The organism is Microbacterium sp. KU4F (genome assembly GCF_056868075.1).
The window spans coordinates 2,185,304-2,240,993 of sequence record NZ_CP200324.1 but is presented as its reverse complement, the minus strand read 5'-3'; the positions used below and the strand labels follow the sequence as shown (position 1 = coordinate 2,240,993).

Annotated in this window: 54 protein-coding genes and 1 pseudogene; 21 read left to right on the top strand and 34 right to left on the bottom strand. The window is 69.7% G+C overall.

What is annotated here, in order from left to right:
• Window positions 1–238 precede the first annotated feature (238 nt).
• Window positions 239–1,852 (bottom strand): DUF6119 family protein, encoded by a 1,614-nt coding sequence (locus AC1VNH_RS11445; protein WP_483111491.1) that lies wholly within the window; start codon window positions 1,850–1,852, stop codon window positions 239–241.
• 192 nt (window positions 1,853–2,044) lie between these two features.
• Here AC1VNH_RS11445 and AC1VNH_RS11440 point away from each other — a divergent pair, with 192 nt between their 5' ends.
• Window positions 2,045–3,439 (top strand): hypothetical protein, encoded by a 1,395-nt coding sequence (locus AC1VNH_RS11440; protein ID WP_483111490.1) that lies wholly within the window; start codon window positions 2,045–2,047, stop codon window positions 3,437–3,439.
• Here the strand turns inward: AC1VNH_RS11440 and AC1VNH_RS11435 are convergent.
• Complete coding sequence (locus AC1VNH_RS11435) at window positions 3,406–4,893, bottom strand: SDR family NAD(P)-dependent oxidoreductase (protein ID WP_483111489.1); 1,488 nt, start codon at window positions 4,891–4,893, stop codon at window positions 3,406–3,408. The genes AC1VNH_RS11440 and AC1VNH_RS11435 overlap by 34 nt on opposite strands.
• Window positions 4,894–4,982: 89 nt before the next feature.
• Between AC1VNH_RS11435 and AC1VNH_RS11430 the strand changes: the two genes are divergently transcribed.
• The 11 genes and pseudogenes from AC1VNH_RS11430 (at window position 4,983) to AC1VNH_RS11380 (ending at window position 15,301) form a co-directional block, all read left to right on the top strand.
• The gene (locus AC1VNH_RS11430; RefSeq protein WP_483111488.1) at window positions 4,983–5,909 is read left to right on the top strand and encodes a DUF368 domain-containing protein; all 927 of its coding nucleotides are present in this window, start codon (window positions 4,983–4,985) and stop codon (window positions 5,907–5,909) included.
• Between the two features lie 240 nt (window positions 5,910–6,149).
• A complete protein-coding gene (locus AC1VNH_RS11425) occupies window positions 6,150–7,079 on the top strand; it encodes an NAD-dependent epimerase/dehydratase family protein (protein ID WP_483111487.1) in 930 nt (309 codons plus the stop codon).
• A gap of 88 nt (window positions 7,080–7,167) precedes the next feature.
• A complete protein-coding gene (locus AC1VNH_RS11420) occupies window positions 7,168–8,127 on the top strand; it encodes an aldo/keto reductase (protein ID WP_483111486.1) in 960 nt (319 codons plus the stop codon).
• On the top strand, window positions 8,124–8,987 hold the full coding sequence (locus AC1VNH_RS11415; RefSeq protein ID WP_483111485.1) for an amidohydrolase family protein: 864 nt from the start codon (window positions 8,124–8,126) through the stop codon (window positions 8,985–8,987). Before AC1VNH_RS11420 ends, AC1VNH_RS11415 begins: the two co-directional genes overlap by 4 nt.
• Entirely contained in the window at window positions 8,984–10,006 is a 1,023-nt protein-coding gene (locus AC1VNH_RS11410) for a zinc-dependent alcohol dehydrogenase (protein WP_483111484.1), read from the top strand. Before AC1VNH_RS11415 ends, AC1VNH_RS11410 begins: the two co-directional genes overlap by 4 nt.
• Entirely contained in the window at window positions 10,003–10,761 is a 759-nt protein-coding gene (locus tag AC1VNH_RS11405) for an SDR family oxidoreductase (RefSeq protein ID WP_483111483.1), read from the top strand. Before AC1VNH_RS11410 ends, AC1VNH_RS11405 begins: the two co-directional genes overlap by 4 nt.
• Window positions 10,758–11,405, top strand: coding sequence for a bifunctional 4-hydroxy-2-oxoglutarate aldolase/2-dehydro-3-deoxy-phosphogluconate aldolase (locus AC1VNH_RS11400; protein WP_483111482.1), 648 nt, complete (start codon window positions 10,758–10,760; stop codon window positions 11,403–11,405). Before AC1VNH_RS11405 ends, AC1VNH_RS11400 begins: the two co-directional genes overlap by 4 nt.
• A complete protein-coding gene (locus AC1VNH_RS11395; RefSeq protein WP_483111481.1) occupies window positions 11,402–12,358 on the top strand; it encodes a sugar kinase in 957 nt (318 codons plus the stop codon). Before AC1VNH_RS11400 ends, AC1VNH_RS11395 begins: the two co-directional genes overlap by 4 nt.
• Before the next feature lie 32 nt (window positions 12,359–12,390).
• A pseudogene (locus tag AC1VNH_RS11390) lies at window positions 12,391–13,243 on the top strand (fumarylacetoacetate hydrolase family protein).
• A 105-nt stretch (window positions 13,244–13,348) separates the two neighbouring features.
• Window positions 13,349–14,527 (top strand): mandelate racemase/muconate lactonizing enzyme family protein, encoded by a 1,179-nt coding sequence (locus tag AC1VNH_RS11385; RefSeq protein WP_483111480.1) that lies wholly within the window; start codon window positions 13,349–13,351, stop codon window positions 14,525–14,527.
• Between the two features lie 9 nt (window positions 14,528–14,536).
• A complete protein-coding gene (locus AC1VNH_RS11380) occupies window positions 14,537–15,301 on the top strand; it encodes a FadR/GntR family transcriptional regulator (RefSeq protein ID WP_483111479.1) in 765 nt (254 codons plus the stop codon).
• A 52-nt stretch (window positions 15,302–15,353) separates the two neighbouring features.
• Here AC1VNH_RS11380 and AC1VNH_RS11375 read toward each other — a convergent pair whose 3' ends face one another.
• The 9 genes from AC1VNH_RS11375 to AC1VNH_RS11335 all read right to left on the bottom strand — a co-directional run bounded on the left by AC1VNH_RS11375 (window position 15,354) and on the right by AC1VNH_RS11335 (window position 23,377).
• Entirely contained in the window at window positions 15,354–15,698 is a 345-nt protein-coding gene (locus AC1VNH_RS11375) for an L-rhamnose mutarotase (RefSeq protein ID WP_483111478.1), read from the bottom strand.
• Window positions 15,695–16,612, bottom strand: a complete 918-nt coding sequence (locus AC1VNH_RS11370) for a carbohydrate ABC transporter permease (protein ID WP_483111477.1) — start codon at window positions 16,610–16,612, stop codon at window positions 15,695–15,697. The genes AC1VNH_RS11375 and AC1VNH_RS11370 overlap by 4 nt, the downstream gene beginning before the upstream one ends.
• Window positions 16,599–17,588 (bottom strand): carbohydrate ABC transporter permease, encoded by a 990-nt coding sequence (locus AC1VNH_RS11365; protein WP_483111476.1) that lies wholly within the window; start codon window positions 17,586–17,588, stop codon window positions 16,599–16,601. Before AC1VNH_RS11365 ends, AC1VNH_RS11370 begins: the two co-directional genes overlap by 14 nt.
• A 16-nt stretch (window positions 17,589–17,604) precedes the next feature.
• Window positions 17,605–18,969 (bottom strand): ABC transporter substrate-binding protein, encoded by a 1,365-nt coding sequence (locus AC1VNH_RS11360; protein WP_483111475.1) that lies wholly within the window; start codon window positions 18,967–18,969, stop codon window positions 17,605–17,607.
• 182 nt (window positions 18,970–19,151) lie between these two features.
• Entirely contained in the window at window positions 19,152–20,045 is an 894-nt protein-coding gene (locus AC1VNH_RS11355; RefSeq protein WP_483111474.1) for an ROK family protein, read from the bottom strand.
• Entirely contained in the window at window positions 20,042–20,329 is a 288-nt protein-coding gene (locus AC1VNH_RS11350) for a hypothetical protein (protein ID WP_483111473.1), read from the bottom strand. Before AC1VNH_RS11350 ends, AC1VNH_RS11355 begins: the two co-directional genes overlap by 4 nt.
• A gap of 71 nt (window positions 20,330–20,400) precedes the next feature.
• A complete protein-coding gene (locus AC1VNH_RS11345; protein WP_483111472.1) occupies window positions 20,401–21,441 on the bottom strand; it encodes an aldo/keto reductase in 1,041 nt (346 codons plus the stop codon).
• Between the two features lie 108 nt (window positions 21,442–21,549).
• Window positions 21,550–22,386 carry an alpha/beta fold hydrolase gene (locus tag AC1VNH_RS11340; protein ID WP_483111471.1) on the bottom strand — a complete coding sequence of 279 codons (837 nt, stop codon included), beginning with the start codon at window positions 22,384–22,386 and terminating at the stop codon, window positions 21,550–21,552.
• Between the two features lie 166 nt (window positions 22,387–22,552).
• Window positions 22,553–23,377: a ribokinase gene (locus tag AC1VNH_RS11335; RefSeq protein WP_483111469.1), complete on the bottom strand. Its 825-nt coding sequence runs from the start codon at window positions 23,375–23,377 to the stop codon at window positions 22,553–22,555.
• 110 nt (window positions 23,378–23,487) lie between these two features.
• Between AC1VNH_RS11335 and AC1VNH_RS11330 the strand changes: the two genes are divergently transcribed.
• A complete protein-coding gene (locus AC1VNH_RS11330; RefSeq protein ID WP_483111468.1) occupies window positions 23,488–24,441 on the top strand; it encodes a nucleoside hydrolase in 954 nt (317 codons plus the stop codon).
• Between the two features lie 4 nt (window positions 24,442–24,445).
• On the opposite strand, the gene AC1VNH_RS11325 is transcribed toward AC1VNH_RS11330, so the two are convergent.
• Together AC1VNH_RS11325 and AC1VNH_RS11320 are read right to left on the bottom strand one after the other, a co-directional pair.
• Complete coding sequence (locus AC1VNH_RS11325; protein ID WP_483111467.1) at window positions 24,446–25,318, bottom strand: EamA family transporter; 873 nt, start codon at window positions 25,316–25,318, stop codon at window positions 24,446–24,448.
• Window positions 25,315–26,565, bottom strand: a complete 1,251-nt coding sequence (locus AC1VNH_RS11320) for a serine hydrolase domain-containing protein (RefSeq protein WP_483111466.1) — start codon at window positions 26,563–26,565, stop codon at window positions 25,315–25,317. The genes AC1VNH_RS11325 and AC1VNH_RS11320 overlap by 4 nt, the downstream gene beginning before the upstream one ends.
• A 76-nt stretch (window positions 26,566–26,641) precedes the next feature.
• On the opposite strand from AC1VNH_RS11320, the gene AC1VNH_RS11315 reads away from it, so the two are divergent.
• Window positions 26,642–26,950, top strand: coding sequence for a DUF2470 domain-containing protein (locus AC1VNH_RS11315; protein WP_243226375.1), 309 nt, complete (start codon window positions 26,642–26,644; stop codon window positions 26,948–26,950).
• 64 nt (window positions 26,951–27,014) lie between these two features.
• Complete coding sequence (locus AC1VNH_RS11310) at window positions 27,015–27,668, top strand: biliverdin-producing heme oxygenase (protein ID WP_243226374.1); 654 nt, start codon at window positions 27,015–27,017, stop codon at window positions 27,666–27,668.
• A 434-nt stretch (window positions 27,669–28,102) separates the two neighbouring features.
• Here the strand turns inward: AC1VNH_RS11310 and AC1VNH_RS11305 are convergent, their stop codons facing one another.
• Complete coding sequence (locus AC1VNH_RS11305) at window positions 28,103–29,449, bottom strand: ATP-dependent DNA helicase (protein ID WP_483111465.1); 1,347 nt, start codon at window positions 29,447–29,449, stop codon at window positions 28,103–28,105.
• Between the two features lie 86 nt (window positions 29,450–29,535).
• On the opposite strand from AC1VNH_RS11305, the gene AC1VNH_RS11300 reads away from it, so the two are divergent.
• Window positions 29,536–30,600, top strand: coding sequence for a hypothetical protein (locus AC1VNH_RS11300; protein WP_483111464.1), 1,065 nt, complete (start codon window positions 29,536–29,538; stop codon window positions 30,598–30,600).
• Window position 30,601: 1 nt separating this feature from the next.
• On the opposite strand, the gene AC1VNH_RS11295 is transcribed toward AC1VNH_RS11300, so the two are convergent.
• The 5 genes from AC1VNH_RS11295 to rpmB all read right to left on the bottom strand — a co-directional run bounded on the left by AC1VNH_RS11295 (window position 30,602) and on the right by rpmB (window position 33,988).
• Entirely contained in the window at window positions 30,602–32,635 is a 2,034-nt protein-coding gene (locus AC1VNH_RS11295; RefSeq protein ID WP_483111462.1) for a bifunctional copper resistance protein CopD/cytochrome c oxidase assembly protein, read from the bottom strand.
• A 92-nt stretch (window positions 32,636–32,727) separates the two neighbouring features.
• Window positions 32,728–33,015, bottom strand: a complete 288-nt coding sequence (locus AC1VNH_RS11290) for an HU family DNA-binding protein (RefSeq protein ID WP_137418589.1) — start codon at window positions 33,013–33,015, stop codon at window positions 32,728–32,730.
• 257 nt (window positions 33,016–33,272) lie between these two features.
• Window positions 33,273–33,578 carry a 30S ribosomal protein S14 gene (gene rpsN, locus AC1VNH_RS11285; RefSeq protein WP_137418588.1) on the bottom strand — a complete coding sequence of 102 codons (306 nt, stop codon included), beginning with the start codon at window positions 33,576–33,578 and terminating at the stop codon, window positions 33,273–33,275.
• Between the two features lie 3 nt (window positions 33,579–33,581).
• The gene (gene rpmG / locus AC1VNH_RS11280) at window positions 33,582–33,752 is read right to left on the bottom strand and encodes a 50S ribosomal protein L33 (protein ID WP_005051772.1); all 171 of its coding nucleotides are present in this window, start codon (window positions 33,750–33,752) and stop codon (window positions 33,582–33,584) included.
• A complete protein-coding gene (rpmB, locus tag AC1VNH_RS11275) occupies window positions 33,752–33,988 on the bottom strand; it encodes a 50S ribosomal protein L28 (protein ID WP_137418587.1) in 237 nt (78 codons plus the stop codon). Before rpmB ends, rpmG begins: the two co-directional genes overlap by 1 nt.
• Window positions 33,989–34,251: 263 nt before the next feature.
• Here rpmB and AC1VNH_RS11270 point away from each other — a divergent pair, with 263 nt between their 5' ends.
• Window positions 34,252–39,063, top strand: a complete 4,812-nt coding sequence (locus AC1VNH_RS11270) for an SCO7613 C-terminal domain-containing membrane protein (RefSeq protein ID WP_483111461.1) — start codon at window positions 34,252–34,254, stop codon at window positions 39,061–39,063.
• Here the strand turns inward: AC1VNH_RS11270 and AC1VNH_RS11265 are convergent.
• The 8 genes from AC1VNH_RS11265 to AC1VNH_RS11230 all read right to left on the bottom strand — a co-directional run bounded on the left by AC1VNH_RS11265 (window position 39,047) and on the right by AC1VNH_RS11230 (window position 46,043).
• On the bottom strand, window positions 39,047–39,730 hold the full coding sequence (locus AC1VNH_RS11265; protein WP_483111460.1) for a DNA-3-methyladenine glycosylase: 684 nt from the start codon (window positions 39,728–39,730) through the stop codon (window positions 39,047–39,049). The two genes, AC1VNH_RS11270 and AC1VNH_RS11265, sit on opposite strands and share 17 nt — an antisense overlap.
• A complete protein-coding gene (locus tag AC1VNH_RS11260) occupies window positions 39,727–41,145 on the bottom strand; it encodes a hypothetical protein (protein WP_483111459.1) in 1,419 nt (472 codons plus the stop codon). Before AC1VNH_RS11260 ends, AC1VNH_RS11265 begins: the two co-directional genes overlap by 4 nt.
• Complete coding sequence (locus AC1VNH_RS11255) at window positions 41,135–41,899, bottom strand: TIGR03943 family putative permease subunit (protein ID WP_483111457.1); 765 nt, start codon at window positions 41,897–41,899, stop codon at window positions 41,135–41,137. The genes AC1VNH_RS11260 and AC1VNH_RS11255 overlap by 11 nt, the downstream gene beginning before the upstream one ends.
• Window positions 41,892–42,821, bottom strand: a complete 930-nt coding sequence (locus tag AC1VNH_RS11250; protein ID WP_307325893.1) for a permease — start codon at window positions 42,819–42,821, stop codon at window positions 41,892–41,894. The genes AC1VNH_RS11255 and AC1VNH_RS11250 overlap by 8 nt, the downstream gene beginning before the upstream one ends.
• Before the next feature lie 94 nt (window positions 42,822–42,915).
• A complete protein-coding gene (locus tag AC1VNH_RS11245) occupies window positions 42,916–43,326 on the bottom strand; it encodes a Fur family transcriptional regulator (protein WP_137418581.1) in 411 nt (136 codons plus the stop codon).
• Window positions 43,327–43,372: 46 nt separating this feature from the next.
• Window positions 43,373–44,233: a metal ABC transporter permease gene (locus AC1VNH_RS11240; protein ID WP_483111455.1), complete on the bottom strand. Its 861-nt coding sequence runs from the start codon at window positions 44,231–44,233 to the stop codon at window positions 43,373–43,375.
• Window positions 44,230–45,051: a metal ABC transporter ATP-binding protein gene (locus tag AC1VNH_RS11235; RefSeq protein WP_483111454.1), complete on the bottom strand. Its 822-nt coding sequence runs from the start codon at window positions 45,049–45,051 to the stop codon at window positions 44,230–44,232. Before AC1VNH_RS11235 ends, AC1VNH_RS11240 begins: the two co-directional genes overlap by 4 nt.
• On the bottom strand, window positions 45,048–46,043 hold the full coding sequence (locus AC1VNH_RS11230; RefSeq protein ID WP_483111453.1) for a metal ABC transporter solute-binding protein, Zn/Mn family: 996 nt from the start codon (window positions 46,041–46,043) through the stop codon (window positions 45,048–45,050). The genes AC1VNH_RS11235 and AC1VNH_RS11230 overlap by 4 nt, the downstream gene beginning before the upstream one ends.
• Window positions 46,044–46,246: 203 nt before the next feature.
• Between AC1VNH_RS11230 and AC1VNH_RS11225 the strand changes: the two genes are divergently transcribed.
• Entirely contained in the window at window positions 46,247–46,615 is a 369-nt protein-coding gene (locus tag AC1VNH_RS11225) for a hypothetical protein (RefSeq protein ID WP_483111452.1), read from the top strand.
• A gap of 262 nt (window positions 46,616–46,877) precedes the next feature.
• On the opposite strand, the gene AC1VNH_RS11220 is transcribed toward AC1VNH_RS11225, so the two are convergent.
• The 4 genes from AC1VNH_RS11220 to AC1VNH_RS11205 all read right to left on the bottom strand — a co-directional run bounded on the left by AC1VNH_RS11220 (window position 46,878) and on the right by AC1VNH_RS11205 (window position 51,579).
• Entirely contained in the window at window positions 46,878–48,197 is a 1,320-nt protein-coding gene (locus AC1VNH_RS11220; RefSeq protein WP_137418576.1) for a dihydrolipoamide acetyltransferase family protein, read from the bottom strand.
• Between the two features lie 142 nt (window positions 48,198–48,339).
• Window positions 48,340–49,323: an alpha-ketoacid dehydrogenase subunit beta gene (locus AC1VNH_RS11215; protein WP_234074023.1), complete on the bottom strand. Its 984-nt coding sequence runs from the start codon at window positions 49,321–49,323 to the stop codon at window positions 48,340–48,342.
• Window positions 49,320–50,426, bottom strand: a complete 1,107-nt coding sequence (locus tag AC1VNH_RS11210) for a thiamine pyrophosphate-dependent enzyme (RefSeq protein WP_483112722.1) — start codon at window positions 50,424–50,426, stop codon at window positions 49,320–49,322. Before AC1VNH_RS11210 ends, AC1VNH_RS11215 begins: the two co-directional genes overlap by 4 nt.
• 55 nt (window positions 50,427–50,481) lie before the next feature.
• Window positions 50,482–51,579: a histidinol-phosphate transaminase gene (locus AC1VNH_RS11205; RefSeq protein WP_483111450.1), complete on the bottom strand. Its 1,098-nt coding sequence runs from the start codon at window positions 51,577–51,579 to the stop codon at window positions 50,482–50,484.
• Window positions 51,580–51,627: 48 nt separating this feature from the next.
• On the opposite strand from AC1VNH_RS11205, the gene AC1VNH_RS11200 reads away from it, so the two are divergent.
• Window positions 51,628–52,020 carry a phage holin family protein gene (locus AC1VNH_RS11200; RefSeq protein ID WP_483111448.1) on the top strand — a complete coding sequence of 131 codons (393 nt, stop codon included), beginning with the start codon at window positions 51,628–51,630 and terminating at the stop codon, window positions 52,018–52,020.
• Here the strand turns inward: AC1VNH_RS11200 and AC1VNH_RS11195 are convergent.
• From AC1VNH_RS11195 to AC1VNH_RS11185, 3 genes are read right to left on the bottom strand one after another with little or no spacing between them, the layout of a single operon-like run.
• Entirely contained in the window at window positions 51,992–52,657 is a 666-nt protein-coding gene (locus AC1VNH_RS11195; RefSeq protein WP_483111447.1) for a hypothetical protein, read from the bottom strand. The two genes, AC1VNH_RS11200 and AC1VNH_RS11195, sit on opposite strands and share 29 nt — an antisense overlap.
• Entirely contained in the window at window positions 52,648–53,319 is a 672-nt protein-coding gene (locus AC1VNH_RS11190) for a hypothetical protein (RefSeq protein WP_483111446.1), read from the bottom strand. The genes AC1VNH_RS11195 and AC1VNH_RS11190 overlap by 10 nt, the downstream gene beginning before the upstream one ends.
• The gene (locus tag AC1VNH_RS11185; RefSeq protein ID WP_483111445.1) at window positions 53,304–53,594 is read right to left on the bottom strand and encodes a hypothetical protein; all 291 of its coding nucleotides are present in this window, start codon (window positions 53,592–53,594) and stop codon (window positions 53,304–53,306) included. Before AC1VNH_RS11185 ends, AC1VNH_RS11190 begins: the two co-directional genes overlap by 16 nt.
• A gap of 115 nt (window positions 53,595–53,709) precedes the next feature.
• Here AC1VNH_RS11185 and AC1VNH_RS11180 point away from each other — a divergent pair, with 115 nt between their 5' ends.
• A complete protein-coding gene (locus AC1VNH_RS11180; protein WP_243226355.1) occupies window positions 53,710–54,213 on the top strand; it encodes a low molecular weight protein-tyrosine-phosphatase in 504 nt (167 codons plus the stop codon).
• Entirely contained in the window at window positions 54,210–55,625 is a 1,416-nt protein-coding gene (gene purB / locus AC1VNH_RS11175; RefSeq protein ID WP_483111444.1) for an adenylosuccinate lyase, read from the top strand. The genes AC1VNH_RS11180 and purB overlap by 4 nt, the downstream gene beginning before the upstream one ends.
• The last annotated feature ends 65 nt before the right edge of the window (window positions 55,626–55,690 follow it).

The following is a 55,690-nucleotide window of genomic DNA, read 5'->3' as shown; positions in this document are numbered from 1 at the left end:
TTCGATTGGGCCCACGACGCAGAGGCTCCGCGGCCCGCGTAGCGGGACGTGGAGAAGCGTTGGGGACCGTCAGCCCCTCTGATGGAAATGGCGGTCCGGCTCGTCCGGGCCGCTACTTCCATCTAACGGCAGAGTGAATCGAACCCTTGGGTCGGCCCACGCCGCCAGAGGCTCCGCGCGCGGAGCGGCTGCACGCCCCGCAACGCCCAGACCGCCATCACGTAGACCGATCGTGAGCCTATGATTCGGCACTCTCCTCGACAGACACGCGGGAAACCACGACAGCAGGGCCAAGGCTGCGTATCTGACGCGCGGTCTGCATCAGGTTCAGCTTGCTGAAGAACGGGAGCCAGCCGCTACCGGAACCTCGCGAGTTAGTGATCACGGCGAAGTGGACGGTGTAGCGACCCCTCTCGACGATCGATTCAGCATCAGGAACTAGGTCCAGCCACCGCCCGGCGTCCGTGCCGGTGAGACTACTGAGCCGAGCTCGGACATCGCTACGGAACGCGCCGTCGCCGATGAGTGTCAATGCGGAGATATTGCCCTGCGCGAAAAGATGGCTAAGCGTCGCTGACCGAGACTTCCGCTTGACATGTATTAACTCAGCGTCCGATGACAATAGGTCACAGAACTCGATGTACGAGGTGGCACCTTCGGCCCGGGCGAGTTGCCGGTCGAGCAGGAGCAGATCGCTGGAGAGGCGTTGCACCCGTGCGTTGTAGTCGGCCTCACTCTCGTTCTTCCATGCAGGGGGCAGTGATGTACGCGCTTCCGGGAGAGACCTCAAGTAGGAATCGACCTCGTCAACGAGCGTCGGGGCGACTTCGAACCATCCACCTTCAATCAGGGCGAAGAGCTTGCCGTCGTGTTGCTGTTCAGATACCAGCGAGCGGTAGATGCTCCAGCGAGCCTCGAAGTTTCCATTCCGCGCCCACCCAACGTGAACCTTCCTCTGTTTGAGGTCGTGGATGGTGAGTTCTGAACGCGCGTCGCCCAACTCGGCAAGATACTCATCGAGGTCAAGATCTTCAAAGACTCGCCCTCGGGCACCACTGATCTTGAACCCGAAGATCTCGTCCCATCCAAGGTTCTCGGGCATCGCTAGGTGCGTTTGCGTCGTTTCCCCGGCGCGGAGCTGAGTGACGAGGTTCGTATCAAGCCACATGACCTCCTGGGGATCCTTCACCTCAGAGAGGTGGTCAATCCACCCAAAGCGTTCCTGGTACGCGTCTTCCTCGTATGCGCGAAGCAAACCCTCAAGTAGGGTCGGCAGTTCCCGCGCGGGCAGCTTCGTGGTGAAAACCAAGGCATCTGACCCCGTGACTGTTCGACCGAGGGACGGATCGGACGGTTTCCCCGTGACAGCGCGAAGCAGGTCTCGCGCGGCGTCGACACCGAAGTTGGACAACTCTGCGTTCTTACTCGTCTGCGTGGATTTGGAGACCACCATGTCCTCGAAGGTCTTGGTGTCAAGGCTTCGGATCTGCTGTGCATCGATGCGATTGAGCGCAACCTTCAGCCCGAATCGCCGTTCGACCTTCGACGGATCAAGGAGATTCCGGCCGAATCCGAAGCTCAGAGCGAAGTAGCGGCCTGCGGCTTTAAGGATCATCAGCCCAGACGCAGACGCTGTTTTGACGACCAGATCCGACTCCAGAACAGGACCGACAAAGCTCTTCCATTCAGGGAACCGCGGACGGTTGTACTTCGAGTAAAACACTCCCTCGAACCCTGCCGATGCGGACACGTTCTGCTCCGTGTACGAGCGTTCTCCGTCCGCTGCGAGCGCGGCGCCCGGCTCAAGGACATCAGTCGTCAGCAAAAAGACCGTTAGCCGTTGGCTCCCCATTAAAAACCCCCACTCTTACGAATCACGCTAGCGGCTCCTGCAGACGAGTGCATCCGATTGCGCCAAAACGGCATCGCGCCCCTACAGCTTGAACTCTGGCGCGGAGACCTATGGACTCGGTCTGGGTATGGTGAACGAGTGACACCTCCTGGATTGCAGGCCTGCCCCTGCCTGGACGCTCACCGCCGACTCATGGATCTACACGAAGATATCCATCGCGCTGTCGAGAACTATCTTGACGAGAACGAGTTTCGCCGCTATCTCAACTCGGCGATTCAGACGTCGCGAGGAGTGAGTTTCCTCGTTCAGAAGCGGAAGGCAAGATGGAGCGACTTCGACAATTGGTACGGCCGCTGGCAGAGCGATGCGAGAAGAAACGCAGTACTGACGTGGGGAGTCAACTCGCGGAACCGAATCGTTAAAGAGGAAGACCTCCGTACGCTGAGCCAAGCGATCATCACGTACTACGGGCCACGGCTGCAAGAGGCGGAGGATGTTCTAACGGTCCCGCCTGATACGACAGTGGACGAGGTGCTCGGGCTCTTCGCTGAGTCGATACACAGTCAGCCCTCTGGTCGCGAAGGGTGGATACGGATACAGCGCCGCTGGGTGGACGACCGACTACCGGACTATGAACTAGTCGCGGCATTGAGAGAGATGTATGCAGGAGTTGCAAAGCTTGTAAAACTTGCTCATCATGCGAGCGGGATCACGACCTGCAACGCTCCGCGGTTTCGGCGTGCCTGTGTGAACTCAGACATCGATGGAGCTCTCCCGTGTCTAGGGCGAGGGAACCCGCTGCCCGCCGGAATGATCGATGCGAAGACTGGGGCTCTGCTCAACTACGAGTACACCGTGTTCGGTCGGGACGACGCGGCGATCGAGCGGGGTAAGCAGCGCTACGGGCTTACACCCCAGATGGGCGTCGACGTGATTCAGCACGCGGAGTTCCGAATGCAGCTGTCCAAGCGCTTTCTGGAGGCGGACGGAAACTCGGCGCAAGTGCTGCTGCTCTTCAAGGGAATGCAAGAAGTCCGAGTCAACGGAGTGGTCTTCGGCAAACAGGAGCCACGCGAGTTCAAGATCGCCGCAGCAGTGGAGGGCCACGGCGCTTGGCCTTTCGATGGGGCAGTTTTTGCCTCCGAGACATGGATCGCTCAGTACAAGGGTAACCACAGGCGCGGGGCGTTCTCGGGCATTCCGGAAGAGGACCTGGTTTCACCGCCGGAGGACATGTTCGATGCAGACCCCGTCGGTGGAAGGGAAGAAGCGCTGATTGTCGAAGCCTTGGCTGCGGATGGCAGATCACGCGTCCTTCTCCAGCCATTTGCGCGGACGACGTCGGGCATCGTCTACGGGCCGCTTATCGAAGACACCACCGGCAGAATGGTCACGCCGTTTTTGCGTCCTGTCTGGCGCCGATGGGCAGCCTGGAAGCAAGGGGTGCCGACGAATGACCCCGAGCAGACAGCTACACGAGTACCGAAGCTTGACCCGTTCTATCAAGACTCGTCACGCTGGCAGGTGGCCGCCCGCAAGCCGACCCACGCCCCTCACCCCAACCGCTGGTCCACCTCGCGGAGGTAGCGGGCCCGCACCTCGGGGTCGCCGCCAAGGCCGATGCGGTCGGTGCCGATCAGGTCGTCCAGCCAGTCCTGCACCGCGGTCGGCAGGAGCCGGGAGATGCGGAGCACCGGGCTCAGCACCCTCGGCACCGTGACGGCGAAGCGCGACGAGCCGATCACGTCGACCACCGCTCGGCTCACCTGCTCAGGGGTCACGGCAGGCGAGACCTTCGGCGGCGTGATGCCCGCACCCATCGGCGTCGAGACGAGGTTCGGCAGGATGACGTGCACGGCGACACCCGTGCCGCGCAGCTCGCGCCGTAGCGCGTCGCTGAACCCGACCACCGCGGCCTTCGCGCCCGAGTACACGGCGAGGCCGGCGAGCGGCTTCAGCCCCGTGGCACTGGCGAGGTTCACGATCGTGCCGCTGTGTCGCGCCATCATCCGCGGCAGCACGGCGGATGTGGTGCGCACGAGCGCCGAGTAGTCGACGTCGATCGTCTTCTGCGCCACATCCGCATCCTGCTCGGCGAACCGCCCCGTCGGCATGATGCCCGCGTTGTTCACCCACACAGAGATCGGGCCGACCTCCGACTCGATGCGGTCCACCACCGCGGAGACCAGGTCAGCGTCGGTGATGTCCAGCCGGAGGCCGACGGCACCGCGGCCCAGCTTCTGCGCCGCGGCCACCGTCTCACCCTCATCCAGATCGCCGATCACGACCGTGTACCCCGCCGCACCCAGGTCCCGCGCCACCTGATAGCCGATCCCCCGCGCGCCACCGGTAACGACGGCGACACCCCGATCGACCGGATGCGCGGCATCCGCACTCTCGGCGCTCCGCCGCACATCCATGCCGAACACGACCGACCCGTCGTGCAGCGCGATGCTCATGACCGGTCGCCGACCGTGCAGGTATCCGAGCGGCCCGTCGGCGGCGAATCGCCACGCGGTCCGCAGACCCGACACCTTCGAGATGACGCGATTGACCGATCGCGTGCGCACGCCGTCGAGCACCTGCACCACGGGCAACGGAACCTGCTGCATTCCCGGAAGTAGCGGCGATCCTCGGCGCGCCCGCACGCTCACGACGTCCTTCCCGTCGACGCGCATCGTCGTCACGGAGCCGGACCGGGCGAAGTCGGCGAGCTCCTTGGGGATCCCCCACAGCTCCCGCCCGCCCCGGCGCGAGGTGCCGCTGTTCACCCAGATCTGCGGGATCGTCACCGCCGCGCCGCCCGCACCGAGGGTGGGGATGGCGACGAGCAGCTCGTCGTATGCCAGCACCCCGCCGGGCACGTACCGCACCGACGCGACGCCCACCACGAGCCGGCGGCCGACCATCACCGGGCGACGGCCCTCCGGCATCGCGAACGCGGGAAGCTCATGCTCCGCAACGAGAAAGACGGAGACATCGAGGGAACCGCCGAGATACCAGGGCTCCTCGGGGTATGCCGCGGTCTCATCGACAGCCATGGCCGTCCGCCTTTCACCGCGTCGTTCGGGATGCGGTTCCATCCTGCCCGAGTAGCCCCTCGCAGACGCGTCACGTAGCGTGGGGAGGTATGGCCGACACCCTTGCCGACCGACGTTCACCCCTTCGACCCGCCGTGGATCTCATCCGCGGCACGCTGATCGGCGCGGTGGAGGTGATTCCGGGGGTCAGCGGCGGCACGGTCGCCCTGATCGTGGGCGTCTACGCGACGCTCATCGAAGCGGCCAGCCACGTGGTGCGCGGCACGCTCGCGCTGACCGATGTCTTCCGCCGCAAGGGCCTGGCGCGCGCCGCATCCCACTTCCGCGCCGTGCGCTGGCGGATCGTCGCGCCGGTGCTCATCGGGATGGTGCTGGCGGTCGTGCTCGGCGCGCGACTGCTCGCGCCGCTCGTGCAGGAGTTCCCGACCGAGACCCGCGCGGTGTTCGGCGGCATGATCGCCGCATCCCTGCTCATCCCGATCCGGATGCTGGGGCGCGACTGGACCTGGCGCCTCGCGGTCGTCGCCTTCGCCGCGGCGGTCGCCGCCTTCGTCCTGACGGGCCTGCCCTCGGGAACCCTCGAGGATCCGCCGCTCGTGATCGTCGCCCTCGCCGCATCCGTCGCCGTCTGCGCTCTCGTGCTCCCCGGCCTGTCAGGTGCCTTCCTGCTGCTCGTGTTCGGCCTCTACGAGACGACGCTCGTCGCCCTGAACGAGCGCAATGTGCCCTACATCCTCGCCTTCGCGATCGGTGCCATCGTCGGCCTCAGCCTGTTCGTCAACATCCTGCGGATGCTGCTCGCCCGCTTCCACGCGGCGATGCTCGCGATCATGACCGGCCTCATGCTGGGCTCCCTCCGGGCTCTCTGGCCCTGGCAGGATGCGGCGGGCGTCGCCACCGCTCCGACGGGCGACATCCTCGGACCCCTGCTGTTGGCCGCGGCCGGCGCCGCCGTGGTGCTGGCGGTCGTGGCGATGCAGCTGACCCTCGACCGGCGAGCGCAGCGCTCCGCGTAAGCGGTTCGGCTCACGAGCCGGGAGCACCCGCGTCCCGCGCTCGGCGCGATCCCGTGTGGAGAGCGTCGGGGACCGTCAGCCCTCGAGGCGAGTGCCGATCGTGCATCGAGCGTTCCCTCGCCATCTCCAACCAATCAGTTGCAGTTTCGCGCCATCGCTCCTATGGTCATTACCAACTGAACGTTTGGAGATTGTGATGAGAGCCGTACGCCTTTCCTTGCTCACGCCGGGCACGCTGGCATGAGGGCGCTGGTACTCGGCGGCACAGGGGCGGTCGGCTCGGAGGCGGCACGCATCCTCCGCTCGCGCGGACACGAGGTCACCGTGGCGGCGCGAAGACCCCACCCATCCGCGCTATTCATCGACCTCGGAACCGAAGCCGGGTGGCGCGCGCTCGAACAGGCCACCGCCCGACACGACGTCGTCGTGAACGCATCCGGCCGCGAGGACGCCCGGATGGCCGAGATTCTCAACGGAGCGGGCCTCATCGAGATCTCCGCCACCGGCTCCTATCTGAACGACCTGTCTCGCACCGCACCCGCCGACGCGCGGATCGCCCTCGGGATCGGACTCGCACCAGGGCTCACCACGAGTCTGGTGGCCGCGCTCGCCCCCGCTGCCGGCAGTGTCGTCGATGTGGCCGTGATGCTTGGCGGGCGAGACCGACACGGTGGGGCCGCGATCGACTGGACCGCCGGCCTCGCCGGAAGGCGCGTCTTCGGCGCGTCCGACAACGCCCGGAACCTCGTCGGCTGGACGGCACTCCCGGGGCCGCGCGGGCGAAGAAGGTATCTGCGCGCCGACTTCCCGGACGACATCCTCCTGGGCTCACGCCTCGGCATCACCATCAGAAGCCACCTCGCGGTCGACAGCCGATTGTCCACGTGGGCGTTGAGTGTCGTGGGGCGCACACCGTCGTTGCGGGGGCTGATCACCCGCGCACCGCATCTGGGTAGCGACGCGTGGTTCGTCTCGGTGCGAGATGTGAACTCGCGTGCCGTGCTCGCCGCCAGCGGCCGACGACAGTCATCCGCCACGGCCGCCGTCACCGCCCTCGCGGCGGAACGGCTCTCCGCTCGTAGCGACGCCGGTGTCTTCACGACACCGGATCTCGCCTCGACCGCGGAATGGATGAAGGCGGCCGACGCGGTGGCGCACGCCGCGATCTGAAAGCACCCGGCATCCCGCACTCTGACGCGATTCGCCATGCGCACAGTCCTACATAAGATGTATGATCATTCCCGAACGAAGGGGTTTCATGCATCAGCGGGCGATCGGTGGGCTGACCGTATCCGAAGTGGGCTTCGGTGCGGCGCAACTGGGCAACCTCTACCGCGTGACGACCGACGACGAGGCATTCGGCGCGGTCGACACCGCGTGGGCCCGCGGCATCCGGTACTTCGACACCGCGCCGCACTACGGCGTCGGCCTCTCCGAGACGCGCCTCGGCGTCGCGCTGCAGGGCCGCCGCCGCGAGGACTTCGTCGTCTCCACAAAGGTCGGGCGCGCTCTGATCCCGACCCCGGAGCGCGCCGCCGCCGGAATCCTCGACGACGACAACGGCTTCATCGCACCCGCGACGCACCGCCGCGAATGGGACTTCTCGCGCGACGGCATCCTGCGCTCGCTCGAGGGGAGCCTGGACCGCCTGGGGCTGGACCGCATCGACATCGTCTACCTCCACGACCCCGACGAGCATGGGGATGAGGCCGCCACGACCGGCGTCGACGCCCTCATCGAGCTCCGCGAGCAGGGCGTGGTCAGCGCGATCGGCGCGGGGATGAACCAGACCGCGATGCTCGTGCGCTTCATCGAGCAGTGCGACATCGACGTGGTGATGGTCGCAGGTCGCCACACGCTCTTCGATCGCACCGCGCAGGAGCGACTGCTGCCGCTCGCGCAGGAGCGCGGTGTCTCGGTCGTCTCCGCCGCCGTGTACAACTCGGGTCTCTTGAGCAACGCGGTCGTCCGCGACGATGCCACCTACGACTACGGCCCCGCCCCTGCGGACGTCCTGGCCCGCGCACGGCGTCTCGCGGCGATCGCGGAGCACCACGGCATCACCCTCCCGGATGCGGCGGTGCAGTATCCGCTGCGCGACGACGCCGTCGCCTCGGTCGTCGTCGGGATGCGGACGGCCGCTCAGGTGAACGGAACCGTCGACCGGTACGAGACCGCGATCTCCGACGACGCCTGGAACGAACTGGAGTCCGCATGATCGTCGACGCCCACCTGCACGTCTGGGACCCGAGCCGCGCTCCCTACCCCTGGCTCACCGAGGAGCTGCATCCCCTCGATCGCACGCTGCTGATCGACGACATCGCAGCGGATCTCGACCGGGCGGGCGTCGCCCGCGTCGTGCTCGTCCAGGCCGCCGACAACGCCGACGACACCGCCGTCATGCGTGTCGAGGCCGCGCGGCATCCCGACCGGGTCGCCGCGATCGTGGGATGGTTGCCGCTCGACGATCCGGACGCCGTCGAAGAGGGCCTCGCCGTCTTCACCGAGGATCCCCTGCTCGTCGGCGTGCGCAACCTCATCCACGAGCGCGAGCCCGGATGGTTGTCCCAGCCTGCGCAGAACGCGTCGCTGGCGCTACTCGCCGAGGCGGGTCTCAGCCTCGACTTCGTCACCGGCTCGGCCGACGCCCTGAGCGAGATCCCCGGCATCCTGGAGCGCCACCCGACGCTGCGGATCGTCATCGACCACCTCGGTAAGCCTCCGATCGGCGGCAGCCCTTCGGACCGCGCGACCTGGCGAAAGCTCCTCGCCGAAGCGGCCGCGCATCCCTTGGTGCATGCCAAGGTATCGGGACTGTATCCGCCCGTGGGCGACGCCCACGCCTGGGACGTCGACGACATCAGACCGTTCATCGAGGATGCGGCCGAGCTGTTCGGCGCCGACCGCCTCATGTACGGCAGCGACTGGCCCATCGCCGAGCGCGCCGGCGGCCACGCGCGCGTGCACCGCGCACTGCTCGAAATCCTCGACGGCTGGGGCGCCGCCGAGCGCGCCGCCGTCCTGTCCGGCACCGCCACCCGCTTCTACCGCCACCACCTGGAAAGGACGACCGCATGAACGGTCTCGTGTACGAGGGCAACGGCAAGGTCAGCCCCACGCAGCTCACAGCCGCATCCCCCGCCGCGGGCGACGTGCAGATCGCGGTCGCCTATACCGGACTGTGCGGCACCGACCTGCACATCGTGCACGGCAGCATGGACCAGCGGGTGCGCACCCCGCTCGTGTTCGGACACGAGATGAGCGGAACGGTGTCGGCCGTCGGCGAGGGAGTGACCGACTGGCAGGTCGGCGACGCCGTCACCGTCATGCCGCTGGACTGGGACGGCACCTGCCCTGCGTGCCTCGCCGGCAACCAGCACATCTGCCAGAACCTCGACTTCATCGGCATCGACTCCCCCGGATCGCTCCAGCAGCTGTGGAACGTACCCGAGCGCACGCTCGTGCGCATCCCCGCCGGCACGCCGCTGGATCACGCCGCCCTCATCGAGCCCGTGGCCGTCGCCGTCCACGACGTCCGACGCAGTGAGCTGGCGCCCGGCGACCGCGCTGTCGTCATCGGCGGTGGTCCGATCGGTCTGCTGATCGCCACGGTGGCTCGCCATTTCGGGGCCGACGTGCTCGTCATCGAGCTCGACGAGAAGAGGCGCGCGCAGATCGCCGATCTCGGATTCGCGACCCTCGACCCGCGCGAGCGCGACCAAAAGGATGTCGTCGACGAGTGGACCGGCGGGGCCGGTGCCGACGTCGTGTTCGAGGTGTCCGGCGCGGCGCAGGCCGTGCTGGGCGCGACCGACCTGGCGAAGGTACGCGGAACGCTCGTCGTCGTCGCCATCCACCCCACCCCCCGCCCGCTCGACCTGCAGCGCGTGTTCTGGCGAGAGCTGCGCATCCTCGGGGCTCGCGTCTACCAGCGCACCGACTTCGAGACCGCGGTCGAGCTCATTGCCGCGGGCGTCATCCCGGCCGATCGCCTCATCACCCGCATCGTCTCGCTCGACGAAGCACCCGCGGCGTTCGCGGAGCTGGAGTCCGGTCGCGCGATGAAGATCCTCGTGGATGTGGCGGGCGCGCAGTGAGCGGGCTCTTCGACCTCACCGGGCTCACGGCCGTCGTCACCGGCGCACGCCGCGGCATCGGATCGGCCATGGCGCTCGCCCTCGCCGAGGCCGGTGCCGACATCATCGGCGTGAGCGCGTCGCAGGCATCGTCGGGTAGTGAGATCGAGCGCGCGGTCACGGCGCTCGGCCGCGGCTTCGAGGGGATCGCGTGCGACTTCTCCGACCCACTCGCCGTCGACGCGCTCGCCCGCTCGCTCGCCGCCCGGCACATCGACATCCTCGTCAACAACGCCGGCACCATCGAACGCGCGCCCGCCGCCCAGCATCCGCTCCCGTCCTGGGATCGCGTACTGCAGATCAACCTGTCCGCGCCCTTCACGCTCGCGCAGGCGATCGGCGGGCAGATGCTCGCCCGGGGGCGGGGCAAGATCATCTTCACCGCGTCGCTGCTGAGCTTCCAGGGCGGCATCAACGTGCCCGGGTACACGGCCGCCAAGTCCGGGATCGCCGGGCTCACGAAGGCGCTCTCCAACGAGTGGTCGGCGCAGGGCGTCAACGTCAACGCGATCGCCCCCGGCTACATCGCGACCGACAACACGCAGGCGCTGCGCGACGACCCCGACCGCTCGGCGGCGATCCTCGAGCGCATCCCCGCCGCCCGCTGGGGACAGCCCGACGACCTCGCTGGCGCCACGGTGTTCCTCGCCTCCCGCGCCTCGGACTACGTCGACGGCATCACCCTGCCGGTCGACGGGGGCTGGCTCGGACGATGACGACGATGGATGCGGTGGCCGAGCTCGAGCGGATCGGTATCGTCCCGGTCGTCGTGCTCGACGACGCGCACCACGGCGCCGCACTGGCCGAGGCGCTGCTCGCCGGCGGCATCGGTTGCGCGGAATTCACGCTGCGCACACCCGCCGGCCTCGGCGCACTGCGCGAGGCGGCAGGGGTCGAGGGCTTCCTCGCGGGAGCGGGCACCGTGCTCGACGCGACGCAGGTCGACGCCGTCGCCGATGCCGGGGCCGGTTTCCTCGTCTCACCAGGCTCCTCACTGGCCGTCGACGACCGCGCACGCGCACGCGGAATCGCCGCCGTTCCCGGCATCGCGACGGCGACCGAGCTGCAGCGCGCACGAGAAGGCGGCCACACCCACGTGAAGCTCTTCCCGGCGGGCGCGTTCGGCGGCCCCGCCTACGTGGATGCGCTGGCGGGCCCCTTCCCCGACATGAGGATCCTGCCCAGCGGAGGCGTCTCGGCGCAGAACGCCGCCGCGTACCTCGAGCGCCCGACGGTCTTTGCCGTCAGCGGCAGCTGGATGGTGCCGCGGGCCGCGATCGCGGCGGGCGACTTCGCCGCGATCCGGCAGCTGGCGCGTAAGTGCCGGGAACTCCACGACGAGGCCAGGAGCAGCGCATGACGACGCCGAAGCGCGTACTGACGTTCGGCGAGAGCATGGGGCTCATCCGCGGAGACGCTCTCGGGGGATTCGAGCGACTCGCCACCGCATCCGTCGACACCGGAGGCGCGGAGGGCAACACCGCAATCGGGCTCTCGCGGCTGGGGGTGCCGGTGACCTGGCTCGGACGCGTCGGCCATGACGCGCTGGGCCGGCGGGTCGTGGCCGATCTGCGCTCCGAGGGCGTGGACGTCGTGGCCGTCACCGACGAGTCCGCCCCGACCGGTCTGATGCTGAAGTCGACGCCGCGCGCCGGCGCGACCGTCGTCAACTACTACCGCTCCGGCAGCGCGGGCAGCCGATTCGATGTCGCGGACCTCGATCGAGTGGATCTCGCCGCGTACGACATGCTCCACGTCACCGGGGTGACGCTGGCCATCTCCCTCCGCGCGCGCGAGGCCGTCATGGAGGCGGTCCGTCGCGCTCGGGCACTGGGGGTGGTCGTCTCGTTCGCGGTGAACCATCGGGCGAAGCTCTGGAGCATGAGCACGGCGCGCAGCGTCTGCAACGAACTCCTCCCCTTCGTGGACATCCTCTTCGCGAGTGACGAGGAAGCGCGGATGCTGACGCCCGCCGCGCGCTCCGCCGCGCTCAACGACCTGCCACCCCTCATCGCGAGGTCGGGGCCCGCGGACGTCATCGTGACGCTCGGCAGTCGCGGATGCGTCGCCGGTATCGACGGCACCGTCTACCAGGTGCCCGCCGAACGCATCAGCCCTGTCGACACGGTCGGCGCCGGAGACGCCTTCGCGGCGGGCTATCTCGCGGGTCGCGCCCGCGGGCTGTCGACCGACGAGAGCCTGCGGATAGCGACGCGTTGCGGCGCCTGGGCCTGCCTCCATCCCAGCGACTGGCAGGGAGCGGCGCGCGAGGAAGACCTCGCCGTCCGCATCGACGACGTGGTCATCCGCTGACCGCCGACCCCGCGAACGAGTAAAGGAAGAGCATGAGCCTCGCGAGACTGGGCCCGGCGGGCCAGGAGATCCCCGTTCTGTGGCACGACGGCGTTCCGCTCGATCTGCGTCCGATCACGACCGACATCGACGCGCACTTCTTCGCCGCCGACGGGATCGCATCCGCCCGCCGAGCCGCCGCGGAGGGCTCGCTGAACGAGCTGCCGGGATGGCGGAGCCTGCGCGTCGGGGCCCCTCTCGCCCAACCGGGCAAGATCGTGTGCGTCGGTCTCAACTACCACGACCACGCCGCGGAGACCGGTGCCGCGGTCCCCACCGAGCCCGTGGTGTTCATGAAGGACCCGAGCACGATCGTCGGCCCCTTCGATGACGTGCTCATCCCGCGCGGCTCGGCGAAGACCGACTGGGAGGTCGAGCTCGGCGTCGTCATGGGCACCACGGCGCGCTATCTCTCCTCGCCCGACGAGGCGCTCGCCCACGTCGCCGGTTATGTCGTCTCCCACGACGTCTCGGAGCGGGAGTTCCAGCTGGAGCGCGGGGGCCAGTGGGACAAGGGCAAGAGCTGCCGAGACCTTCAATCCGCTCGGTCCGGTCATCGTTGCCGCCGCCGACGTTCCCGACCCGCAGTCGCTCGCGCTACGGCTGTGGGTCAACGGTCAGCTGCGCCAGAACGGATCGACCGCGCAGCAGATCTTCTCGGTAGCCCACGTCGTCTGGTATCTCTCGCAGTTCATGGTTCTGCGCCCCGGCGACCTGATCAATACGGGCACGCCCGCCGGCGTCGCCCTGGGTCTGCCGGATCACCCCTACCTGCGGCCGGGCGACGAGGTGGAGCTAGAGATCGAGGGCCTCGGACGCGCCCGGCAGCGGATGGTGGCGGCATGAGCGTCCGAAACCTCGACGCCAGCGTCACGTATATTCACCCCCGTTCATAGTTCATATGATGTATGCTCTATAGCAGGTCACGGTCCCAGAAGTGTCAAGGACGATATGAAAATCACGGGCTACCGCACGATTCGCACCCACCGAGATTGGGGGCGGCCCGTCGGCGACGTCAACGGCTACATCGCCTCCGGGATCACCGAGGTGTCCATCGTCGTCATCGAGACGGATGAGGGCGTCGACGGCATAGCCCTCGGATCCGACCACGACATCGAGCGCATCTTCCCCGCCCTGGAGGGGCAGGATCCCCGCGGCGTGTCTGCGCTGTACGACCGGATGCTCGCCCACGTGTTCAAGGCCGGGCACAATGGCGCGACCTTCGGCGGGATCGCAACCCTCGACGCGGCACTGTGGGACATCAAGGCGAAGCTCGTCGGGGAACCTCTCTGGCGGCTCCTGGGGGCGAGCGACCGCTTCGTGCCGGGCTACGCATCGGGTCTCGACATCGCACTGAGCGACGAGCAGCTCGCGCGCTTCTACTCCGCCATGGCCGAGCGCGGATTCGCCAGCGGAAAGCTCAAGGGCGGCCGCGATCTGGGCGCCGACCTGCGCAGACTGCGCATCATCCGCGACACCCTGGCTCCCAACTCGTCGCACCCGACCCTGATGCTCGACGCCAACGAGTCCTGGAACCTCAAGCAGGCGGTACGGTACGTCGCAGCGGTCGAGCAGGAGCTCGACCTGGCCTGGATCGAGGAGCCGCTGCGCCGCTGGGACGCGCACGGTCACGCCCGCCTGTCACAGTCGGTCAAAGCCGCCGTGGCGACGGGTGAGAACCTCACCGGTCTCGAGCAGTTCCGGAGCCTCTTCGACCTAGGCGCCGTGGACGTCGTCCAGGCCGGCGCCGTCTGGGGAGTGACCCACTTCCTGCGCCTGGCCTACGCCGCGCACGCGCGAGACCTCCCGATCAGCCCGGTGGGTCTGACCAGCAACCCCGCCGTGGCGCACGCCGCGGCCGCCATCCCGAACCACCTGACCGCTGAGGTGCAGGATCTCGGCGCACCCTTCGGCGTCGACATCGATGAGGAGTACGCCGACGGCGGCATCGTCCTCGGCGATCGTCCCGGAGCGGGGCTCTCCATCGACGAGGCGGCGATCCGCTCGGTGCAACACGAGGGCGACTGGCTGCAGGCCGCAGGTCCCCACGTGCGTCCGGCACGCGCAGGACTGACTCTCGATCGGGAACTGTCCGCGAGCAGCCCCGCATTCGCGCCCCGCGGCGCCTAGAATGTTGCGATGAATGATCTTCGCGCGAACGGCACTCCGGCGCGCGTCTTCGATCGGGGCCCCGCGCGTACTCCAGTGTCACGCCTGGGTGTCGCCGTGGTCCACGACCTCGTCACCGCCATCATCACCGGCGAGATCGCCGAAGGCGCCATGCTTCCGATCGAGACGGAGCTGAGCGCCCACTTCGGCGTGAGCCGCACCGTCGTTCGCGAGTCGATCAAGCGCATCGAGGAGAAGGGGCTGGTCGCCGTCGTCCAGGGCAGCGGCACCACCGTACGCACACGCGAGTCGTGGAACGTCCTCGATCCGGTCGTGCTGCAGGTGATGCTCGAGAACGACGCGTCGCTGGGCGTGCTCGACGATCTCGCCATCGTCCGCGGCTCGCTCGAGGGCGCGATGGCGGCCGCCACGGCCGCGCGCCGGACCGATGACGAGCTGGCAGAGCTCCGCGGCGCCTTCGAGCGCATGGAGCACACGATCGACCACGAAGACGAATACAACGATGCCGACGTGCTTTTCCACCTCGCCGTGATGCAGCAGTCGCACATCCCGCTCGCCGAGAGCATTACGCGCACCCTCTACTCCCGGGCGCGCGAGTCGGCGCGCTTCACCACGAACCCGTCCAAGGACGTGTTCCAGCAGACCCTCGAAGAGCATCGGCGCGTGCTCGAGGCGATCGAGGCGGGGGATGCGGCGGCCGCCGAGTCGGCGATGCGCGCCCACATCCTCGACGCGTGGCAGCGCCGGCGGCAGCCGACGACGCGCAAGCCCTGAGACGGCGTCGACGGCGGGTGCGGGACGCCCCCCAGTCGCCCCGCACCCGCCGTCAGTCCTGGTGCCAGACCTCTGCGAAGTGCTCCCAGTTCGGGGAGCTCGATCCCTCGCGGAAGGGCAGCTGGCACGGCGCGGTGTACGACCACCACTTCTGTGTCACGGGGTCCTGGGCCATGAGTGCCTGATCGGCCTCGTAGTCGTCACCCACGTACTCGTAGTAGCCGAGGATCACGTCGTCGAGCACGAAGATCGTGAAGTTGCGGATTCCGCACTGTGTGATCGTCGCTTCCACCTGCGGCCAGACGTCGGCATGCAGTGCGAGATACTCCTGGCGCTTGGCGGGCACGAGCCGCGCCGCCATCCCGAACCGGCGGACGCCTGGATGGTCGGTGCTCATTCCTTCGTCCCTCCGGCCGTCATCCCGCTCACGAGGAAGCGCTGCGAGAAGAGGAAGATGACGAGCACCGGGGCGACCGACACGAGCGTCGCGAGGGCCAGCACCGGCAGGGAGATCGTGATCGACGCCCCGCTCGTCGGGTTGAACAGCGGCACGTTCGAGAGCAGCTCAGCCAACCCGACCTGGATCGGCGACTTGCGCCCCGGCGCCATCACGAACGGCAGGAAGTAGTTGTTCCAGTTGCCGACGAGGTTGAAGAAGCCGACCAGAGCGATCACCGGCGTGGCCAACGGCATCGCGATCCGCGCAAACACGCGCCATTCCCCCGCACCGTCGATGCGCGCCGCATCCAGGAGATCCTTCGACACGCTGGTCGAGAAGTAGATGTAGGTCAGATAGACCCCGAAAGGGAAGAACGAGAACGGCAGGATGACCGCCAGCGGGTTGCCGACGAGCTTCACCGCCGACATCTCCAGGAAGACGGGCAGCACCAGAGCGGTGCTCGGGATGAGCATGACGATCAGCGTGACGATGAGAAGCGTCTTGCGAAGCTTGAACTCGGTGAGCGCCAGGGCGTAGCCGGCGGGGATCGTCACGATGAGCGTGACCACCAACGCGACGCCCGTGTAGAGCACCGAGTTGCCGATCCAGGTCCACACGATGCCGTTCTGGAACTGCATGAGATCGTTCCAGTTGGCGGCGAGCGTGTCGAAGCCACCGAAGCTGAACGGGCCGTCCACCAGGAGTTCCCGCGGTGTCTTGGTCGGCGCCAGCAGCAGCCAGACGATCGGCACCACGAAGAACAGCACGAAGAAGATCAGGACGACGGCGACGAGCGCCTTGCCCATCCACTGCGCCGGCGAGATCGCGGAGCGCGCACGGTGTGCGCGCGTGTCGATGCTAGTCGCGCTCAAAGAGTCCTCCTCGGAAGACGAAGACCGCCGACAGTGCGCCCGCGACGAGCAGCAGCAGGAGGGAGATCGCGGCCGAGCCGTTGAAGTCGCCCTGGCGGAACGCGTACAGGTACGCGAGCTGGTTGATGGAGTAGTCGGGGGGCACGACGCCCTTCGACGCCTGCGAGAGCACGCGGGGCTCGACGAAGAGTTGTGTGCCGGCCGCCAACGACATGATCGCCATGTACGAGATCCACTTGCGCAGCAACGGGATCTGGATGTGGATGGCGGTCTTCACGGGACCCGCGCCGTCGATGCGCGCGGCCTCGAGCACGTCGGCCGAGATGTTGTTCAGCGCGCCGTACATGATCACGATCCATCCACCCGCGCCAGTCCAGAACGCGACGATCGTGAAGATGATCGGCAGGTTGTCGACCGAGACCGTCTGCACGAAGTTCTCGAACCCGAACCAGCGCAGGACGAACGAGACCGGACTGACGGTGGGGTCCAGGAGGAACAACCACAGCATGACGCTCGAGGCTCCCGCGAGCGCCCCGGGGATGTAGTACACGAACCGATAGCTGCTCGACAGCCACCGACGCCCGATCCCGTGGACCAGCAGCGCCAGCAGCACGACGAACACGAGCAGCGACACCAGGTAGAACACCAGGTAGACGCCGACGTGCATGACGGCCGGGAGGAACCGGTAGTCGGCGAAGACCTTCACGAAGTTCTCGACACCGGCGAAGGCGCCGTCCTTGGTGAAGGAGAGATAGACCGCGTAGAGCGTCGGGAGGATGCCGAACGCCAGCAGCAGGACAGTGTAGCCGGAGACGAACACGTAGCCGATACGACTCTGCGAGTGATCGGGCCGGCGGCGGACGGGGGAACGGGGCTCCCGCCGCCGCCCCGCCTCGGAAGAGGCGGAAGCGGCGACGGGAGCGGTGACCGAGGTGACGATGATGTCTTCCTTTGCTCGCGGCGGAAGCGGCGGCATCCGCGTGGAACGGGAATTACTTGACGGTGTAGCCCTGCACCTGTGCCTGGTTCTGGTACTCCTTCTGGAGCGCATCCACCAGGTCGGACTGACTCTTGCCGGCCGCGATACCCGGGACCACGATCGAGGCGTAGGCCGTCTCAGCGCTGAACGACGGGTAGCCCCAACCGCTCCACACGCTACTGGCAGCGGTGGACAGGGCGGAGGTGAAGTCGCCCACGTAGTAGCCGGAGCTCGACTGCTCGGCGAGCCACGCATCCGCGGCCGACTGGTAGGCCGGAAGGCCGGCGGCGAGCTTCACAGCATCGTCGGAACTCGTGACGTACTCGAGGAACTTCGCCACGGCCGCGAGGTTCTTGGAGTGGCTCGAGCCGTACCAGACACCACCGCCGACGTTCCCGGTCACCTTGTCCGAGCCGTCCCAGTAGAGGGGAGCTGCCGCGCCGATGGTACCCGCGGCGGCGTTGAGGCTGTCCTTGTTCTGGAACAGGGCGCCCGAGTACCAGGCCGGGCCGGGCATGCCCAGCACCTTGTCGCTGTACTTCTGCACGAAGTCGGCGCCGAAGACGCTGTCGTTGACGAGCGTCTTGTTCGCGAGCATGTGGTCGATGAGCTTGGTGGCCTTCTCGGAGTTCGGGTCGGAGAAGTCGCTCGTGAATGTGTCGCCGTCGACCTGGAAGATCGGCGCCTCGGAACCCCAGTAGTAGATGTAGGGGCCCTGGAACGAGTCGCCCACGGAACCGAGGATGTAGCCGGGGTGCTCGGCTGCGACCTTGTCACTGAGCGCTTGGTAGTCCTCCCATGTCTTCGGGATCTCGTAGCCGAACTGCTTCATCAGGGCGTCGTTGTACCAGTAGACGACAGGAGCGAGGTCGTTGCGCACGCCGTAGACGTTGCCGTCGACGGTCATCGGGTCATTAGCGCCCTTGGTGAAGCCGCTGAGGAAGTCGTCGGAGAGCAGGCCCTTGTTGAGGATGGCAGCGAACGGCTGGCCACCGTTGTTGGACTTGCTCGCCCACGAGGTGTCGTTCTGCTGCGTCGAGAAGACGACGTCCGGCCAGCCGGAGTCGGACTGGTCGAAGAGCGCGATCTTCGTCTTGAACGAGTCGCTTCCGCCGGAGTTGCCGTCGTAGGTCTCGATGTTGACGGTGAGGTCGGGGTTCGCGGCCTTGAACGCGTTGGCGATCGGTTCGCGGGAGGAGTCGACCCACACGGTGATGGGGGCACTCGCGTCCTGTTCGGCGGCGTCGAAGCCGTACTCGGACCCGCCTCCGCCATCGGTTCCGCCGGAGCAGGCGGTCAGTGCCGCGACGGCGGCGAATCCCACGGTCAGGGCGAGGGAGCGAGTCAGGAGACGAGAGCGTCGGTGCTGTGAAGCCATTGCGCGTCCTTTTCTGGTCGGCGTCTTTGACGACAGGGCCGTCGGGCGACGGCGGGAGCTAGTACATCATACATCTCACCTAATCGCAATGAACGAGGTTTGACCGTGAGAAACACGCGGTCCGCGCACGCGAGAACGCCCCACCAGATGAGGTGGGGCGTTCTCGCGACGGGTGCCGGGCGTCAGCCCGCGGCGGCCTGCTCGGCGAGCAGCAGCGCGCCGTAGAGCCCTGCCTCGCCGTCGAGTTCGGTGCGGGCGATGGCAAGGTCCCGTGACGAGCCCCGGGCCCCGGCGGGGCCCACGCGGACGGCTGCGGCCTCCTGCAGCGCCTCGATCAAGCCGGGCGTCTTGAGCACGCCGCCGCCGAACACGATCAGTTCGATGCCCAGCGTGAAGTACAGCGTGGCGGCGAGCTGGGCGAGGTAGAACGCGGTGATCTCGTTGCTCTTCGCGCGGGCGGCCGCATCCAGCTCCTGGGTGTCGATGCCGTTGCGCGCACGGACGGCGGGGCCCGACGCGACGCCCTCGAGACAGTCGCCGTGAAAGCGGCAGATACCGGCGAAGGTGTCGTCGGGGTGCCGTGCGACGGGAAGGTGAGCGATCTCTGGCCATCCGGTGCCCACCAGCACACGGCCTCCGGCGATGAGCCCGGCGCCCACACCGGTGCCGACGGTGACGTAGGCGACGTCGCTCGAGTCCTGCGCGGCGCCCCACTGCAGCTCGCCGAGCGCGGCGCCCGTGACGTCGGTCGTGATGCGGGCGGGAGCACCGGAGGCCGCCGCGCGGATGCGGCCCAGCACGTCGACGCCGTCCCACCCCGCCTTCGGCGTCGAGGTGATGGATCCGTAGGCCGGCGAGGCCGGGTCGAGATCGAGCGGACCGAAGGCCGCGATCCCGACACCGGCGATCTCGTCGTCGAGGGACCGGATGAAGTCGCCGACCGCGGCGAGCGTCGTGTCGGGCTCACCGGTCGCCACCGAGCTGCGGCTCAGGATGCGGCGAGGCTCCCCCTCCGGCGCCGCCGCGCAGACTATCTTCGTGCCGCCGGTCTCGATGCCGACGAGAAGCCGGCTCACGCCGCGTCCTCCTCGCGGGACACGACCCCGCCGAACACGGAGTTGTTGCGCATGGCGCGGCTCTCGTCGTCGTCGCCGAGGAGCGCCTGCCGCAGACCGTCGACGTCATGCGTGCGAAGGAGCGCATTCCACCGCTCGACGGCCGCACGCGCGCCGCCCTCCGTGGTCTCGCGCTTGCGCGGCACGTTCTGCAGCGCTCGGGTGATCACGTAGAGCGGTTCGGTCTCGAGCAGTTCGGCGATCCGCCGGTGCTGAGCGAGCTTCTTCTGGTCGTTTCGCGACATTCCTGCCTCCGCGTCCCATCCTGCCGCGGGCGACGTGCCCGCGGGTGAACCCGCGTCGAACGCTACCCGCGTCAGTTGACCGCGCCGCCGACGGGCGCGGCGAACTCATCGAGGGCAGCGACGACCTCGAGCGAGAGCACCGCCTTGCTCGCGGCGATGGCGTCATCGATCTGCCCCGGACGCGAGGCGCCGATGATCGCCGTCGTCACGACGTCGTCGCGCAGCACCCACGCGATCGCGAGCTGCGGGATCGACAGACCCGCATCCCGCGCGACGGCGTCGATGCCACGGATGCGGCGCAGGTAGTCGTCGGTGAGTGCGCTGCTGTTGAGGAAGTGGCTGTCGGCGGCGCGCGAGTCGGCCGGGACCGTGCCGTCGAGGTACTTGGCGGTCAGCAGACCCTGCGCCAGGGGCGAGAAGACGGCGCTGCCGACCTGCAGTTCGCGCAGCGCGGGGAAGAGCTCGGCCTCGGGGGTGCGGTCGAAGAGCGAGTAGCGCGGCTGGTGCACGAGCAGGCGCACACCTTCGGCGGCGAGCAGCGCGTGGGCGCGACGCGCGAGCTCGGCCGGGTAGTTGGAGATGCCGACGTACAGCGCCTTGCCGCTGCGCACGATGTCGACGAGCGCCTGCATCGTCTCTTCGAGCGGCGTCTCGGGGTCGACGCGGTGGGAGTAGAACACGTCGACATAGTCGGTGCGCATCCGCGTGAGGCTCTGCTCGAGCGAACGCATCAGGTACTTGCGCGAACCGCCGTCGCCGTACGGCCCCGGCCACATGTCGTAGCCGGCCTTCGTCGTCAGGAACAGCTCATCGCGGTACCGTCGCAGGTCGCTCTCGAGCACGGTGCCGAAGGTCGTCTCGGCAGCGCCGTAGGGCGGGCCGTAGTTGTTCGCGAGGTCGATGTGCACGACGCCGCGGTCGACCGCGTGGAGGAGGATCTCGCGCTGCGCCTCGATCGAGCGGCCACAACCGAAGTTCTGCCACAGCCCCAGCGAGACACGGGGCAGACGCACCCCGCTGGCGCCGGCACGCGCGAACGGCACATCGTCGTAGCGGGTCGCCTTCGCGATGTACGGCGAAAGCAGGCGGGGGTCATCGGCGGCGATGGGCATGACGATCCTTCGGGAGGGAAAGGGGTGCAGTTCGCAAGCCTGCCACACCGGGCCGACATCCGGCCCCGGTCTGCAGCGGACTGCGGACCGGGGCCGGGTCTCAGCGGGTCATTCCTGGATGAAGGCCAGGATGTCGGGGTTGATCACGTCGGCGTGCGTGGTCAGCATGCCGTGCGGGTAGCCCTCGTAGATCTTCAGCGTCGAGTTCTGCAGCAGCTCGTGCTGCTTGAGGGCCGCATCCTTGTACGGGACGACCTGGTCGTCATCGCCCTGGATGACGAACACGGGAACCGTGATGGCCTTGAGGTCCTCGGTCTGGTCGGTCTCGGAGAACGCCTTGATGCCCAGGTAGTGGGCGAGCGCGCTGCCGGTCATGCCCTGACGCCACCAGTTGTCGATCACGGGCTGCGAGGGGGTGACACCCTCACGGTTGAAGCCGTAGAAGGGACCGGATGCGACCGCCTCGAAGAACTCGGCGCGGTTGGCGGCGAGCGCCTCACGGAAGCCGTCGAACACCGAGATCGGCGTGCCCTCGGGGTTGGCGTCGGTCTGCACCATGAGCGGCGGCACGGACGACACGAGGACGGCCTTGGCGACGCGGCCCTGGGGCTCGCCGTACTTCGCGACGTAGCGGGCCACCTGGCCGCCGCCCGTCGAGTGTCCGATGTGGATCGCATTGTGCAGGTCGAGGTGCTCGACGACCGCGTTCACGTCGCTCGCGTAGTGGTCCATGTCGTGGCCGGTGCCGATCTGCGAGGAACGGCCGTGGCCGCGACGATCGGTCGCGATGACGCGGAAGCCCTTGCTGAGGAAGAACAGCATCTGGGCGTCCCAGTCGTCCGACGAGAGCGGCCAGCCGTGGTGGAACACGATGGGCTGGGCGTCGGTGCTGCCCCAGTCCTTGAAGTAGATCTCTGCGCCGTCGTCGGTGGTCACGTAGGCCATGGGAACCTCCAGGGTGTCTTGTGTTGCACAGTCGTTGAGGGGGAGCGCTCGAGCCGCAGGGGCCGAGGGTGCGTTCACGATAGCTCCGCGCCTCACGCACCGTGCTTCGACATCTGTCCAGACAATTCCCACCGCTCCGACGCGTTCACCGCGTCGCCGGAGCGCGTCAGCGGTACGTGTCGAGTCGCCGCAGCGGCGGCTGCGCCCCCTCGTGAGTGACCGCATCCGCGCCGACGGCGCAGGCGGCGGTGAGGGCCGCGACGTCGTCCCACCCCGCGTGCAGCGCCAGGGTCAGCGCGGCGCAGAACGCGTCTCCCGCCCCGACGGAGTTGATCGCGTCGACCTTCGGGGCGCCCACCCGCGCGACCTCGCGACCGCCCTCTCGCAGCGCCGCGCCGGCAGAGCCGTAGGTGACCGCCACGCGGCGGGCGGCGGCGAGCGCGGGCAGCAGTTCGTACTCGGTCTCGTTGACGATCACGAGGTCCGCACGCTCGAGCACCGCCGTCGGCACCTCGCGCGCGGGCGCCGCGTTCACGGCGAGAAAGCCCGGCACGTCGGCCAGCGCCGCGATCGCCGACACCGGGATCTCCTGCTGCGCCAGGACCGCCTCGTCCGCCCGGAACTCCACACCGTCGAGGCGCACCGTGTCGTTCGCCCCTGGACAGACGACGATCTGATTCTCCCCGGCCTCGTCGACGATGATCAGCGCCGTACCGGTGGGATCGTCGCCGAGCCAGACATCGCTCGTGTCGACGCCCGCATCCCGCAGGTTCTGCAGCATCGCGTGCCCGTCGGTGTCGTCGCCGACGGCGCCGACCATGCGCACGCGAGCGCCCAGACGCGCCGCAGCGACCGCCTGGTTGGCGCCCTTGCCGCCCGGGTCACGCCGCAACCGTCCGCCCAGGACCGTCTCGCCCGCGCCGGGCAGCCGCCCGGTGGTGGCCGTCAGATCGACGTTGATGCTTCCGACGACGCAGAGAGGACCGAGCATCTCCCCATTCCACCATGCGCCGAGGCCCCGGATGCGGCGCCTCAGCCCGTGACGAGATATAACCGAACAGGCGGACGAGGGGGTCGCGCCCCGACCCACCGAGGAGAACGATGACCGAGCCCACCCCCGTCTATCTGGACTGCGACACCGGCGTCGACGACGCCGTCGCGCTGGCGTACCTGCTGGCCTCCCCCTCGATCGACCTCGTCGGGGTCGGCACCGTCAGCGGCAACATCTCCGCGGCCGAAGCCACGCGCAACACGCTCGACCTGCTGGCGCTGGCCGGTCGCGACGACATCCCCGTGGCGCAGGGTGCGCACGATCATCTCGACCACCCCTACGGGGGCGGCGCGCAGTGGGTGCACGGCGAGAACGGCATCGGCGGCGTCGAGCTGCCGCGAAGCCCGCGGGCGGCGGATTCCCGCACGGCCGTCGAGCTGCTCATCGACCTGTCGCACACCTACGCCGGGCGCCTGCACGTGCTGACGATCGGCCCGATGACGAACCTCGCGCACGCCCTGGAGGCGGACCCGACCCTGCCCGAGCGCATCGCCGCCGTGACGGCCATGGGCGGCGCGGCCCTCGCGCCCGGCAACATCACGGCAGCGGCCGAGGCGAACGTCTACAACGACCCGCAGGCGGCGGCAGCCCTCCTCGCCGCCGACTGGGATGTCACGCTCGTGCCCCTGGACGCCACCATGGAGCACACCATGAGCGAGCAACAGCGCGAGCGGCTCGTCGCCGACGAGCGTCCGTTCGTCTCGGCGATCGGACACATCCTCGATCACTACTTCGACTTCTACCGCGACACCTACGGGCACCGCACGTGCGCGCTGCACGACCCGCTCGCCGCCGCGATCGTGGGCGGCATCACTCCGTCGCGCGCACCCCGCGTGCCGGTGACGGTCGACGTCACCGACGGACCGGGGCGCGGTCAGACGATCGCCGACCTGCGCGGTCAGCGCGTGGCGATGCGCGACCACGATGGCGTGCGCACGCGCATCGTGCTCGACGTCGACGCGGGTGTGGCCGACCACCTGATCGACACGATCCTCGCGGGCTGAGAACTCAGGCCACCGGTTCGTCCTGGCGCCGGGCACGCGGCGCCATGAGCACCGCACCGATGCTGGCGGCGATCACCAGCGCGATGCCCGCGATCTCGAGCACGCTCAGGTGCTGCCCGAGAAGGACAAAGCCGGCGATCGACGCCGTCGCCGGTCCGAGGCTCATGAGGATCGCGAACGTGGATGCGGCCAGTCGCCGCAATGCGGACAGCTCGAGCGCGTAGGGAATCGTCGACGAGAGCACGGCGACCCCGGCCCCGAGCGCCAGTAGGTCCGGTCGCAGCAGCGCGCCGCCCGCATCCGCGATGCCGAAGGGAAGCGACAGCACCGCGCCCACGGCCATGGCCAACGCGAGGCCGTCGAGCCGCACGAACTCGCGTCCGACCCGCGCCGAGGCGAGGATGTAGAGCGCCCAGCTCGCTGCGGCCCCCAGGGCGAAGGCCACGCCGAGCGGATCGAGACGATCCCACCCGCCGCCGCCGAGCGCGACGACGCCGAGGAACGCGAGCCCTGCCCAGAGCCACGCGGAGGCCCGACGCGCGGCGATGATCGACAACGTCAACGGCCCCAGCACCTCGATCGTCACGGTGACGCCGAGCGGCAGGCGCTCGAGAGCGAGGTAGAACAGACCGTTCATCAGCGCCAGTACGAGACCGAATCGCACGACCGCCCACCACGCCGCCCGCGAGTGTCCCCGCAGGCTCGGCCGAGCGATGAGCAGCAGCACGATCGCCGCGAAGACGAGCCGCAGCATGACCATGCCGAGAGGCCCGACCTCGTCGAACAGCAGAACGGCGAGCGAGGCGCCGACCTCCTGGCAGGCGAGGCCGACTAGGACGAGGGCGACGGCGGAGGTGGATCCGGAGCGAGCGGTCACGAAGCGGGCAGCGGGCACACGGCCGCAGCGGCGATCGCGTCGTGATACTGCTGCGCGGTCCAGGGCAGACCCGCATCCGGGGTGCTCTGGCCGTCGGCCGCCGGCGCCTTGGAGGCGATGGAGGCGAGCTCCCAAGCCAGGTACGCGCCCACCCAGTCGGTCGCGGCCGAGTTGTTGAGCACGACCGAGACGGTCATACCCGTGGTCGGGTCGGCGAAGGATGCGGTGATGTACCCGGGAACCGAACCGAACTGTCCGATGAGCGAACCGGCCTGGAAGGCGCCGCCCGTGGCGGTGAGCCACGACGGCTGGTCGGGCGAGACGAGCATCGCGGACGCGAAGCGATCCTCGCCGCCGAACGATCCCGCGGCGAGCGCCTGCGTGTAGCGGCCGACGTCGGCGATCGTGGAGACCACTCCCGCGTTCGTGAAGCCGAAGCTGGAGGACATCGTGGTCATGTCGCGCGGCTCGGCGCAGTTCATGGCGCCGTCGGGCCCCGGCTGCGACAGCAGACCCTTCAGCGCGGGCTCTCCGGGCTTGGCCGCGGTGCCGCCGGGCAGGCTCGTATGGGTCAGGCCCAGCGGGGAGAAGACCTGTTCGTCCAGCAGGTTCGAGGCGCTCTCGGAACCGGCGTTCTCGAGCGCGAGTCCGAGCAGCACGTACCCCGTGTCGGAGTCGCGCCACGCGGTGCCGGCCGCGGCCGGATCGAAGCCGGTGATGCCGTAGGCGGCGAGCTCCGCGGCATTCCACTCGCGTGCGGGCAGCCCGATCGCGTCATCCTGCAGCACAGCGCCGTACGAGCCCAGACCGCTCGTTCCGTCGCACAGCATGCCGAGGGTCACGCCGCTGAGGCCGGCGACGCTGGGGACGTACGTGCGCACCTCGTCATCGAGCGAGACCTTGCCCGCATCCACCATCTCGTAGAGCACGTCGCAGATCATCGGGCGGGTCAGCTCGCCCACCCGGAACACGTCGTCGGCCGAGGCGTCGCCCACTCCGGCCACCCAGGATCCGCTCCAGGGCGCCCAGACGCCGACGATCGCTCCGGTCGAACCGGTCGCGGCCATCGCGAAGTTCACCGCGGACTCGAGCTGCGTCTGCGTGTCGGCCGGGAAGGCGCCCTCGACCTGCGGGGGGACGTCGAGCTCGATGCTCTTGGCCTGCGTGCAGCCCGCGAGCGCGAAAACGATGACGGCTGCGCCGGCGATCGCGGCAGCAGCGCGTTTGAAGCCGGAACTGATCGGCATTTCACCCCCGCGGTCGTGCTCCAGCATTCAAACACACCCACATCACAAGACCATCACGGCTCTTAGGCTGTGCTGCATGACGCACGTTTTCGACGATGAGACACTGGCCGGTGTCCTCGGGCACATGAACTCCGATCACTCCGACGACAACATGCTCTTCGCGCGCGCCTTCGGCCCGCATCCGGCGCCCGTCGGCGCCCGCATGGTCGGATTCGACGGCGACGGGGGCGACTGGGTCATCACGGCGGCCGGTGGCGCGAGCATCGATATGCGGCTGACATGGCCCGGCGGCCCCATCACCGAGCGGCGCGAGGTACGACGGGAGATCGTTGCGCTCTATGACGCCGCGTGCGCCGAGCTCGGCATCGAGCCGCGCCCTCACTGACCGCATCCGACATCTGAAGAATTGACGATTTAGGTTCTGCTTACCTGAAGGTATAGTGGGCCGCATGAGCGACCCGATCCCGTTCTCCGCAGCCCTCCGCGAGCGTTCCAGCGGTGCCCACTCGGGCAGCGAGGGCGCCGGATTCATGTCCGACCTCATCAAGGGCGAGGGCACGCGCGATGACTACGTCGCGCTCGTCGCGCAGCACTGGTTCATCTACGAGGCGCTGGAGTCCGCGGCCGAGCGGATGCGGCGCGACCCGGTGGCGGCGGTGTTCATCAGCGAGCGCCTCACCCGCCTTCCCGCTCTCGCCGCCGATCTCGAGTTCCTCGTCGGGCCCGATTGGCGCGAGCGCATCGAGCCGCTGCCGACCACACGCCGCTACGTCGATCGCATCAACCAGGTGGGGGCGACGTGGCCGGGAGGATTCGTCGCCCACCACTACACCCGCTACCTCGGCGACCTGTCGGGCGGGCTGTTCATCGGCAAGCTCATGCAGCGCCGGTTCGGGTTCGACACCAACGGCATCGGGTTCTACATCTTCGCGGACATCGCCGATCCGAAGGAGTTCAAGGAGCACTACCGCGTGCAGCTCGACGCGGCCCCCTGGGACGAGGCCGAGAAGGAGCGCGTGATCGACGAGGTGCTGCTGGCCTACCGGTTCAACACCGAGCTGTTCGAGGATCTCGCCCGAGCGAAGGCCGAAGCCGCCGCCTGACCCGGCGCAGCCCCCCTCCGCGGGGCTGTCCTCAGGGGTGGCTCGCGTGACCCGGTGCCCGCCTTCCGGTGCCCGACTTGCGTCGCATATGCGCAACTGCGATACCTTTCCGCATCCGCCACAGTCATTGACTGGCGCATCTGCGCAGAACTGTAGCCCTTGGCCGACCTAGCCCCGAGGCGGACCCTCGGCCCGACTCCCCTGTGCCACCCAACGGCCCCGCTCCCGGACCACCGACCGCCGGCATCCGGCGTCCCCTCCCTATCCGGACACGGCACACCCGCCCGCTCAACCGCCACACTTGTGTGCAATCGCCACAGTGAGTGACTGCCGCATTCGCGGAGAACTGGCGCATCTGCGCAACTGCGACGCAACTCGGGCATGGAGACCCGGTCCGCGGGCGACGAGCGCCGGCACCGGAGGCCGGGGCGGACTCAGGCGCGGGCGCGGGACATGAACCTCTGCACATCGGGATCGACGCGGATGTCGGAGGGCCGGAGGGGCCGCGACAGGTAGAGGCCGTCGAGCGAGGTCAGCCGAGACAGCGCGACGTAGGTCTGTCCGGGAGCGAAGGCCCCCGCGCCGAGGTCGACGATGGCGCGGTCGTACGTCTTTCCCTGCGACTTGTGGATCGTGACCGCCCACGCCAACCGCAGGGGGAACTGCGTGAACTCGGCCACGACCTCCCGACTGAGCGAGCGGGATGCGGCGTCGTACGCGTAACGGAAACGTTCCCACACCGCGGGCTCGACGTCGTAGTCGCGGCCGTCGATCTCCACGCGGACGATGCTCCCGGCGATCTTGACCACCGTGCCGATCGTCCCGTTCACCCACCGCGGTCCGTCCCCGTAGGACTGTGTGTCGTTGCGCAGGAACATCACCTGCGCGCCGACCTTGAGCTGCAGTTCCTGCTCCGCGGGAAAGGCGGCCTCTCCGCGTCCGAAGTCGCCGCTGACCTCGGCGTGCGCGGTCTGCACGCGGCCGGCGAGGGCGTCCAGGTGGCGCCGGTTGATCGCGTTGACGCGGTCGTTGCGGGTCGCGAGCGTGATGATGGGCTCGTCGGCGGAGAACTCCGGCGGCGTGCGGGCGCCCGTGTCGTTGAGGATCTTCGCCATGTCCGCGGTGACCTGCCCGTAGCGCACGGCATTCAGCAGCGCCTTGAACCCCGGATCCGACTGCCGATGGACCTCGCGCAGCTCGGCGACGTGGAGATCGGCGCCGTACCGCCCCATGTCCATGAGCCCGTCACCGCTGGACTCCCCCGCCCACACGTGCGCGTCGAAGAACCAGAACGAGTGGTAGTGGTCGCGCACATAGCGCAGCTCGTCACCCCGCGGCGGAACGGGCGCCAACTGGTACGGGTCTCCGAACATGACCATCTGCACGCCGCCGAAGGGCTCCGCCCGCCGGCCCCGGGCCTGGCGCAGCGCCCGGTCGATGGCGTCCATGAGGTCGGCGTTGACCATCGAGATCTCGTCGATCACGAGCGTGTCGATCGCGTTGAGGAGCTTGCGCGTGGCGTCCGACTGGTCGAGTTCGCTGTTCGCGATGAGACCGATGGGCAGCCGGAACAACGAATGGATGGTCTGGCCCTCGACGTTCAGGGCGGCGACGCCGGTCGGGGCGCAGACGGCGATCTGCTTCGACGTGTTCCACGCCAGATGCTGCAGCAGCGTCGATTTGCCGGTGCCGGCGCGACCGGTGACGAACACGTGCTCCCGGGTGTCCTCGATGAGCCGAAACAGCGCCTGCTGTTCGGCGGAGAGGGCGGGGGTGCTCACCGATCCATGCTAGGCGCCGCGCGGCCGCATGACGCCCGGGGGCGACTCCCCGCGCTTTCGCGGGGACCCTTTCCTAGACTTGGCCCGTGAGCCGCTTGAGACGAACCCGGCGCCCCGGCGTGCGCCTGGCGTTCGATCTCACGACCCTCGGCCTCATCGGCGGCCTCCTGCTCGCGGCCCTGGGCGCCGGCACGGCGGCCCTGTACCAGGAGTTCTACAGCCCCTCCGCTTTCGTGCAGCGCTATCTGAGCATGCTCGAGTCCGGACGCGCCGCTGACGCTCTGGCCCTGCCCGGCGTCTCGCTCGACTCCTCGGAGCTGACGGATGCGGGACTGCCCGCATCCGCATCCGACGCACTCCTGCGCAGCGCCGCGCTCGGTTCCCTCACCGACGCCCACGTGGTGTCCGAGCAGACCGACGGTGCCGACACGGTCGTGACCGCCAGTTACGTCGCCGGCGGGCACGACGGGACCACCTCGTTCCGGGTCCGCAGCAACGGGACGCTCGGCTTCATCCCGACGTGGCGGTTCAGCCAGAGCCCCCTCGCCGTCATGAACCTCATGGTTCTCGGCTCGTCCACCTTCGACATCAACGGGTTCCGCGTCGACCGTCGCCAGGTCTCCCCCGACGGCGTCGACGCCGACCCCGTCGCACCCGTGTCGCTGCTGGTGTTCTCGCCGAACCTCTACTCGGTCACGGTCGACAGTGCGCTCTCGACCTCCGAAGGGGTCGCCGTTCTCGCGGACGCGCCGATGGTCAATGTGCCCGTCACCGTGCAGACGAAGCCGACGGACGAGTTCGTGAAGGTCGTGCAGCAGCGGGTCGAGGAGTTCCTCACGGCCTGCACCACGCAGCAGGTGCTGCAGCCGACGGGTTGCCCGTTCGGCTTCGTCGTGCGCAACCGCGTCGAGAAGCTCCCGACCTGGTCGATCACCGAGCAGCCCACCGTCGAGGTCCTGCCCAAAGGTGCGGGATGGGTGATCCCCGACGCGGATGCCGTCGCGCACATCGATCTCGAGGTGCGCTCACTGGCCGACGGTTCGCTGCGCGAAGTGTCCGAGGACGTACCGTTCGTGGTGAACGGTACCATCGACATCCTCCCCGACGGCACGGCGTCGATCCGCGTCGGAGGTTACGACCCGGGGCTCTGAATCAGCCCTCGCCGCGGCGCGCGTCGCGGGCCGCGATGGCCGCCAGGCGCGCGTTGTACTCCTCGAGCTCCGCGTCGCCGGTGCGATCGGCCTGACGGTCGTTGGATCGCTGCAGACGTTCGTCGCTGCGGCTCCACTGGATCGCCACCGTGATGCCGAGGATGAGGGACGGGATCTCTCCGATGCCCCAGGCGACACCGCCGCCGACGTACTGGTCCTCGAGCGGCGTCGCGCCCCACGTTCGGCCCATCGAGCCGAACCACTCGGCGGCGAACAGGCCCGTCTGCATCATGATCGCCACGCCGAAGAACGCGTGCATCGCGATCACGACCACGAGAGTCAGCAGCCGGAATGGGTAGGGGAAGCGCAACGGCACCGGATCGATCCCGATGAGCGACAGCACGAACAGGTAGCCCGTGATCAGGAAGTGCGTCACCATCCAGACGTGCCCGAGGTGGTCGTAGAGCGACCACCGGAACAGGTCGGTGTAGTAGAAGATCCACAGCGACGCCACGAAGTTCAGTGCGGTGAAGATCGGATGCGTGACGACCTTCGCGAACGGCGTGTGCACCGCCCACAGGATCCACTCGCGGCCGCCTCGGGTGCCGTCGTCGCGTTTGCGGATGGCGCGCAACGCCAGGGTCACCGGGGAACCGGGTACGAGCAGCAGCGGGATCGCCATCGTGAGCAGCATGTGGCCGACCATGTGCACGCTGAACAGGTACTCCTGGTACGCATTCACGGCGCCCGAGGTCACCCACAGCAGCAGCAGCATGCCGGCGACCCACATGATCGTGCGGTAGAGCGGCCAGTGGTCGCCGCGGCGACGCAGGCGCCACACGCCGGCGAGGTACAGGAAGATCCCGAAGGCGACGACGAACAGCCAGAGCAGGTCGATGTTCCAGGCCGTGATCCACCGCAGGGGCGTGAGCTCCGGCGGTAGGGGAGCGTCGGTGAGGAACTCGGCAGGGGTGCGGGCGACCGGCGGCTGCTGGTCGGTGGGCGGGGGCGTGCGGGCGAGAGCGGCGGCGGCGCCGCTCGCGATGCCCATGAGGGCGAGTTCCACGCCGATGAGCGTCCAGAACCGTCGAGCGCTCGCGTTCTCGTTCATCCGCGAGATGAGCCGCAGGCGGTACCAGGCGCCGAGCAGGCCGAGTCCGATGAGGGCGACGACCTTGACGGCGAGGACCCCGCCGTAGGGGCTCAGCAGGGCGGGCAGCGCCTCCACGCTGACCCACGCACGGACGGACCCCGACACCGCGACGACGATGAACGCGACGAGAGCGATGCTGGAGTAGCGCTGCAGCAGGGCGATCTGACCCGAGCGCGCCACGACCGGTCGGATCACGACCAGCAGCACGAGGCCTCCCAGCCAGACCGCAGCGGCCAGGATGTGCAGCACGAGCGAGGTGACGGCGACGCTGTGGTTCTCGAGCTCTCCGGAGTGGCCCTGCGTCCCCATGGGCACGAGGGAGGCGAGCGCCAGGATCGCGACGAGCAGAGTCGGCGTCCACGCACGCACCGCGAAGGTGAGCACCGTGAGCACGGCGCCGGCGACCGTGGTGATGAGCCACGTGCGGCCGAGCTCGACCTCGACGAGAAAGCGACCCAGCTGCTGTCCGAAGACCGCATCCGCGCTGGGAGCGGCGTTGAAGACGTTGACGAAGGTGAAGAAGCCGGTAACGGCGGCCGCGACGGTGAACACCGCGGCTCCGATGGATGCGGTGTCCAGCGCGACCTCGAACGCGCGATCCTCGGGCCGTAGACCGAACAGCGCGAGCACCAGAGCGCCGACCATGGTCGCGGCGGCCAGATTCAGCACGAGGGTGGCGATCGGAAGACCCCATCGGATGACGGGGCCGGCGTCGGCGATGACGAGCGGGGCGGCACCCCCGCCGTATGCCAGGGCGAGGATGAGAGCGACGAAGGCGGTGACGCCCAGGATGACCGGACCCGCCACGCGGAGCGTTGTCGCCGAGGCCGCTCCGGGCCCGCCCGAGCGGGGGCCGGCGGCGCGGGCGGAGGCGGTCGTCATCACTGCTCCAGCCTAGGCGCGCTGCGCTGTCAGCTCGCCCAGACGACGAAAAGGGGGGAGCCTCACGGCTCCCCCCTCACGGCGTTCATCGATTACTTGACGGCAGCCTTGAGCTTCGAACCGGCGGTGACCTTCACGCGCTTGCCGGCGGGGATAGCGATCTCGGCGCCCGTCTGCGGGTTGCGGCCGGTGCGAGCGGAGGTCTCGACCTGCTCGAACGCGATCCAACCGGGGATGGAGACCTTGGTGCCCTTGGCGACGGCCTCGGAGACGGTGGAGAAGAGGGAGTCGAGCACGCTCGACACGGTGGACTGGCTCTGTCCCGTGGCGCTGGCGATGCTCGCAACGAGCTCGGTCTTGGTGATGGACTTGTCGGCCATGTGGGTTGTCCTCCAGGCGGCGGTACGCCGCTTTCTTGACTTCGGCCCGGGGCTCGGCCCCGGTTGGTCGGATCGACCGAGCACGAATATACCCACGAACCCCGTGATTCCGCGGATTTTGGGCGTGAACCGCCCACATCCGACGGCGTGTCTCACCCGAAATCACCCAAATGGGTCGGAATCGGCCCTCGTGGGGTCCGCGAACGACGAAGACCCGGAACCTCAAGGGTTCCGGGCCTTCGTGCGGATGCGGGTGCTTACCAGCTGGACTTGGTCACACCGGGCAGCTCGCCACGGTGGGCCATGTCGCGGAAGCGCACACGCGAGATGCCGAACTTCGACAGCACACCGCGGGGGCGGCCGTCGATGACGTCACGCGAACGCAGGCGCACGGGCGACGCGTTGCGCGGCAGCTTCTGCAGGCCGACACGGGCGGCCTCGCGCTGCTCGTCGGTGGACTCGGGCGAGACGAGCGCCTTCTTCAGCTCGGCGCGCTTGGCGGCGTAGCGGTCGACGACCTCCTGGCGCTGCTTGTTGCGCGCGATCTTGCTCTTCTTAGCCATGGATCAGCGCTCCTCTCGGAATTCGACGTGCTTGCGGATGACCGGGTCGTACTTCTTGAGCACGATGCGGTCGGGGTTGTTGCGACGGTTCTTGCGCGTCACGTAGGTGTAGCCCGTGCCGGCGGTCGAACGCAGCTTGATGATCGGACGGACGTCCTGTGCCTTCTTCGCCATTAGAGCTTCACACCCTTCGCGATGAGGTCCTTGACGACGGACTCGATGCCGCGTGCGTCGATGACCTTGATGCCCTTCGCCGAGACGTTGAGCTTGACGTTACGACCGAGCGAGGGCACGTAGTACGTCTTCTTCTGCACGTTCGGGTCGAAGCGGCGCTTCGTCCGGCGGTGCGAGTGCGAGATGTTGTGACCGAAGCCGGGAACCGCTCCAGTCACCTGGCACACTGCTGCCATGGTGATGTCTCCTTCTGTACCGTGACGCCGGACGGCGCCACCCAAGATCCCTTGTCTGCGCCCACGATCGACCCGGCCGTTTCCGACCCGGAAGAGGATGTGGACACGAACTGCGCGCAGGAGTGCGCACAGACAAGGAGTCAGTCTAGCACGTGCGGCGTGTCGCCTTGACGAGAGCCCTCCCCGGCCGATCCCCGCGCCACCGTTGTCCACAGCGCACCGTGCGCTGACGCTCTGAAGCGACGCCACCCTGCCACGATGACGTGACGGCAGCGATCGCCGTCGATTCGGGGGAGACGATGACGGACACACCGCAGGGCGGCCGCTGGCCCGCATCCGCGCGCGAGCTCGGCGACCCGCACAAGTGCCCGTCCTGCTTCGCCGTCATCACCGGTTCGCCCTGCGCCCTGTGCGGCCAGCCACTCGACGACCCGCGGATGGGTCAGGTCCTCGCGATCGGCCAGACGATGGCGGATGCGGAGGCCACGCGCCAGAGCATCATGGCGGCCGTCCGCGAGAGCGCCGTCGCCGCACGACAGGCGGCCCTCGCCGAGCGGGCGGCGCTGGCAGAGCAGGCAGCTCTCGCCGCCCGCCAGCACGCCGCCGCGCCGGCCGCTGTCGTCACCGCGCCCGGTACCGTCGCACCTTCGGATGCACCGGACCTCCCCCGACGCGAGGCCGAGGCCGCGCGCGTAGACCCCGTTCACTCCGTACCTGTTCCCCCAACCCCCGCATCCCCGCCTCCCCCATCGCCGGCTCCCGCGCCGGAGCCCCGCCGACGCCGCCTCACCGTGCCCGTGCTGCTGCTCATCGTGGGCGTCTCGCTCGTCGGCGTCGCGGCGGTGTTCTTCCTGCTGCTCGCCTGGTTCGTCGCCGGCATCGCGTTGCGCGCGGTGATCGTGGGGGCGATCACGCTTCTCACGATCGGCGGCGCGTCGCTCCTGCGACGCCGGGGCCTCACCGCCACGGCGGAGGGCATCGCGGCGCTCGGCGTCGTGCTGCTGGCACTCGACACCTGGGCGGTGTACGTCAACGATCTGTTCGGCGCAGCGAGCCTCCGAGCGGCCGTCTGGACCGGCATCGGCGCCCTGGCGGTGGCGGTCATCGGCCGCACGTGGGCCCGGTTCTCACGTCTGCGCACCCCCGACCTCGCCGCATCGCTCGCGTTGCCCGCGGGATGCGGGTTCCTGCTCGGCGGCGCCGTCGCACTGCCATCGTCCGAGGCGCTGATCGCGGGGCTCCTCGGCGCCGCGGTCGGCGGACTCGTGCACGCGCTCCCCGCCCCCGCATCCTCGGCCCGATCGGGTGCTGACGGCGCCCTCGAGCGCCTCGTGCTCGCGATCGTCGGACCGTCCGCCCTGGCGGCGGGCGCGCTGCTGACGCCGCTGTTCGTCGAAGGGGTCGGCGGAGCGATCTGGGCAAACGCCGGCGTGTTCGTGATCGGGTCCGCGTACGCCTTCGTGCTGCGCCCCGCGGCACCCGCGCGGGTCGCCGGCGCGTGGCTCGGCGCCGCCGCATCCGTACTGGCGGCCCTCGCTCTCGCGACCGCGGGGTGGCAGCTCGCCGCCCGGAGCGATCTGCCCGTGTTCGGCGTGCTGATCGCTCCCGTCCTGGCCGTCGCCACAGCTGTGGCGCTGGACCGGGCGCGGATGCGGGCGCCCTGGCTGGTTCCCGCCGCGATCACCACCGGCGTCGTCGCGGTCTGCTCGCTCGCCGTGCACATCCTGATGTGGTCTGTGCGGGCCGCGCTGGCGATCTCCGAGACCTGGGTGCCGTGGCGCACAGAGGCGTTCGAGGCCACCGGCGGCTCGCTCGAGATCCCCCTCCTGGCACTCGTCGCAGCGACGGTGCTCAGCGTGCTCCTCTTCATCGCACCCACGGCACAACGAGGCTCCCTGCGGCACGTGCGCCCGGTGGTGTGCGCTCTTCTGCTGACCTCCGCCGCGGCCCTCACGCTGATCCCCGCGGCCGCGGTCGCTGCGGGTGTCGTCGTCGCGGTCGCATCCGTCGTCGCGATGCGCAGGCGTGCGGACACGACGGGATGGCTCATCGCGGGATTCATCGGCGCCGGCGCCGCCTACCTGACCGGCTTGTCTGCCCTCTGGTTGTGGATCGCCGCGGTGGCCGTCGTGGCGTTGCTGCCCGTAGCTCACCGGTGGGCCGCACGCGCCACGGGCGGGCTCGCGGCGGCTCTCGCCGTGGTCCCGATCGGCGTGCTCGCGGTGTCGGCGACGATCGCGCCGAACGCGCTGGCCGTCCAGCTCAGCGGGGCATCGGATGCGGCCGCCGCGGGCAGCGCCTTCGTTCTGCTGCAGTGGGTCGCGTTGGTGGCGGCGCTCGCCTCGTTGCTCGGTTGGCGCGACGCCGCATCGCGCCGGGCGCTCGCCCTCGCGACGACGGTGCTGCTCGCCGTCTCCCTCCCCGCCGCGGCGGCGCTGGGCACCTCGCCGCTCGCCGAGCGCGCCCTGCTCGAACCGGGCCTGGGCATCGCGCGGGCGGCCCTACTGGTCGTCGCTTTGGTCGCGCTGACCGCACGCCACCGCGAGAGCCCCATCTCCTGGGCGAGCGCCCTGTTCACCGCACCCACGGCGGCATCCGGCGCGGTGGCCCTGCTCACCCTCCTCGTCGCGCCGCTGTTCACCACCGCACTCGTGACGGCGGCGGCGGCAGCGCTCGTCGTCGCGACCGCCGCCGCGGTCGCGCTCCGCGCCCGCATCCCGCACGTGCGACTGGCGTCCGACCTGGGCGCGGCGATCGTGATCGCGATCGCCGCGTGGCCGACGCCGCTTCCGCGCGGTCGGGTGCTGTTCCCCGTGCCGGCGGAGTGGGGCGGCGCGTTCGTCGCGATCGTCGCGATCGCCATCGGCGCCGCATCCGTCACGCACGGCTGGCGGGCGACGACCGCGGGTGGCGTGCCCGTGGCCGCGGCGCCGCGGCGCCTGCTGGCCTGGCCGGCGTTCGCGGCAGCGACCGCGGCGCTGTGGCTGTGGCTCGCCTCGGCCTGGCCCGGAGCCGCCCTCGAGGCGTATGTCGTCCCGCCGGCCGTCGGGCTCGTCGTCTTCGCGCTCCTGCTGAATCGGCTCGGCCGCGTCCCCGAGGCGACGATCGCAGCGGCGCTCGGAGTCGGCGTGGGTCTTCTGCCGCCCGCGGCCGCCGCGCTCGACGCAGACACGGTGCGCGGCGTCGTCGTGGCCGCGGCCGCCACGGCCATCGCCGGGGCGTCGGCGTTCTGGCCGCGGCTGCGTTCGTCTGCTCCCGGACTGGCCGCGGCGACGACGGCGCTCGGCGCACTGCTGCTCGCGGTGAGCGGCCTCGTCATCACCGGACCCGAGGTGGCGAGTGTCTGGGCGGCGGCAGGCGTGGCAGTGACGCTGATCGCCGGCGTCGGCCTCGCGCGGGCGGGCTCCGCAGCCACGGTGAGCGTCGCGACCGTCGCGGGTCCCGTCGCGACCCTCGTCGCCGCGGGCGCCGTCATCGACTCGGTCGCAACGCACGACTCGCTCGTGGTGGGTCTGGCGCTCATGCTCGCCCTGCTCGCCCTGCACCTGGTCTCCGCCGGCGCGCACCGCATCCCGCTGACACCGGCGCTGCGCTGGACCACGTGGGGTGTGGCCCTGATCGCCGGCGCCCTGATGCTCGCCGGCGGCGTGTTCACCCAGGTCGAGCTGGCCTTCGTCCCCGTCGGGATCGCCCTCGCGGCAGGGGCCGTTCTGGCCGCCGTGCGCGCCGACCGCACCAGCCCGCTCGAGCGGGCCGCATGGTTGGCGGGACTCGCACTCACCGCGCTGCCGAGCGTCTTCGCCCCCGTCGAACCGCTGCGCACCTGGCTGGTGATCGCGCTTGCGCTCGCGGGTGCCCTCACCCTGGTGCTGGCTCCGGTGCCCGACGTCGGGCGTCTCAAGACGCCCTCCGTGCTCGTGCTCCTCGCCGCCACCTGGGCGATGGCGGTCCGCAGCGCAGGAACGGATGCGGCGGCACCCACGATCGCGTCCCTCGTCGTCGGCATCGGCACGGTCGCGGTGGCGGTGGGCCTCGTCCGCATCGGCGCGCGGGCCGGCGTCCCCGCATCCGTCGCCGCGGTGGGCTCCGCCTTCGTCGTCGTCACCGTCGCCCTGCGGCTTGACGGGGCACCGGCGACGACCGCCGTGACGATGAGCGCCGCAGCGCTGGTCGGTGTGGCATCCGCCCTCATGCTCGGACGCGAGCGCTGGCGCGGCGTCGCGGCCGTCGCGGCAGTCGCGAGCGCGGTGACCCTCGCCACGGCGGCGGGAATCCGCATCCTGCTTCTCACGGCGCAGGCCGCACCGCTGTCCACGGTCGAGCCGGAGATCTGGAGTCTCGCGGCGCTCGGGCTGGTCACCGCCATCGTGATCGCGGCGCTGCGAACTCGCGCCGGTGCGGGTGTCGATCTCGCCGCGATGATCGTGCTCTCCGCGGCGGTCGGCGCGTTCACGATCGCCGCGCTCACCGTGTTCGACACGGCGCAGTCCACGGTCCGCGTGCTGCTGATCATGGTCGTGCTGAGCGCTGCCGGAGTGTCGGGCTGGGCGCTGCGCCGCCGCAGCGGCCTCGTCCTGCTCTGCGCCGCCGGCGCCTTCGCCCTCGTCACCGCGGCATCGACGGCGCCTGCGGTGATCACGATCATCGAGGTGATCACCGTGCCGCCCGCTCTCGCGGGACTCGCGGTGGGCATCGTCCGGATGCGGGCAGAACCCGCCCGGCGCTCGTGGCCCGCACTCGGCGGGTGGCTCGCACTCGTGACGCTGCCGTCGCTCGCGTACGATTTCGACCCCGACGCGGCGCTGTGGCGCGTGATCGCCCTGGGCGCCGTGGCCATCGCCCTCGTGATCGTCGGAGCGGTCCGCGCTCTCCAGGCGCCGCTCGTGGTGGGCTCGGCGGTGCTGCTCGTGCACGCGATCGCGCAGCTGTGGCCGTGGATCGCCGCCGCCTACGTGGCCTTCTGGTGGCTGTGGCTGGGCCTCGGCGGGGTCGCGCTCATCTTCCTGGCGGCCCGCTACGAGAAGCGGATGCGGGCCATCAAGGCGGCCTTCGCCGCGGTCACCGCGCTGCGCTGAGCGCGGGTCCGGCGCCGCGCCCCCAGCGGAATGCCGAGACGGTGGGGTCGTCGGGGATCCAGAAGCGCCAGGGGAACTCGTCGCCGCCGGCGACACCCGCCACCCCGACGCGCGGCCCGGTGGCGATGTCTCGGCGCGGGCTCACCGGCAAGAGGAGCCGGGCACGAGCTCCTGCCCGCATGTCGCCGGTCACCGCATCGATGCCGTCGTGCACGGGATGGCGCAGCCCCGACGCGTCGCCGAGCCGGCCCGGTCCGCGGGCGAGATCCCGGTCCTGGCGCGCCACACCGCGCGCGCTCCGCCGGCGACGCGCCGCATCCGCACCCTCGACGACCTCCGCTCCGCGCAGCAGCACACCGCCGGCAACCCCCGCAGGCCCGCAGACCACGTTCACGCAGGAGTGGATGCCGTGGCTCAGGTACACGTACAGGTGACCGGGCTCACCCCACATCGTGGCGTTGCGGGGCGTCGGTCCCATACGGGCGTGCGACCCCGGATCGGGAACGTCGCCCGTTCCGCGCCCGTGATACGCCTCGACCTCGCTGAGGCGCAGTACGACGCGTTCGCCGTCGAGCTCGACCTCGAGCAGCGCATCGAGCAGGCGCGGCGCAACCTCCACCGGCAGATCGGTCAGCGCCTCGCGCGTGGCCGGCACGTGGGTCGTCATCGCAGCGGAACCTGGCACCACGAGATGTCGAAGGCGCCGAGGCTGGACACCTCGGTCTCGCTGTCGAGATCCAGGATGTGGGTCTCGACCGTCTCGGGCACCGGCAGGGCGTAGCTCGTCACGTACGGGTTCGTGGCCGCATCCGGCTGCACGAGCACGGCCGCGTACCGCCCCGACGGCGACACGCACGTCTGCAGCAGCGCCGAGCTCGCCGCCACCGTGAACACCGGTTTCGCATGACCCTCACCGTCCACCAGCAGGAGCGAGGATCCCGCCCCGTTCGGGTCGGTGTACTGGCGCAGCGTCCTCTCGCCCGTGAGCGGAACGACGCCGCCGAGGTATCCCGTGGCATCCTGCGCCGAGACGAGCGGCTCCTCCGAACCGTCGACGAGCGAGATCGTGACGAGCCCGTCTGCGCGCAGCACGATGGCCGTCGTCGAGCCGCGGGCGATGCCCTCGATCTGCGCGGCCGCCCCCAGGTCGACGGGATCGGCGCCCGACGGCGGCGCGAGCAGCAACCGGCCCTGGAACGAGAGCATGAGGATGCTGTCGGTATCGGGCACGAAGCTCCACTGCGCCACGCTCGCCGGTTCGCCCGACACGTCGATGCGGGTCGGTGGGGTGTCGGCGTCGGCCGGTTTGAGCGAGGCGGTGTAGAGCACGCTCGCCCGGGCTCCCGCGGCCGTCATATCGGGGTCGGTGTAGGTGTAGCCGATCGTCTCGCCCCGATCGGCGGTCTGCAGGTCCTGGATCGGCCCCGTGCCGGGCAAGGGGAGGGATCGCTCTCCCTGCCCGTCGAGGTCGGTCACGATGAGCTCGTTCGAGCCGTCGTCGTCGACGACCGACATCACGAGGTGCGCACTCGTCGCGCGGAAGTCCTCGATGTGGCGGTGCGTGAAGACCGGGACCGCGTCCTCGCCCGACAGCGAGGTTCGGAAGACGGTGTCGTGTTCGCCGTCCTCGCCGCGCTGGAGCAGGTACACCGACAGCGGCGGGGTGTGGAAGCTATCGGTGAGCGTGACGGCCGCATCCGATCCCTGCCCCGTGACACCCGCGACGGTGACCGTGTAGTCCGTGTCGTCGCGCAGGGGCAGCGTGAAGCGCACTCCGATGCTGCGGCCCGACGTCTCCACCGCGAAGTCCGCGACGGGACTGACCGTGACCTGCGAGGGGTCGATCGCCGTGAGGGTCTGCGTCGTGGTGAGGATCAGGCGTGAGCCGGAGGTGGACACCGCAGCCTGCGGGTCGAACTGCACGTTCGTCACCCTCGGACCCTGGAGGGTCCCGACCGCTCCCGCGGCGGCTCCCGCGAGCGCCAGCACGGCCAGCACGATCGCAAAGGCCCCGAGGTACGCGCGGATGCGGCGGCGCCGGGACTGCTCACGTCGCGACGGGCGCGCGGCGTCAGTACTCATAGGGATCGCTCGGCTCGTCGATCGGCGTGACCTGTTCGGCGACGATCGCCAGCTGTCCGGATCCGGTCGCGCGCACCGTGCCGGAGACGGTGACCCACTGCCCGGTAGACGGCGCGGCCGCATCCGCCGAGATGGCCAGGCGCGCCGGCTGAGCGTCGATGACGCAGTGCGTGATGACCAGACGACTGAGGTCGAATCCGCCGTCGATGTCGCCGCTGACGAAGCCCGTCAGGGTCACCGCGTCGCCCTCGAACGCGTCGGGGTTGGTCGCCGTGGCGAACACGGCAGCCCAGTCCCCCACGCCGAACTTGGAGGTGTCGCCGGTCGAGGCGAGCGAGACCACATCCGATCCGGCGAACAGCGGAGGCGCGCCGACGTCGCGGGATGCGGCGAGCTCTGCCGAGAGGGATGCGGGCGGAAGCGCCAGCATCGTGACCACGACGCCCGAGGCGAGAACGCCGCCGGCCACCGCCGCAACCGCTCCGGGCGACACGCGGCGCTCGTGAGCGTGATGCGCGTGGTCGTCGTCGTGGACCTCGCCGTGGTCGTGGCCGTGGTCGTCTTCCGCGCCCAACGGCAGCACGAAGCTGAGCGCCGTGCCGACGAGTACGACGACGGCCATGCCGATGGCGAACCAGGCGCCGTCGGGGTTGATGTAGAGGCCGATACGGCCGGTGACGGCGAGCACGAGGGTGATGACGGCGAGGGCCGCGGCGAGTCCCGCGCCCAGCCAGCGGGTGAGCACGCTACGCAAGAAGATTCACCACCGCTCCGAGCGCGAAGGCGAACAGCAGGACCGTCGTGACGATCCCGACGAGCGCGCGGGTGGAGAAGGTCGTGCGCAGCAGCGCGATCATCTTCACGTCCACGAGCGGACCGGTCACCAGGAAGGCGACCAGCGAGCCGGGGGTGAACGTCGAGGCGAAGGAGAGCGCGAAGAAGGCGTCGATGTTCGAGCAGATCGAGACGACGATCGCGAGCATCATCATCGCCACGATCGACAGCACGGGGTTCGAGCCGATGGCCAGCAGCGCGTTGCGCGGCACGAGAACCTGCACCGCACCGGCGAGCGCGGAGCCGATCACGAGCGCGGGCATGACCGCACGCAGCTCGACGAGGAACTGCGCCAGGGAGCGGCGACCGCGCCCGCCGCGTTCGTGGACGACGACCTCGCACGTCGCGCGGAAACGGTCGGTCAGCAGGGCGTCGGGCGACGGGTGGCGGCTGTAGAGCCAGCCGATGAGGTTCGCCACCGCGTAGCCGCCCAGCAGGCGCGCGATGAGGATGCCGTCGCTGAAGCCGAAGGCCTGGTGCGTCGTGATGATCACGATGGGGTTCACGATCGGCGCGGCGATCAGGAAGGTCATCGTCTCGGAGACGCTGAAACCGCGCATGAGCAGGCCGCGCGCGAAGGGGACGTTGCCGCACTCGCACACCGGCACGATCATGCCCAGCAACGACAGCACCGCCCGCCGCGCCCAGGCGCGTCGCGGCATCCACCGCTCCAGGACGCCGGCGGGCAGCCACACCTGGACGAGGATCGAGAGCACGACGCCCAGCGCCACGAACGGCAGCGACTCGATGAGCACACTGAGCGCGAGCGTGACCCCGTCCTGGAGGCGCGTGGGGACGTCCGCCGGAAGCAGCTGCGGCGCGAAGATGTAGATCGCCGCCATCACGACGATGAGCGCCAGTCCGTGACTCAGCGCCACGGACGTACGCGAGCCGGACGAGCGCCGCGGCGACGCCGACCTCGCGCGCTCGGTGCGACTAGTCGTCACGCTCATTCGCCCGGGCGGCGGTGCACGCACCGCAGAGCCCGAAGATGTCGACGACGTGCTCGGCGGAGGTGAAGCCGTGGCTCGCGGCCGTGCGCTGAGCCCACTCCTCGACCTCCGAGGCCTCGATCTCGACCGTCAGACCGCACTGCCGGCAGATGAGGTGATGGTGGTGGCCGCTGGTCACGCAGGCGCGGTAGAGGTTCTCGCCCTCGGGGCTCTGCAGCGAATCGGCGTCGCCGCCGGCGGCGAGCCCCGCGAGCGCGCGGTAGACGGTGGCCAGGCCGATGCCGGTGTTGTCGTCGCGCAACCGCGCGTGCAGCGTCTGGGCGCTGACGAAACCCTGCGCGTCGGAGAGGGCTTCGCGGACGCGCTCGCGCTGCCAGGTGTTGCGCTGAGCCATGCCCGAATCCTACCCGCGCACCCTGGCAGCGGGCCGGGCGCTGTTCTCAGGCGGCACGCGTCACGCGGTCGCGACGTGCTCCGATCGCGCGGCAGACGATGTAGATGACGAACGAGATCGTCGTGATGTACGGGCTCACCGGCAGGGTTCCCGCCACCGCGAGCAGGATGCCGCCGACGGCGGAGACGACGCCGAACAGCGCAGCCCACAGCGGCACCGCGAGCGGGCCGGTGGAGATGCGCATCGCGGCCGCTGCGGGGGTCACGAGCAGCGCGAGCACGAGCAACGCGCCGATGATGTGCACGGCGACGGCCACGATGAGCCCGAGCAGCAGCATGAAGGCGAGCGAGACCGCCCTCGTCGGCACACCGCGCGCGGCGGCCGACTGGGGGTCCAGCGAGTCGAAGCGCAGCGGGCGCCAGATGAGCAGCAGACCCACCAGCACCACGGCCGCGATCGCGATGAGCACGCCGAGCTGCCCGGTCTGCACGTAGACGATCTGGCCCGTGAGCAGGCTGAACCGGTTGGCGCTTCGTCCGTTGTACAGCGAGAGGAAGAGGATGCCGAGACCGAGTCCGAAGGGCATCAGCACACCGATGATCGAGTTCCGGTCGCGCGCGCGGGAGCCGAGCCAGCCGATGAGGGCTGCGGCGATCATCGAGCCGACGATGGATCCCGTCACGACGTCGAAGCCGAGGAGGAGGGCGGCAGCGGCGCCGGCGAAGGAGAGTTCGCTGATGCCGTGCACCGCGAAGGCCATGTCGCGCTGCATCACGAACACGCCGATGAGACCGCCGACGATGCCGAGGACGGCGCCCGCCCACACCGAGTTCTGCACGAGCTCGAGGATCTGGCCGTACTGGGCCACGCCTCCGAACAGCGCGTCGCCGACGTCGCTCCAGTTCATGCGTGGTCCTCGTGGTCGTGATGGTGGTGGTGCGACTGCTCCGCATCCGGCGCTCCGACGACGACGAGGCGTCCGCCCGCCCGCAGCACGTGCACGGGAGCGCCGTAGAGGTCACTGAGCACGGCGGAGTCGAGCACCTGGTCAGGGGTCCCGAGCATGAAGGTGCCGCCGGCGATGTAGAGGATGCGGTCGACCGTGTCGAGCACCGGGTTGATGTCGTGGGTCACCAACAGAACGCCGGCCTGACGCTGCCGGCGATGCCGATCGATCAGCGACACCACGGCCTGCTGGTTCGCGAGGTCGAGACTCGTCAGCGGCTCGTCGCACAGCAGCAGGCGGGGGTCGTCCGCGAGCGCCTGCCCGACGCGGAGCCGCTGCTGCTCCCCGCCCGAGAGCAGTCCGACCGGACGGTCGGCGAAGGTCTCGGCGCCCACGGCGGCGAGGAGCTCGTCGACGCGAGCCCGGTCGCGCCGGCGGGAGATCGGCAGACCGAAGCGGTGGCCGTCCACGCCGAGCGCGACGACATCGCGGCCGCGCATCGAGGTGTCGCGCGGCAGCGGGCGCTGCTGGGGGATGTAGCCGATGCGCCGGTTCCCGGCCCGGGTGACCGGCGCCCCGAGGGCCGTGATCGTTCCCTCGCTGAGCCTGTCGAGGCCGAGGATCGCTCGCAGCAGCGTCGTCTTGCCGGCGCCGCTGGGTCCGAGAATGGCAACCAGCTCGCCGGGCGCGACGGTCAGATCCAGCCCGCGCCACAGGTCGCGTCCGCCGCGCCGAAGCGCAGCGGACGCGATGACGAGCGGGTCGCGCTCGGTCGTCACTTGTCGAGGGCTCCGGCGAGGTCCTCGATGTTCTTCTGCATCCACTGGATGTAAGTCTGGTCGTCCGGACGGGTTTCCGTGAACTCGAGCACCGGAATGCCCGCGGTACCCGCCGCGTCGATGATCTGCGTCGTCTCGGCGCCGCCGGCCTGGGCGTTCGCGATGACGACCTTCACCTCGCCCGACTTGACCTCGTTGAGAGCCGCCAGCAGCACCGCCGCGGGCACGTCCTGGCCCTCTTCGACGGCCTCGCTGAACTCGTCCGGCGTGGCGTTCTCGAGTCCGGCGGCGGCGATCAGGTAGCCCGGCACCGGCTCGGTCACGAAGACCTCGGCGCCGCCGTGCGCGGCCTTGATGTCGTCGAGGGCCTTCTCGAGACCGGCGACCTGCGCGAGGAACGCGGTCGAGTTCGCCTGGAAGGTCTCCGCCTCGTCGGGAACGAGACGCGAGAGCTCCTCGGTGATCGCCTCGGTCACGTGCTCGATCGTGTGCGGGTCGTACCAGACGTGCTCGTTGAAGCCCTCGATGTGGTCGTGGTCGTGCTCCAGCTCGGAGTGCGGGCTCGCTTCGAGCTCGTCCGTGTCGTGCTCGGTCGCCTCGGCGCCCTGCCAGCTGTCGGAGTACTCGGCCGCGACGATCACCGGCGCCTCGGACTTGCTCGCGTCGATGAGCGAGTCCATGAACGCGTCGTACCCGCCACCGTTCTGGATGATGAGGTCGGCCTTCTGCACCGTCAGCTGGTCGGCGGCGGTGGCCTCGTACTCGTGCGGGTCCTGTGCGGCCGACGAGATCACGGGAGTGATCGTGGCCGCATCCCCCGCGATCTCCTCGGCGATCTGGCTGTACACGTTCGTCGAGGTGACGATGGTGATCGCGTCGGCGGATGCGGAGCTCTGCGACGGATCGGCCGTGGCCGACGCGCATCCGGCGAGCGTGAGGGCGGCGCCGGCGACGAGGGCGGGCGCGAGGAGAAGTCGGGTCTTCAGGGGCATGGCGGTCACTCTACGCCTACTGATAATCGTTATCAAAATCGGTTGAGCACGACGATGGCACACTGTTCGAGTTCGCTCAACACGTGTACGACAGATTCCGGGGCCCACCCGGTGTGTTGCAACTGCCTCGGTGCGTCCGCGTCGCCAAACTCGGAAGACCGGACCGCAGCTTCGGCACCCGCTCACCGTGGTGAGGGGTCACGATGCCCCTGACGATCCTCTGGCCGATGTTCAGAACGATCGTGATCGGTGGTGGTGACCCACTGATAGGCGATCCTCCTGATAGGCGATCCTCGCCGGAGCCTGAGAGGAGCATCGTCATGGCTGAGAACGCCGACACCGAGCGGAACCCCTTCGCGCATCCGGGGTTCATCGTCGGCGCGGTGGTGGTGGCTGCGCTCGTGGCGACGGCCATCGTTCTGAGCGTCACCAACCTCGGCCGTGGCAACGACGACGCCCCACCCGTCGTTCCCTCCGACGCTCCGCGACCCACGGCCACCCGGACGCTCCCACCGGTATCGGTCGCGAGCGCCAAGAGCGCCCACGGTCTCGAAGGCGTCCGGATCGGCTAGTCGCGTTCGCAGCTGCGGGCGGGGTGCGGGCGGGGTACGGGCGCCAGGCGGGTGCGGCGCCAGGCGGGTGCGGACCCAGGCGGGTGCGGACCCAGGCGGGTGCGGGCCCAGGTGGGGTGCGGGCCCGCATCCGCCACACTTCTCCGCGAGTGCGACAGGAAATCACTGTGGCGGATGCGAAGACCTGTGGCATCTGCGCATGTGCGACGCAACTCGGGCACACGCGGACGGCACCACCGAGCGCGGAACGGCCCCGACGGGATCACTCCACGAGGAGGGCGGGCTCCTCGAGGACGGCGGCGACGTCGGCGATGAAGCGGCTCATGCCGTCACCGTCGATGACGCGGTGATCGAACGAACCGGACACCGTCGTCACGAAGCGCGGGCGCACCTCGCCATCGACGACCCACGGCTTCTGACGGATTGTTCCCATCGCGATGATCCCGGCCTCACCCGGGTTGATGATGGGGGTTCCCGCATCCATCCCGAAGACGCCGATGTTGGTGATCGTGATGGTCCCCTGCTGCTGGTCGGCGGGCGGGGTCTTGCCCTCGCGCGCCGTGAGCGTCAGGCGCTCCAGGGCCTTCGCCAGCTCGCGCATGCTCAGGTTCTGGGCGTCCTTGATGTTCGGGACGATCAAGCCGCGCGGCGTCGCCGCCGCGATGCCGAGGTTCACGTAGTGGCGGAGGTTGATCTGCGCGCCGTCGTCGCCGTCCACCCACGCGGCGTTGACCATGGGCGTGCGACGCACCGCCCAGATGACCGCACGGGCCATGATCAGCAGCGGCGAGACCTTCGTGTCTGCGTAGTCGGGCGACGCCTTGAGGCGCTTCACGAGTTCCATCGTGCGCGTCGCGTCGACGTCGGTCCACACCGTCACGTGCGGCGCGGAGTAGGCGCTGCGCACCATCGACCCGGCCGTCGCCTTGCGCACACCCCTCACCGGGATGGACTCCTCGCGCGGGTCGGACTCGGCCACGGATGCGGCGACCGGGATCGTCTCCTCGCGCACCTCGGGCCACTCGGGCGTCTCGATGTTGCGGAACACGCTCGCCTGCGACGCGTGCTTCACGACGTCGTCGCGTGTCACCTCGCCGGCGGCGCCGCTGGGCGTCACGGCGGAGAGGTCGACGCCCAGGTCGCGGGCGAGCTTGCGGATCGGCGGCTTCGCCACGACCCCGGCGGCGGATGCGGCGGGCGCCGCGGCGGGCTTGCGGCGCCGCGAGGTGACGGCACCGGCGGAGCCGTAGCCGACGAGGACGGAGCCGCCCGCCTCGGGCTCGGCCGCGGGGGCCGGAAGTCCCGGGTCGCCGGGTGCGGGGACATCGGATGCGGGAGCCGCCGCATCCGCGATCGTGATGATGGGGGCCCCGACGTCGACCGTCTGCCCCTCCTCGACGAGCACCTCGCCGACCACGCCGGCGAAGGGAGAGGGCAGCTCGACGAGCGACTTCGCCGTCTCGATCTCGACGATGACGTCGTTGACGGCGACGGTGTCGCCGCTCTTGACGTGCCAGGTGACGATCTCGGCGTCGGTGAGGCCCTCGCCGACATCCGGGAGGTGGAAGGTCTGCGTGCTCATTGCGGTTCCTTTCGCCGTTCCTTCACCCACGAGACTGCAAGTTGGTGACGAGATCACGGGTAAACACCGTGATCTCGTGCTCGAAATGCAGTCTCGCGGTCATGAGGGCGTGAGGGGCGGGATGGGATGAGGGGCGGAGTGGTCAGTAGGCGAGGGCGCGGTCGACGGCCTCGAGGATGCGGTCGGCATCGGGCAGGTACTGCCCCTCGAGCTTGGCGGGCGGGAAGGGCACGTCGAAGCCGGACACGCGCAGCACCGGCGCCTCGAGCGAGTAGAACGCGCGTTCGGTGACGGTCGCGGCGATCTCGGAGCCGAGCGAGGTGAACTGCGGGGCCTCCTGCGCGTAGACCATGCGGCCCGTGCGGGCGACGGAGTCGAGGATGGGGCCGTAGTCCACGGGCGAGAGGGAGCGCAGGTCGATGACCTCGCAGCTGGTCCCCTCGCTCTCGGCGAGCGCGGCCGCCTGCAGCAGCGTCGAAACCATGGCTCCGTGTCCGACGAGCGTCACATCGGTGCCCCGCCGCACGATGCGGGAGGCGTGCAGGGGCAGCGCCCGAGCCGAGAGGTCCACCTCGCCCTTGGGCCAGTAGCGGCTCTTCGGTTCGAGGAAGACGACCGGGTCGTCGGAGGCGATCGCGTCCTGGATCATCCAGTACGCATCGTTCGGCGTGGACGGGCTCACCACGCGCAGGCCCGGGGTGTGCGTGAAGTACGCCTCGGGGCTCTCCTGGTGGTGCTCGACGGCGCCGATGTGCCCGCCGTACGGGATGCGGATGACCACGGGCATGCGCAGCGCGCCCTCGTGGCGGTTGGTCAGCTTGGCCAGCTGTGTGGTGATCTGGTCGAAGCCAGGGAAGACGAAGCCGTCGAACTGGATCTCGCACACGGGGCGGAACCCGCCCATCGCGAGACCGATCGCGGTGCCGATGATGCCCGACTCGGCGAGCGGTGTGTCGATCACGCGGTTCTTGCCGAACTCGGCCTGCAGGCCCTCGGTGACGCGGAAGACGCCCCCGAGCGGACCGATGTCCTCACCCATTAGCAGCACACGGTCGCTGTCGCGCATGGCCTGGGCCATACCCGCGTTCAGGGCCTTGCTCATCGGCAGGGTGGTCATCTCGCTCATGCCTGACCTCCCTCGAGGGATGCTTCGTACTCGGCCAGCCAGCGTTTCTGCTCGTCGACGAGCGGATGCGGCTCGCTGTAGACGTGGTCGAACATCATCTCCGTGCCGATGGACCCGAGCGCGACCGTGCGGGCGCGGACGTCCTCGGCGTAGTCGGCGGCCGCCGCATCCACGTCGGCGAAGAACGCGTCCGACGCGCCGCGCGAGCGCAGGTAGGCCGCCATCCGGGCGATCGGGTCGCGCTCGGCCCACGACTGCTCCTCCGCCGAGGTGCGGTACTTGGTCGGGTCGTCGCTGGTCGTGTGCGCACCCATGCGGTACGTCATCGCCTCGATCGCGCGGGGTCCGCCGCCGGCGCGCGCCTCGTCGAGGGCCTGGCGCGTGACGGCGAAGCTCGCCAGCACGTCGTTGCCGTCGACCTGGACGCTCGGCATTCCGTAGCCCTCGCCGCGGCGGTAGAGCGGCGCCGAGGCCTGGGTGGCGACGGGGACCGAGATGGCCCACTGGTTGTTCTGGAGGAAGAACACCTGCGGTGCGCGGTAGCTCGCCGCGAAGACCATCGCCTCGTGCACATCGCCCTGGCTGGACGCGCCATCGCCGTAGTAGACGATGACGGCCTCGTCGCGATCGAGGTCGCCGGTGCCGGTCTTGCCGTCGAAGACGAGGCTCATGCCGAAGCCGGCGGCGTGCAGCGTCTGCGAGCCGAGCACGAGCGTGTAGATGTGCGTGTTGCCGTTCTTGGGGTCGTAGGGGTTCCACCCGCCGTGGGTGAGTCCGCGCATGAGCCGCACGATGTCGATCGGGTCGACGCCGCGGATGGTGCACACGACGTGCTCGCGATAAGAGGGGAAGAGGTGGTCCTGCGCTCTCGCGGCGTGAGCGGACCCGACCTGCGCGGCCTCCTGCCCCCAGCTCGGCGGCCAGAGGGCGAGCTGACCCTGACGCTGCAGGTTCGTCGCCTGCCGGTCGAAGGCGCGCACGACCACCATGTCGCGGTAGAAGGTCTCGAGCTGGGCATCGTCGATCGCGGCGACGGCGGCGAGGTAGGGCTCGGCGGCGGGGGTCGGCGCGAACGATCCGTCCGCCGCCAGCACCCGCACCATCCGCGCGTCGTCGTCGGCCGGAGAGAACGTGTCGGGCGAGGTCACGGGCTCTACGCTATCTGCTGGCGGGATGGCCTTCTGGGAGGTCGCGCACAACGGATGCGGCAATTCGTAGGATCTGCTCGACAGACTCTTCTTCGCCGATCGAGATCCTCAGGCCGTCTCCTGCGAAGGCGCGGACCACCAGCCCGCCCTCGTCGAAGGCCGCCGCGGCGTCGGCCGTGGCCTCTCCCGTGGCGAGCCAGACGAAGTTGCCCTGCGCCTCGGGAACCCGCCATCCGGCGTCACGAAGACCCGCCGCGACGCGGTCGCGACGCTCGGCGATCACCCGCACGCGCTCGAGCAGCTCGGCGTCGGCGTCGAGGCTCGCGAGCGCCGCCTCTTCGGCGGTGGCGGTGACCGAGAGGGGGATGGCGACGGCGCGCGCCGCATCCAGCACGCGGCGGTGACCGATCGCGTATCCGATGCGGAGCCCCGCAAGCCCGTAGGCCTTCGAGAAGGTGCGCAGCGCCACGACGTTCGGGCGGGTGACGCCCGTGCGACGCAGGCCGTCGACCGCGTCCGGCGCGGTGACGAACTCGGCGTACGCCTCGTCGAGGATGACGAGCACGTCGGCGGGGACCGCCGTAACGAAGGTGTCGAACTCGTCCTGCGTCACGACCGGGCCGGTGGGGTTGTTGGGGCTGCACACGATGACGGCGCGGGTGCGTGGGGTGATCGCCGCGGCCATCGCGACCAGGTCGTGGCGGCCCTCGGCCGTCAGCGGCACCTCGACGCGGTCGGCGCCTGCGACGGTGACGAAGCTCGGGTAGGCCTCGAAGGACCGCCACGCGTAGACGACCTCGTCGCCGGGGCCCGCGACCGCGAGGACCAGCTGCGAGAGCAGCGACGCACTTCCGGCGCCGATGTGCACCTCGTCGGCGTCGACGCCGTAGCGCTCGGCCAGACGCACGCGGAGCCTTGCCGCGGTCGCGTCCGGGTAGCGGTTCACCGTCTCGGCGGCGCGGAGGGCGGCCAGCACACGAGGCAGCGGGGCGAAGGGGTTCTCGTTGCTCGAGAGCTTGAACGCGTCGGCACCGGCCGGCTTCCCCTGTCGGTAGACCGGCAGGGCCGCGATCTCTGGGCGCACACGAACGGGAATCGGCTCTGTCACACCGAGAGTCTAGGAGCGCGGATGCGGGGCGCGTGCCACACTTCCGGCATGGGCTTTCTCATCCGCGTCGTGGTGAATGCGTTCTCGATCTGGGTCGTGACCCTCATCCCGGTCCTCGGCGTCAGCGTCATCGCGTTCCCGCCGGGCGGAACGCTCGAGATCGTGCTGTCACTGCTGATCGTGGCACTCGTCTTCGCGCTCGTGAACACGATCGTGGGATCGGTCGTGAGGGTGATCGCCTTCCCGCTCTACGTGCTCACGCTCGGCCTGTTCTCGCTCATCGTGAACGGATTCCTGCTCTGGCTGACCAGCTGGATCACCGGGTTCTGGAACTGGGGTCTGCGGGTCGAGAGCTTCTGGTGGGGCGTCGTCGCGGCCCTCGTCATCGCGGTCATCAACGGCATCTTCGGCGTCATCCTGCGCCCGAAGAGGCGGGACTGACCGCACCGGAGCGCCGTCCGGGTGCCGCATCGACCTGACGCGCGCCGAACTCCTGCGCCGAGATGAGGCGGGCGCCCTCGAGCTCGGCCATCCGCTCGTGCACCTGAGCGACCCGAGGATCCGCCGAGGCGTCGACGAGTTCGGCCGTCTCGGCGTAGGCGGTGAGGTGGTGCGCCGGCAGCCCGAGGTCCTGCGGGCCGGGCGCGGGGTCGACGACCCGCGTGGCGACGAAGCTCCCCTCCGCGCCCACCCGGGTGGCGAATCCCCCGCCGGCGAGCATCGCCACCGGGTCGTCGCCGTGACGCAGATCGACGGCGATCGCGTCGGGACCCGGATCGGCCGCGGTCGGGGAGCCCGCGGTCCCGACCACTCTCACGTCGTAGTCTCCGGTCGCCGCGACCTGACCCACCAGCATCCCGCCCTGCGAGTGACCGTAGAGATAGAGCGTGTCGCCGGGTTGCACGCCCGCCTCGGCGAGCATCGCCGTGAGGACCAGGTAGGCGTCGGACTGCTCACCGCCGTACCCCTGCACGTTCGAGACCATGTCCCACACCTCGTCGCCGCCGAGCCCGCTCGTGCCGGCGACGTACACGGCGTACGCGGTTCCGGATGCGGTCGCGTACTTCTCTATGCGCACCCGCGCCTCGCCGCCCTGAGGAATCCGCCCGAGGGCCGGCGCGAGCGCGGTGGAGCTGCGGCCGGACGCTCCGCGGGAGACAGCGGCACGATCTCCGGCACGGGGCGCCCCGTCGGGGAAGGATGCGTGCCGAACGGGATGCGGCCGCGCGTCGCGGCCAGGCGCGCGATGACAGTCCCCGAGGCCAGGCTCGCTCCCGCGAGGAACGGCATCAGCAGGGTGAACCACGTCCAGCCGTCACCCAAGCCGGAATCCGCCCGCAGCAACTCCGTCGCCCCGGGATAGGCATGCTCGAGGGCCGCGATCCGGTCTCGAGCATGCGCGACGGCCTCGGCGTCTCCCGCGGCGGATGCGAGAGCGGCCTCTGCGCCCATCTCGGCGATCTCGTACACCGCCGCGCACAGGAGCAGCCGGTCCTGCTGCTCCCGCGCGCGATCCGCCAGCGCACCCACCTCACGGAGGCGCTCGTCCTGAGTCAGCCCCAGCACCGGCAGCGTGTGCGCGCTGATGCGCGCATCGGCGCGGGCGATGTCGGCGACAGCCTCGTCGAGTCGCGCGGCCGCCCCCACCAGCACGGCGGCCGCATCCCGCAACCGCGCCGTGTCGACGGCGACCGCCCCGCCGGAGGAGATGCCGACCTCGTCCGTCACGACGACCACCATCCGAAGAGGTTGCCGCCGCCGGTGACCAACGCCCGGCTGCGGATCTCGGCGATCACGTCGTCGAGGGCCAGCAGACGCTGGCGCTCATCGGCGAGCGCTGTGGTCCACGCATCGTGGGCGAGCTGGAAGGCGCGCATCGCGGGCGAGGCCCACGCGATCGCCGCCGCGAGACTCGCGGCATCGCGGATGACCGTCTCGATCACCTCGACGGCTGCGAGCACGTCGCGCCGTGCCGCGTCGAAGGAGAAGACGACATCGTCGAGGGTGTCTGTCATCCCCCGATGCTCGCCCCGCATCCGATCAGTGCGGGGGCGGGCGCATCCGATCCGCGGATCGCTCGCCGCGAGATCGTGGCTGTGCAGGAGAGGTCGTCAGGACCACAATGGACCCATGCCCACGTCCTCGCCGTTCCGCGTGGTGTTCGTGTGCACCGGGAACATCTGCCGATCCCCGATGGCCGAGATCGTCTTCCGCTGGTTCGCCGAGTCGGTGGGCCTCGGTGACCGCGTGGTGTCCACGAGCGCCGGCACCGGGGATTGGCACGTCGGAGAGCCCGCCGATCCGCGCACGGTCGAGGCGCTGGAGCGTCACGGCTACGACGGCCGGCATCACCGCGCCCGGCAGTTCGAGTTCGCGGATTACGAGCGCAACGACCTGGTCATCGCGCTGGATCGATCGCACGAACGGAACCTGCGCGCGTGGGCGCGGTCGGAGACCGATTCCGACAAGGTCGTGCTGCTGCGCGCGTTCGACCCGCAGCCCGACGACAGCCTCGACGTCCCTGACCCGTACTACGCCGGCCCCGAGGCGTTCGACGAGGTGCTCGCTATGATCGAGAGCGCGTGCCGGGCGCTCTTCCGGCAACTCGAACCCGCCATCCGCTCCGCGGGATGACCCGCGCGGCCCACCGCCCTCGACGGAGTACCGTGTCGAACTTCCCCGCCCAGCCGCTCAGCCCCCTCGACGGTCGCTACCAGGCCGCCGTCTCCGCCCTCGGCGACTTCCTCTCGGAAGCAGGGCTCAACCGCGCCCGCGTCGAGGTCGAGGTGGAGTGGCTCATCACCCTCACCGACCGGGGCCTGTTCGGACAGTCGCCGTTGACGGACGCCGAGAAGGACTCCCTCCGGGCGCTCTACCGCGACTTCGGGCAGGCCGAGATCGACTGGCTCGCCGAGCGCGAGGCGGTCACGCGCCACGACGTGAAGGCCGTCGAGTACCTCGTGCGCGACCGCCTCTCCGCCCTGGGGCTGGACCGCATCGCCGAGCTCACGCACTTCGCCCTGACCAGCGAGGACGTCAATTCGACGTCGTACGCCCTCACCGTCCAGCGCGCCGTGACGCAGGTGTGGCTGCCGAAGCTGCGGCAGGTCATCGAGCGCCTGCGGGCCGTGTCGGTCGAACTGGCGGATGCGGCGATGCTCGCCCGCACCCACGGCCAGCCCGCGACCCCCACCACGATGGGCAAGGAGATCGCAGTCTTCGCGTGGCGCCTGGAGCGGGTGCGCGCCCAGCTGGAGTCCTCCGAGTACCTCGCGAAGTTCTCCGGCGCGACCGGAACCTGGTCGGCGCACCTCGCCGCCGATCCGGATGCGGACTGGGTCGAGATCTCCCGCGGCTTCGTCGAGGGCCTGGGGCTCGGGTTCAACGAGCTCACCACCCAGATCGAGTCGCACGACTGGCAGGTCGAGCTCTACGACCGCGCGCGGCACGCGGGCGGCATCCTGCACAACCTCGCGACCGACGTGTGGACCTACATCTCCCTCGGCTACTTCGCGCAGATCCCCGTGGCCGGCGCGACCGGTTCGTCGACCATGCCGCACAAGATCAACCCCATCCGCTTCGAGAACGCGGAGGCGAACCTCGAGATCGCGGGCGGGCTGTTCCAGACCCTGGCCGCAACCCTGGTCACGAGCCGCCTGCAGCGCGACCTCACCGACTCCACCACGCAGCGCAACATCGGCGTCGCGTTCGGTCACTCGCTGCTCGCTCTCGACAACTTGCTGCGCGGGCTCGGCGAGATCTCGCTCTCGCGCGAGGTGCTGCTGGCCGACCTCGACACGAACTGGGAGGTGCTCGCCGAGGCCATCCAGACCGTCATCCGCGCCGAGGTCGTTGCAGGCCGCTCGCAGATCACCGACCCGTACGCGCTGCTGAAGGAGCTCACCCGCGGGCACCGCGTCGGCGGCGCCGATCTCGCCGAGTTCGTGCGCGGACTCGACATCGGCGACGCGGCGAAGGAGCGCCTGCTCGCCCTGACGCCCGCCACCTACACGGGCCTCGCCGCCTCCCTCGTCGCCGGCTCCTGACCCGCTCGGGGCGGGGCTCACCGCATCCGGGCCGCACCCGGGGAAATGGCACCGCACCATCCGCC

Excerpts from the sequence above, each read along its gene's own strand:
- AC1VNH_RS11375 (WP_483111478.1), bottom strand. The coding sequence starts at position 15,698 with ATGAGCACCGACCATCCAGGCGTCCGCCGGTTCGGGATGGCGGCGCGG.
- AC1VNH_RS11445 (WP_483111491.1), bottom strand. The coding sequence starts at position 1,852 with ATGGGGAGCCAACGGCTAACGGTCTTTTTGCTGACGACTGATGTCCTT.
- AC1VNH_RS11185 (WP_483111445.1), bottom strand. The coding sequence starts at position 53,594 with ATGACAGACACCCTCGACGATGTCGTCTTCTCCTTCGACGCGGCACGG.
- AC1VNH_RS11210 (WP_483112722.1), bottom strand. The coding sequence starts at position 50,426 with ATGGTGCGGGTGCTGGCGGCGGACGGATCGTTCGCGCCGACCCCCGCC.
- AC1VNH_RS11320 (WP_483111466.1), bottom strand. The coding sequence starts at position 26,565 with ATGCCGATCAGTTCCGGCTTCAAACGCGCTGCTGCCGCGATCGCCGGC.
- AC1VNH_RS11415 (WP_483111485.1), top strand. The coding sequence starts at position 8,124 with ATGATCGTCGACGCCCACCTGCACGTCTGGGACCCGAGCCGCGCTCCC.
- AC1VNH_RS11425 (WP_483111487.1), top strand. The coding sequence starts at position 6,150 with ATGAGGGCGCTGGTACTCGGCGGCACAGGGGCGGTCGGCTCGGAGGCG.
- AC1VNH_RS11340 (WP_483111471.1), bottom strand. The coding sequence starts at position 22,386 with ATGGCCTACGTGACCACCGACGACGGCGCAGAGATCTACTTCAAGGAC.
- AC1VNH_RS11290 (WP_137418589.1), bottom strand. The coding sequence starts at position 33,015 with ATGGCCGACAAGTCCATCACCAAGACCGAGCTCGTTGCGAGCATCGCC.
- AC1VNH_RS11310 (WP_243226374.1), top strand. The coding sequence starts at position 27,015 with ATGAGCGACCCGATCCCGTTCTCCGCAGCCCTCCGCGAGCGTTCCAGC.
- AC1VNH_RS11240 (WP_483111455.1), bottom strand. The coding sequence starts at position 44,233 with ATGAACTGGAGCGACGTCGGCGACGCGCTGTTCGGAGGCGTGGCCCAG.
- AC1VNH_RS11410 (WP_483111484.1), top strand. The coding sequence starts at position 8,984 with ATGAACGGTCTCGTGTACGAGGGCAACGGCAAGGTCAGCCCCACGCAG.
- AC1VNH_RS11435 (WP_483111489.1), bottom strand. The coding sequence starts at position 4,893 with ATGGCTGTCGATGAGACCGCGGCATACCCCGAGGAGCCCTGGTATCTC.
- AC1VNH_RS11180 (WP_243226355.1), top strand. The coding sequence starts at position 53,710 with ATGCCCACGTCCTCGCCGTTCCGCGTGGTGTTCGTGTGCACCGGGAAC.
- AC1VNH_RS11420 (WP_483111486.1), top strand. The coding sequence starts at position 7,168 with ATGCATCAGCGGGCGATCGGTGGGCTGACCGTATCCGAAGTGGGCTTC.
- AC1VNH_RS11335 (WP_483111469.1), bottom strand. The coding sequence starts at position 23,377 with ATGCTCGGTCCTCTCTGCGTCGTCGGAAGCATCAACGTCGATCTGACG.
- AC1VNH_RS11230 (WP_483111453.1), bottom strand. The coding sequence starts at position 46,043 with ATGCCCCTGAAGACCCGACTTCTCCTCGCGCCCGCCCTCGTCGCCGGC.
- AC1VNH_RS11260 (WP_483111459.1), bottom strand. The coding sequence starts at position 41,145 with ATGAGTACTGACGCCGCGCGCCCGTCGCGACGTGAGCAGTCCCGGCGC.
- AC1VNH_RS11430 (WP_483111488.1), top strand. The coding sequence starts at position 4,983 with ATGGCCGACACCCTTGCCGACCGACGTTCACCCCTTCGACCCGCCGTG.
- AC1VNH_RS11315 (WP_243226375.1), top strand. The coding sequence starts at position 26,642 with ATGACGCACGTTTTCGACGATGAGACACTGGCCGGTGTCCTCGGGCAC.
- AC1VNH_RS11295 (WP_483111462.1), bottom strand. The coding sequence starts at position 32,635 with ATGACGACCGCCTCCGCCCGCGCCGCCGGCCCCCGCTCGGGCGGGCCC.
- AC1VNH_RS11215 (WP_234074023.1), bottom strand. The coding sequence starts at position 49,323 with ATGAGCGAGATGACCACCCTGCCGATGAGCAAGGCCCTGAACGCGGGT.
- AC1VNH_RS11245 (WP_137418581.1), bottom strand. The coding sequence starts at position 43,326 with ATGGCTCAGCGCAACACCTGGCAGCGCGAGCGCGTCCGCGAAGCCCTC.
- AC1VNH_RS11365 (WP_483111476.1), bottom strand. The coding sequence starts at position 17,588 with ATGCCGCCGCTTCCGCCGCGAGCAAAGGAAGACATCATCGTCACCTCG.
- AC1VNH_RS11385 (WP_483111480.1), top strand. The coding sequence starts at position 13,349 with ATGAAAATCACGGGCTACCGCACGATTCGCACCCACCGAGATTGGGGG.
- AC1VNH_RS11360 (WP_483111475.1), bottom strand. The coding sequence starts at position 18,969 with ATGGCTTCACAGCACCGACGCTCTCGTCTCCTGACTCGCTCCCTCGCC.
- AC1VNH_RS11330 (WP_483111468.1), top strand. The coding sequence starts at position 23,488 with ATGACCGAGCCCACCCCCGTCTATCTGGACTGCGACACCGGCGTCGAC.
- AC1VNH_RS11250 (WP_307325893.1), bottom strand. The coding sequence starts at position 42,821 with ATGGCGGCGATCTACATCTTCGCGCCGCAGCTGCTTCCGGCGGACGTC.
- AC1VNH_RS11380 (WP_483111479.1), top strand. The coding sequence starts at position 14,537 with ATGAATGATCTTCGCGCGAACGGCACTCCGGCGCGCGTCTTCGATCGG.
- AC1VNH_RS11220 (WP_137418576.1), bottom strand. The coding sequence starts at position 48,197 with ATGAGCACGCAGACCTTCCACCTCCCGGATGTCGGCGAGGGCCTCACC.
- rpmB (WP_137418587.1), bottom strand. The coding sequence starts at position 33,988 with ATGGCAGCAGTGTGCCAGGTGACTGGAGCGGTTCCCGGCTTCGGTCAC.
- rpmG (WP_005051772.1), bottom strand. The coding sequence starts at position 33,752 with ATGGCGAAGAAGGCACAGGACGTCCGTCCGATCATCAAGCTGCGTTCG.
- AC1VNH_RS11200 (WP_483111448.1), top strand. The coding sequence starts at position 51,628 with ATGGGCTTTCTCATCCGCGTCGTGGTGAATGCGTTCTCGATCTGGGTC.
- AC1VNH_RS11400 (WP_483111482.1), top strand. The coding sequence starts at position 10,758 with ATGACGACGATGGATGCGGTGGCCGAGCTCGAGCGGATCGGTATCGTC.
- purB (WP_483111444.1), top strand. The coding sequence starts at position 54,210 with ATGACCCGCGCGGCCCACCGCCCTCGACGGAGTACCGTGTCGAACTTC.
- AC1VNH_RS11225 (WP_483111452.1), top strand. The coding sequence starts at position 46,247 with ATGCCCCTGACGATCCTCTGGCCGATGTTCAGAACGATCGTGATCGGT.
- AC1VNH_RS11265 (WP_483111460.1), bottom strand. The coding sequence starts at position 39,730 with ATGACGACCCACGTGCCGGCCACGCGCGAGGCGCTGACCGATCTGCCG.
- AC1VNH_RS11440 (WP_483111490.1), top strand. The coding sequence starts at position 2,045 with ATGGATCTACACGAAGATATCCATCGCGCTGTCGAGAACTATCTTGAC.
- AC1VNH_RS11190 (WP_483111446.1), bottom strand. The coding sequence starts at position 53,319 with ATGGTGGTCGTCGTGACGGACGAGGTCGGCATCTCCTCCGGCGGGGCG.
- AC1VNH_RS11350 (WP_483111473.1), bottom strand. The coding sequence starts at position 20,329 with ATGTCGCGAAACGACCAGAAGAAGCTCGCTCAGCACCGGCGGATCGCC.
- rpsN (WP_137418588.1), bottom strand. The coding sequence starts at position 33,578 with ATGGCTAAGAAGAGCAAGATCGCGCGCAACAAGCAGCGCCAGGAGGTC.
- AC1VNH_RS11395 (WP_483111481.1), top strand. The coding sequence starts at position 11,402 with ATGACGACGCCGAAGCGCGTACTGACGTTCGGCGAGAGCATGGGGCTC.
- AC1VNH_RS11345 (WP_483111472.1), bottom strand. The coding sequence starts at position 21,441 with ATGCCCATCGCCGCCGATGACCCCCGCCTGCTTTCGCCGTACATCGCG.